The organism is Paenibacillus sp. MAEPY2, from assembly GCF_000499205.1.
Classification (GTDB): domain Bacteria; phylum Bacillota; class Bacilli; order Paenibacillales; family Paenibacillaceae; genus Paenibacillus; species Paenibacillus vandeheii.
This window is the reverse complement of the sequence record NZ_AWUK01000038.1, coordinates 1-57,671: the sequence shown is the minus strand read 5'-3', so window position 1 is coordinate 57,671 and position 57,671 is coordinate 1. Positions and strand designations below refer to the sequence as shown.

The window sequence follows — 57,671 nt, the reverse complement described above, 5'->3', positions numbered from 1 at the left end:
TGGCCGTTTCTCGAGCACCACTCCATTGTCGCTGGCATCTTCAATCGTTCTTGGCCATCCTTCACCCTCGATCTTGCTGGCTTCAGGAGTAACTGCGATTGGCGTTTCAGAACATCCGCCCAGTACTCCTGCAATTATAATTATTGATGCAATCCATCCCATTAATTTGTTCATACAGCATCCCCCTACGATACGTTATCCATATTGTGTGTACACATGCTTTCGCTTTGAAAATTAAAAACCAATAATGACCTATGAACCCTCCAAATGATCACGCAACGTTTCCCCGGTATATTCACTTTTGAATAAACCTCTTTCAACTAACTTTGGAATCAGCTTTTCAAAGAATATCTCCATCGATTTTTCTGAACCGCCTGGCAGGGCGATGAACCCATCAATAGCACCTGCCTCAACCCGCTCAATAATATCATTCATTACCGTCTCGACTGTCCCCACAGATACCCAATGGGCAGATCCGACAACCTCCGGCCGGTCCAGAATCTCTTTCACTGTAGGCTGATATTTTGTAATATATCGACGCAACAGCTCAGCATGTGTACGGCTGCGGACAGCATGATCAGGATCTGGAAGCATATCTTCGGTTACGCGTTGATCTAAGGAACAACCACTTAAATCCAGGCCCATTAACGATTGGAGAGAGGCATGTCTGCGCTCAATATTTAAATGGGCATGAGCAGCCTTATGTAATTCAAGCGCTTCTTCGTGCGTATCGGCCAGGAAAAAATATAACCCCGGCAAAACTTTAATCGTGTTCGGATCGCGCCCATGTTCTACAGCCCTTTTTCTCAAATCACTTCGCAATTCCACACCTGATTCCAGATCTGGCATTGCCGCAAAAATAGCATCCGCTACGAAAGAGGCAAAATTCCGTCCAATATCCGAAGCACCAGCTTGAAACAGAGGAATGGTTCCCGATGGATGAGAAGGTAGAGTTAACGGCCCTTTTACGCTGAAAAATTCACCAGAATGATGAATAGCATTCACTTTTTCCTTATCAGAAAACATGCCTGACTCACGGTCTATAACGATAGCCTCATTCGGAAAACTATCCCAAAGCTTGCATACCACATCCGTAAATTCTATAGCCTTCGCATACCGTTCTTCCGGGGATGGCATTGGAGAATTGCCGAAATTATCGGCGCCCTCGATAGAAGTAACAATATTCCAGCCGGCACGTCCATTGCTTAGCCAGTTCAAGGATTGAAGCTGCCGAGCAACAATATACGGCGGATTAAACGTCGTAGAAATGGTCGTAACCAGTCCAATACGGTTCGTTTCACGAGCTATTGCTGCAAAAAACAAAGTAGGATCCGGGCTGCCGAAATTAGAAGAATCGCCTAACATCGCCGGGCTAATATATAGATAATCCGCTCTGAAAAGAAAATCGAGCTTTGAGTTCTCCGCCATTTTTGCCCAATGAATATAATAGTCAATGGATCCCGTTTGCTCCACTCCGCTATTCCGGTGTCGCCAACCGTCACCTTTATTCCACGTTGCATTTAAGGACAATCCAATACATAGTTGTCTGTTTGAACTCATTTCTACCAACCTTTCTTATCATTGATTTGCTCCTAGAAAGCCCCCCGGTCAAATCCAGCCTCTATTTAATAATAATGATTCTCATTATCAAAACAAAGTTTAGCAAGGATTTAATCAAATTTGAATACACAAGTTACAAATCCGATATGCACAATTATCTAAACTATGGTTGAGTGGCAAAAGGTCAGGTTCTTGTTTCTCTTTAAAGACACGAAAAAAGCCGCATCAACGCGGCTTGTATCTTTCAATGCTCTATCCTGTGTCATCTATACTGTTTGCTGCCCAGTTGTCTCGGTTCGATTCCATCTCTAAATCAGTCTTATAATCAAAGTAACTCCAGAGCTTTCAACAAAGCGTACTCACTAGAGGTGGCACCTATTTGAGAAAAATGTGCATTCGGAAACATTGGAGCCAAATGATGATATCCAGGGAGTACTTGCAATTCGATTAAGACACCATCAAAGGCAAGTTGTTTGGCAAATAACAAGGTTTCATCTATGAACAAATCAATGCTGCCTATGCTCATATAAGTGGATGGTAAACCAGCCAAAGATTTTGCACGTGCTGGTACGTAATACTCGCTTGTTCCCTCTTGTCCAGGTTCGTGACCTAATACTGATTTCCAACCGAAATAATTGCTTTTTTTGGTCCAAACAAACTCGCCGGCATATGGATGATCTGGCAAAATACTCGTACGGTCATCGAGCATTGGGCTGCGCAGTCTTAAATGATGGATGTCGAATTCCTTCTGGTCGCGAACGTACAGGGCTAGACCCGCCGCCAATCCACCACCAGCACTGCTGCCCGCAAGAGCGACTTTCTCAGTATCTATTTCTAATTCCTCGGCATGCTCAATGCACCATTTCAGACCCGAATAACAATCCTGCAACTGACTTGGCTGAATATGTTCCGGCGCTAGCCGATAGTAAACAGATACACAACAAAAACCATGTTGGACAGCCAGTGCCGCATTGCCTTGTCGGTCTCCTACCGGACTGCCCATAACCATTCCCCCACCGTGAATTGAATAATATAACGGCATCTTACTGTGCTTTGGTTGGCGGGGTTTGATAATTTCTATACGAATATCAGGTCCGCCAAAATAACTTGGCACCGCCCTTTCTTCGAATGTGACAGGAAACAGCTGCGTTACATCGATTTGCGGCATCATTTTTGTTTGACTTTCCCGTGCTTCCATTAGGGTGGCAGCAGAAAGATCGGTGTTTGGTATTAAATCAATCGCACTCACGATCTCCTGATCGATCAGATGTCTGCTTCTGCTTTTTGGTTCATTCATAGTTACCATTTCCTCGCTCTCTTAATCATTTCCAATGAAGTGCTGCTCTCTCCAATGGGCCAGTATTCCCGATTTGAATCCAAATCAAAAGTTACCTTTTTCTCTCGCTGTATCGACTTCTCTAGTGCCTATTCATATTGTAAAGAACGCACTAAACGATTCAAATGAAAACAATAAGTTAGAATCGTTTTTGACATAAAAAAACACTGATGAAGAAATTCATCAGTGCCGTTGACTACTTATTTTTGGAATACACAATTTTCTTAATGGTTTCAACAGAGAGGAAGTAGTCCTTAGCAAGCTGCTCAATACTGCTTTTATTCTTAAAGGATTGTCTGATCGTGGTATTTCGGAGATCTAACCATTGCCTCCCGCCACTTAGACTCCCCCAATGATTATATTCCTTTTCCTGTTTCGGAATGTAAATCGTCTCTCCCTGGACATACTCTTGAATCATTATAATTAGCTTTTCGGGCAATATTTTTTTAGCGTTTGTATATTTCACTCTGCTTCACTCCTTATTTTAGAAAATAAGGTGCAAAGCCAATACATTAGAAAAGCTTATTTAGCGTTAGAAAAGATTTAGCCCCATGCAAAGTAACGCTTCTCCAATATTGGCTTTGCACAAGTGAAGAAAGTCACAGACAATCTTAACAGATTCTCCATCAGTAAAGCACCCCCCTTTTACGTTAGCCAGTATAGCATAAATATAATCACTTCGGACCAGATTATTTCTCAATGAGGTTTCTCAATGGTTGATTTTTTTAACATAAGTCAACGACAAGTCGCTTGGGAGTTGATTTTATAAACCGTATAATCATAATCAGAGGTGATGTTGAATGAGCGAAATTAATTTATCATCGATTCTTGTAGCAAAACGCAGAGAAAAAGGGTTAACACAGGAGGCGGTTGCTGCATTTATCGGTGTTTCCAAAGCGTCTGTTTCCAAGTGGGAAACGGGACAAAGCTATCCTGATATCACATTTCTTCCACGGCTTGCGGCCTATTTTAACATCAGCATTGACGATTTGATGGGCTATTCCCCGCAAATGGAGCAGTCGGACATCGTAAATCTCTACACCCGACTCGCTAATGATTTTGCTTCTCTCCCTTTTGATGAGGTGATTGCAGAATGTACGGCGATCATCAAAAAATATTACGCCTGCTTTCCACTCTTATTGCAGATGGTCAGGCTATACACAAATCACTTTACGCTGGCGAGAACACAAGAGCAAAAAGAGGCGCTTCTTAACGAAGCCGTGACGCTATGTGAACGGATTCAAACCGAAAGTGGCGATATGCAGCTTTCGAGCGATGCGGTTTTGTATCAATCCGTTTGTTTTCTATCGCTAAGGAGTCCGCAACGGGTCTTAGATTCACTGGGGGAGACCGTCCGGCCCATGATGCCGAAGGGCGTGTTAATTTCAAAGGCATATCAGCTAATCGGCAATATCGGCAAAGCCAAAGAAACCTTGCAGGCTGAACTGTATCAGCACGTAATGGCAGTCTTTCAAGGGCTGCTGAACGTCTTCCAATTAAATATGGATCATATCGAAAAAGCAGAAGAAGCTTTTAAGAGAGCGTTGGATTTTGCACGGATTTTTGATATGAAACGGCTAAATCCAAACAATGTCATCCTGCTTTACGCACTAGGCGCTCATCTATATTGCGTGAACAAATTTCCTGAGAAATCGATTGAACTCCTTGAAAAATATGTGGATACCTGCGTGGAAGGCTTCTTTCCTTTTGAGCTTCGTGGAGATTCCTTCTTTGATCTGATTGATCCGTGGCTGAAAGATTTCGACGTCACCGCTCCCCGCAGCGAGCAGGTTATCAAGAATAGCATGATGAGGGATGTTCTGATGAATCCAGCGTTCAATTCGTTACGTGAAGTACCCGAGTATCAAGGACTAATTCAAAAAATGAATCATTTTTTGCAAGAAAAAAGTTGATCGGAGGTTATGGGTATGAATGAGAAGCTAATCATTGGCCAAGAAACGAAATATCCTTTGAATGGCATTTTGTCATTGCCAGAGAATTGCTCATCCAAAGTTCCAGCCGTGGTATTGGTGCATGGCTCTGGCCCTGCAGATATGGATGAAAAAGTCGGCAATAACTACCCTTTTAAAGACCTTGCCGAAGGGTTGTCGGAGAAAGGAATTGCTGTGCTGCGATACGATAAAAGAACATTCGTCTATGGAAAAGAAATGAAAAACGAAACCGGATTATCCGTGAAAGAAGAAACCATGGAAGATGCTATCCTCGCAGCTGATTTATTACGTAAAGACTCACGTATTGATTCAAACCAAATATTTATTATCGGTCATAGCTTAGGAGGGATGTTAGCTCCACGAATTGATGCAGAAGGTGGACATTTTGCTGGTATCATTATTATGGGTGGGTCTCCACGAAAATTAGAAGAAATTTTGATGGACCAAAATAACGATGTTTTAGCGTCGTTGAATATGTTTTTGAAAATGATTGCTAAGAAACAAATCGCAGCACTATCATCCAAGTTTGATAAAACCTATACGTTAAGTGATGAAGAAGCAAAATCAACTGTAGTTTTGGGGAAATATTCTAGAGCCTACTACTTCAAAGAGATGGGAGAACATCCATCCATTAATTACCTCAACGTATTAGATAAACCCGTACTCATTTTGCAGGGAGATCGAGATTTCCATGTATCCGTAGACAAAGATTTTAAGGCTTACAAAGACTTATTGGGTGAAAAGCCAAATGTAACGTTTAAACTTTACCCCAACTTAAATCATTTATTTATGCCAGCTGTTTACGGAGAGATATTAAAAATGAAAAAAGAGTATAAAGTTGCGCAGCATGTTGATAAGAAAGTGATAAATGACATTTCAGACTGGATTCTTTCCATTTAGGAAAACCAGCCAAACCTGTTGGACGTTTATTCAATTCAATAACCTACTGATTTCTTCAAAACTTCTATACTTTCCTGAAGGAACGATTGATTTTTTTCAACTCCTCTGTTTTTACACCAAGCAACGGCGCTAAAAGCATCGTAAAAATTATAAAATGGTAATACGATTTCGAGATTTAACATAGTACGAATCGTTTCATAACCTTCAATGTACGGGGATTTTGTTCTCGGGTTCACTTCCCAAATATATCTATTGATTTTAGTGAAATCTATTTCAGAGGAGCCACCGCGAGCACTCTCGAAATCAATAATACCAGCAACCTTGTTACCATTCACCAGTATATTGCCTGGTCTAAAATCCATATGTACAAAACATGGTCCGTCAGGATCTGGTAAAGCAGAGAAATCACCATCAAAATGAAGAATGCAACGTTCATACAATGCTGGATCGAGGAGCTCTTTACAGGGCTCTTTCCACTTTTCAAAATTACTTTTGATGTGTAGACGCCAATTATTTTGTTCAAAAAAATGAAAGCCGTCGGCTGAATGATAACCATATCCTGGCGTTTTCAGCTCATGGAGCATTGCATGATACACCCCTATTTGAAAAGATAGCTTTTCATCAATATTTTCTGTACAAGGCACACCATGAATTGCTGAGAGAAGCAACGCACCCGTAGTCATTTCATCCCCATACCAAATGTCCAATACCTTTGGAACAGGTAATACCCCCTTCAATGTTTCAAGCATCTGAAATTCACGAAAAAGCTTATCCTTGTTAAATGGAATCTTTACATAAACGTCTTCTCCATTAGCTAGAGTAAGTTTATATACATCCGAACTAAATGATTCCGGAACATCTTCAATATTCAAGACTTTCAGTTTTAGCTTTTCTATCACGTTTAGAATGGAACTCATGCGGAACCTCCTCTATTTGGCGCTCTAATATAAAAGCGAGCCTGTTTGATGTGGCTCGCTGATTTAATGATCTGCCATTCTATAATACAATTCGAAACTAGGGCCTTCAACCTGTTCGTCAGATGTCGGAAACCGACAAAGGACGAAGCTTTACGTTTATCACACAGCTATAAATTTTCCCTTTGAGCAAATTTGCCTAAAGGGCAAATTTAAGTTAAGATGATCCTGAGAAAGGAGTCGTGTGAATTCCAAATGAAGTCAACAACTTACGATCGCTTCCCCACAGAAACAGCCATGTTGGAGGTGTACGCATAAGCGGAAAATAATGGCCAAACCAACTTTGCGGCATTTAAAAAAAGAAGCGACAGAGCAATCGCTAGCGATCGCAGCATTTGAACTTGCACTTGAACATGGTCTGGACGGCTTCGTTGTTGAAGATATTGTGCAAAAAGCCGGATACTCCAGAAGAACATTCGCAAACTATTTCACATGTAAGGAAGAAGCTGTTGCGATGGGAGCTACAGCTGTTCATAACACTACTGAGTTCGAGAATTTACTCACCCAGATTCCCCCAAATACCTCCTTGCTTGACGTTCTGTATCAACTCATCCAGATGCAGCTTACAGCGGATCTCATAGCAAGATTGCGTGAGCTTTTGTTACTTTCCAAAAAATACCCGGTGTTAGAGCCGCATTTCCTTGGAGTATTGCACCAGATGCAGACGACTGCGCAAGAAACATTGTTAGACTTGTCTAACGGAAATGATGACGAGGTATATACTTATCTTCTTATAAACGCAGTTTACGGGATCATTCTTCCTTTAATTGACGGAAGGCTTAATGTGCTGCTCCCTGGACAAAAGAAGAATGACTATCCAACCACTGAAGCTGTAGCATTCGATGAGTTTTTAGAAACCATGTTTAGTTATTTGCGCAAAGGATTCTGATGCGCCAGCAATTCATTTTCACCATAGAAGGAGTGTAAAATAGATATATGTCTACATTATTGTATAGATTGGGGAAAACCGCTTTTCGCAAACCGGGGTATTTCATTATCGGTTGGGTATTGATTCTGGGTATTGTCATTTCTATGATCAGTATCAATGGTATTCATATCAGTTCTGAAATGAAAATTGAAGGCACAGAATCACAGAAGGTCTTGGATCAATTAGCAAAAGAATTGCCAGCGGCCTCTGGCGGTCAAGGAAGTGTTGTGTTCAAAGCCCCTGACAACGAGCGCTTGGATACACCTGAACGCTTGGCTGCAATAATGAAAAGTGTTAGTGAAGTTTACGGATTGAAGGATGTGATTAATCCTGCGGATTATGCAGCTGAAGCTAGCAGTTCGGGAGCATCCGCAGACATGGCTCAGGCTGCGAATATGCAGCAGCAATCAGCTACAGCCTCTCCTCCTCCCTATGGTCCTCTAATGGTGGATGGCGTTCCTGTACCTGGTGTCCTTCTCTCTTCTGACGGAAAGGTTGCCCTGTTTCAATTTCAGTTTACCATTGAGCAGTCTGCAATTACTCAAGATGGTTTTGATTCGGTAATTGACTCCGTTATGACTGCCCAGCAAGGAACCAACATCACCGTTCTACCGGGCGAAACGCTCAAAACGGTAGCGATCGGTGTGGGATCGGCAGAGATTATCGGACTGATCATTGCTATCATTGTTTTGCTAATCACCCTGGGTTCCGTCGTTGCGGCAGGTCTGCCTCTTGTCACTGCACTCCTCGGCGTTGCCATTGGAGTAGGTGGAGCGTTCTCGATTTCCAAATTTATAGAAATGCCAAGTGTTACTTCCGTCCTGGCTCTCATGGTTGGTCTCGCCGTCGGAATCGATTATGCTCTCTTCATTGTCAATCGCCAGCGGCGAATGATTATTGATCAACGCTTGAGTGCACAAGAGGCCACAGCAAGAGCCATTGGCACATCGGGCAGCGCTGTATTTTTTGCCGGATTAACCGTCATCATTGCACTGTGCGGTATGCTCGTCATCGGTCTCACCTTCTTATCTACGATGGCTTTGGTTGCCGCGGCTACCGTTCTTATTAACGTATTTGTTGCCCTTACGCTATTGCCCGCTTTACTTGGATTGGTGGGTGAACGCATCTGTTCTCCTAAAGCACGCGAGAAAAGCACCAAACATCCTAAAGCGGCTGGCCACGGGATTGCTCACAGATGGGTGAAATTCGTTATCAAGTATCGTTGGATCACCATTATTGCCATCGTCGTGCTTCTTGGGGCTGCAGCCACACCTATAACAAAAATGGAAATGGGTATCCCGGGAGCTTCTTCAGCGAATCTGGACACGACAGCAAGACAAGGCTATGACGCCATATCCGAAGGCTTCGGAGAAGGATTTAACGGACCCCTTATTCTGGTCGCAGAGCCTAACAATTCTTCCGCTCAGGTGACTCCGGAACTCTTGGGCAATCTCTTGAAGGAACTCCAAAGCCAAAATAACGTTGCACAGGTTACACCGCTAGGCATGACAGAAGATTTGGCTATCTTTAGTCTTATTCCCGAAACGGGTCCCAACGATAAAATCACCAAAGATCTGGTGAATGAGCTGCGATCTACTGAATCGAGCGTTGCACAGACGAATGACGTTAAGATTGGTGTTACCGGCTTCACTGCCGTTAACATTGATATGTCAGCCAAATTGGCGCAGGTATTCCCGATCTATGTAGGAATTATTATCCTGCTGTCGCTTATCATTCTTCTCTTGGTATTTCGTTCGATTATCGTTCCAATTAAAGCAACGATCGGCTTCCTTCTTAGTATTCTGGCTACATTCGGGATCACTACTGCTGTGTTCCAGTGGGGCTGGCTACATTCGCTCTTTGGTTTCGACACTGGCGGCCCGCTGCTGAGCTTTATGCCGATCATTGTGACAGGTATCCTGTATGGCTTGGCAATGGACTATCAGGTCTTCCTTGTCAGCTCGATGCGTGAATCATACGTACACGGTCACAGAGGAACAGAGTCTGTTGTTCATGGTTATAACCAGGTAAGTCGTGTGGTTGTTGCCGCAGCGGTGATCATGGTCTCGGTATTTGCTGGGTTCATCTTCACAGATGACGTCATGATCAAACAGATTGGTTTCACATTAGCTGTAGGAATTCTGATTGATGCTTTCATTATTCGGATGGGATTGGTTCCTGCCATCATGGCTATTTTCGGAGACAAGGCTTGGTCGCTTCCAAAATGGCTGGATCGCATTCTACCGAATCTGGACGTTGAGGGCGAGAAGCTGATTGCTACACTTAATGCTAAAGATCATTCCAACTCTAAGTCTTGATCGTCAAGTATTTGATGATAGTACAAAAAAGCCCGTTGACCAGTTCGGTCAATGGGCTTTTTTTTGTTTATCTTCCGGCTTTTAAAAAATGATTCCACCAACCTTATAGTGCTTTATTCCTTCAAACTTTCCATAAAATAGTGAAGTGCGTTGGATACCCACTTCTTTGGATGAAGAACGAGCTGAATTTCGAGTTGAAGTTCTGCATGTTCAAGGGGCAAGACTTTCAGTTCCCCCCGCTCGATTTCTTCCATTACAGCCATTTGCGGCAGAATTGAGATACCCTCTCCTGACTTAATACTTCTTTTGATTGCTTCCGGATTGCCAAGTTCCAGACCAATCCGATAGGGGATTGAATTTGCACGAAGTACCCGTTCAAGCAGCTGCCTGTAATTACAGGTATCTTCAGGCATGATCCATTCCATGTCCTTTAGATCATTCAATTCAATCTGCGCCTTGGCGATCAGCGGATGTTCCGGATGGACGATCAGCAATAGAGGTTCTTGACGAATGGTAATCCACTGCAAAGCTGGATCACTCGAATCATCTGCGAGAATAAGCCCGATATCGGCTTCACCCTCTCTGACTTGATGCAAAATCAATCCCTCACGATTCGTATGCAATCGTATGTTGAGATCCGGGTATTCCTTACGGGCAGCTTGCATATATGGAGGTAAAAAATAAGAAGCGATGGAATCCATCGTACCAATCGTCAAAGAGCCACCGCCCTGCTTCGCCATTTTTTCCTTGGACTGCTCAAACAATTCCAACATCTGTCCGGCAAGCTTGAACAGCTCTTCCCCGGCAGAAGTTAAACGAATCTTGTTATTGCTGTAGCGTTCAAACAGTTTGACTTGATATGCTTTTTCCAGCTTTTGAATTTGCGTAGTAACGCTGGATTGTGCATAACCCAGCACTTCTGCGGCTCTGGTGAAGCTCTCGCGAATGGCGACTTCTCTGAACGTCTGAAGATAGATTAAGTCCAACTTGCTCACCTCATCGAAAATATTGATGACAACCATCATTTGTTATAGGTAACTGTGATGCTGGTTCCTATGATACATTAGTTTCAATATAACGGGAAGAGGTCGTTGATTATGATGAACGAACAACATGTTCAAGGAATTTATATACCGGTAATTGCCCCTTTTTCGGATGACAACAAGTTGGACATTGAATCATATCGGAAGTATGTTACCCATCTTGCGGAACATGACATTCAGGGTTTAGTCGTAAACGGCACGACAGGAGAATCTCCTACCGTCTCCTGGGATGAAGTAAAGCAGATGGTTGAGGTAACCAAAGAGATTTTGAAAAGTCTGAACAAAACCATACCCATCGTTGTAGGGACAGGAACAAATGACACCTATTCGACGGTTCATCGGACCGAAATGGCCGCAGAATTAGGAGCAGATGCAGCCCTAGTGGTCACTCCCTATTACAACAGGCCCACGCAAGAAGGTATTCTGGAGCATTTCTCCAGCGCGTCCCGGACAGGACTGCCGATTCTGGTCTATGAGATTCCTGCTCGAACCGGTAGTCGAATGACCTTGGATACGATGAGGAAAGTCTTGGATCTGGACGGGGTTATTGGCCTGAAGGACAGCACTGGCGGTTTGGATCTGCTGCTGGCTCTAACTCAATATGAAACGAAACCTGTACTATGCGGCGAGGATGCGTATTTCCATGCGATGCTGTGCCAAGGTGCCGCAGGCGGGATGGTGGCCTCTGCCAATATTCATACCCAACGGTATGTGGACGTGTATCAACGCTTTGTATCTGGTGACGTGAATGCATCAAGAGACAGCTTTAAGCAACTGCAGCCGCTGATTAGTGATGTATTTGCAGAACCTGCTCCAGCCTCGATCAAATGGTGGCTTGCTCAGCAACAGCTGATCGCCTCTGCAAAATTGCGTTTGCCGCTGACTGGCGCATCCGAGATAGCAAAACAAAGGCTCTTGGATACACTCGCAAATATGGTCGTACCTACTTAAACAAGCGCAAATCTTGCTACGATTGATGAATACATTGATCTGATAAAATGCGACATAATGAAATGGCAATAAAAACAACCAGTACGGATACATTCACACTGGTTGTTTTACGTTTAAACACAGATTTTCAGACGGAAATCGAGGTATTGCCAATCCCTACTTTGAATATTAAAAGTAATCCGAAAAGTAAGGCGCCTGCTGCTCGATAGCATCTTCTAACAAATCAAGCGTTACTGGATCACATTTAATGCGGCCAATCTTATGCAAATACTCAGGACGCTTATAGCCTAACAACATGGTTGTCATGGTTTGGATGTTTATGCTGTCTTCACTGCGTCGGCTTTGACTTCGAACCACTCTTCCTCTTCCATTCGGTTCAATGTGTAGTGTAAATGTGCCTTGATTCCAGGACAGCAAAGGGTCCTGCAATGTAAAGGTCCATTCTCTCTCCATCGCTGCGGGTTTGAACGGATATTTTGAAATAAATTGCTCTATGTCTACGATCCGTGCCATAAAGTAAGGGGAAATCGTTTCCTTAATATCAGCATCTTCCAGCAGAAAGGCAAGCTGTTCATCCGTATGAATATTACCAACTACCTTGGAAATCATTGAAAAATGCGCACTAATGAAATTCCACAGTCCGCTTCGTGCCTCTTCATGAATAAAAATCATATCTTTGACGTGAAATACTTCTTCTTCAATCCAATATAATATGTAGCCATCAGGCTGACCATCTTCCCCATAATAGACAGCTGCAGTTAAGTCATCTGAATCCCAGCGCCAGTACTCACTCCACGCAAGTTCTTTTCGCAGCATGGCCCCGTGAGTTTGCATGGAGAAACGTTCATAAGCCGTCCTCACATCTTCGCTTTCGGGTTCTACACGTGCCACATCTCCTGGAACGGGTTTGTTTTTGGGTAATTGGAAGTCTTGAACCTCGAATACAATTTTATCAGAAATGATTTCCCATCCTTTACGTCGATAATACGGTATGGAATACGGATACAAATAAGAAATGGATTGTTTCTTTTCACGCATATTGGTGAGAGCTTGCAGCAGCAGTTTGTTCATTAAGCCTTGACCGGAATATTCAGGAAAAGTACCTACACCTGTTACGCCACCCATAGCGTAAGTTTGGTTAAATATCCGAACCTCAAATGGATATATGGATACCTGAGAAATCAATTTTTCTCCGTCAAACCATCCAAGTACATCAGCTTGTTGTAAAACAGGTGACTTCTCATGGAGGATTTCGCTTTCTTTCCATCCATGTTTGTGAAGATCATTATGAGTAACCTGAAATACATATCGTAACAGCTGACTATATTGCTCTAAATGGGATAAATCCACTTTTTTCATTTTTAAATTTTGCTTACGGTGCATGCCAGTTATTCTCCCTTAGTTTTAAATTATATTATTTACCAATTGCTTCAGAATAATGCTGGCAATGATCTGATCATAATGATTAAGAGCTTGTTTTTACCTCTCTAAGTTTCCCTGTCGAATCTCTAAGGATAATATCCAGAAACTTATGCGCTGCATTATGTGAGAAGCTGAGCTTAAGATTCATATCCGATTCCAGTGTTGCTTTAGAGCTATATGCAAACATTTTTTCCTCATAGTGCTCTAAAGCCGTTTTTAGATCGCTGTGATTAGCAAGAGATAAACCTAACTCGGCTGCATCAAGCATGGCAATATTCGCTCCTTTTCCTGCAAATGGAGACATTAAGTGTGCAGAATCTCCTATGAGAGTGACCCCGTCCTTATGCGTCCAGCTGTGGTCGATTGGCAGCATATAGATTCTACGAGGCAACATCTCTCCATCAGAATAACGAATGTAATTTTTCAAGTCATCACTCCAATCGGATAATAATTGGAGCAGAGATTCTTTTGCCATTGCTGGCTGTTCGAAGTTAATACCGCAATTATCCAGCCATTCTTTTTCAATCTTGAAAGCCAAATAAGCTCGGATACGGCCGTCACCATTAAGTTGAGCCATAATCGCTTTTTGATCTTGGAATGCAAACATACTCCCTTTCCCGTTAAACTCGGCTAAATCCGGGTGATTTTCATCAACATTTGATATCCCCATCTCAACCGCGCTTATTCCCGTATAGCTCGGCTGCACATCCGAGAGAAACTCACGAACTTTTGAAAAGGCACCGTCAGCACCAACAACAAGATCTGCAATTTCTGTATGCTCATTCTCAAAATGCAACTCAAGCTGACCGTTGTCTAGTGAATGTATACTTTTTAGGTGATGGCCCCATTTTATTGTGTTTGGTTCAATAGAATCCAATAACAATTTGCGAAGTACGCCACGGTCTATCTCAGGTCTATGGTTATCTTCGGGACCTGATATTTCGTCCCAATAGACTTTTCCGGTTTTATCCAGAAGTCGTAAGTCCTGACCTTCATAACGAGCATTCACTTCGAATTCCTTTATCAGTCCAGCTACCTCCAATGCAAATTGACCTGACTCAGGATGCATATCAAGTGTGCCGCCTTGTTGACGAGAGTTGGAGGATGGTTCACGCTCATATACAGTAGCCTTCATTCCATTTTGCTGCAGAATACGAGCCAGCGTTAATCCCGAAGGACCTCCACCAATGATAGCAATACGGGCATTTTTATTTGACATATGAAAATCTCCCTTCATTCTTTAATGAATTGTTAAGATAAATAGAATACCATTAAAATATTATTTACCTGTAAACAATAATAGTTGATAAAGATTATCATTGTCAAATAATAACGTGGTGATGTCCATATCATAGAATACTAACGTTTGTTTTTAGAAAAAACATGCTAGAATTAAGAAAGTATCATTACATTCTGACATTCAGCTTGAAACCGATAAAATTCTTGCTGTGTTTCTCTTTCCAATTTAAATGTTAACCCCTCTACTCATAAAAATATTACAACCAAATTTATTGTAAACCTGTTAACTAAATTATTGAACTAAATGCTATTCACCATACATTAAAACACGTTAGTCTTCTGCTTATAAAAATCCAGACATGTGTTGGTCCTCTCATTTGAGGCAAGATTTCATACTCACAAAAAAAAGCCGCTAAAATAGCGACTTTCAATGGGTCCATCTTATTGCCTCACACTAACCAACTAGTTTCTCAACTCCAATGTAAATCCTTCCAGCTCTTCTTCAGCTTCATGCATCAGGTCTAGCAACTGATCTGCGTACTCTCCAAGAGACTTCCGACTTGCATCAAAATCAATCCACTGAATGGTAAGTGGCATAGGGAGAAATCCAGTCAGGCAATCCCATAATGCGTCCAAATTCCGACCATACGTTTGACCTAATTCGAGTCTGGTCTGAAGCACGTCATGTAATTCTTCTTTACCATGAATATCCTTTCCATTGATGACTACGGTTTTCATCATATCACCCTTTCCCTATTCGATTTGTTCGAACGTACGGTAATGATCCGTTGTTTTATAGATTAATCCATCATTGGAATATAAAATCCGATCACTGCCCCGCGTTCCTCCCGAATAGTTAATGTCTGCTTCGTACCAAGTTCTTCCTTTTTTCTTAGGCAACAGCCCTTCCCGATTTTGAAATACGTCACCGCCTATGCTTTTGCCTGGGGCCACTTTTTCCAAATTGCCTTTGCTAGGCTCCCATCCTAATTCTCTAGCTTCTTTCTTGGTTATATAATTTTCCGGAAGTTCATTATGCTCCGAAATATACTTGGCTACTTCATCAAACTGCGTAAGAGCTGCATTCTCTTGAGATGAGCCATCTAATGAAACCGTTTCGAGTGAGCAGCCTGTAAACAGGATGGTCGCCAGAATAATAAGCAAAGCACCTAACCATTTTTTTGCAAACATTGATTTTGATCTCCTTCTGAAAAATTAGCATCCTCCCTATCATAACATGTTCCTTTCGTAGACTCCTCTTTATATTCTTTTCTCGGACTTTCAGCCATCCCCAAAATAAAAGGTTGGAGCAGGAAATCCCCCGCTCCAACCTATATTATTCTTGCCTGCTTACGGCTCGATCCCCCAAACCAGTTGACCGTTGATATACCCGGTAACCTGTTCATGGTCTGCGAATTGAGTACTGGATGCCTTAAACGAGTAATCGTTAGCCTGGTTGTAATTGGACCAGTTGTTTTTGGAGAACCGTGCTTGAATTTCTGCGCTTTGTCCGGGATGAAGTGTTCCAGCAGAACTCGAGAAACCAACTTCCAAAACATAATCCGCTCCGGTAACTGGCGTTGCCAATTTAACGAATTTGCTGGTTACATTTGCACTCCCGACACTGGCCCAATCAGACCAGAAGCTCTGTGCTTCTTCCCCGTCAATCGTATAATAATACCTTATTTTCACATCACTCAATTGAATCGCCGAATTACCGCTGTTGACCACTTTGAATCGAGGTGAGATTCCGTTGGTGGACGCACTTCTATTGCCGTTAAAGGCTTGGATCGTCAAGTCCCCAGAGGGTACTGAAACACTGCTGTCCACTACGTTTACTGTAAGAACAGCGTTATTTCCTCCGTTAAAATGAAACGTTATCGTATTCTGGCTTAGCGGCAGCGTGGAAAGGTAGGATTTACGCAGAACGATGGCTGTGCTTGATGCCGTATAATCCTGGCCCGATACAAGTGTATAATTTCCATTCGATATGCTTGTAAGCTGTTTTCCGTTTAAGGTAAGGGACAAGGAAACATCCTGCGCTAGATTCGCTGCTTTATCAAATGTAGCATTCGCGGGCGAAATTACAGCATTTGTGCTTGGTGTGGAATCAACAATTTTAACTTTTAATACAGGGTCTTGTCCTTGATTAAAATCAAAAACGATAGAATGATCGCCAACCGACAACCCGGCCAAGAATTCTTTTTTCAACAGCAACGTACTTCCGCTTAACGTATAATCCTGATTTGCAGTCAATGTAGTTGTACCTACCCGGAGAGCGGTTAACGTATTACCGTTAAAATTCACGGTTATGGTTTTGTCGCTTGGATTGGGCGTGTTTTGGTCAAATTCAACGGTTGTAGGTGTGAGGGACGCGTTTGATGTTGGATTGTTAACCTTCAAATTAGGCAGTTCATCCAGCGTAATCACATAATCGCTTTGATAAAGCGTTTTCAGAGTTGCCGGATAATTAAAGGCGGAACTCATGAGATGCTCTCCATACCATGGACAGAAGTAGAGCCATCCTGATTTTTCCTCCGTCAGATTCTGTACACTGGGGACGGTGTCGTTCTCTGTCATGGCCACCATTTTTTTGCCGTTAGTTAAATCAACCAGCTGATAGAAGATCGAGGTAATAGCATCCTCATTCGGTACACCCGACAGACCGTCATTCCGGTTGTAGATCGTATTGTATTTATCATAACCGACAATATCTACCTGATCGTCACCAGGGTACCATGCAGGAGAAGTATTATACACGTAGCTGTTGTAAGTCCAAATCAAGTTGTGTAACCCGTACGTCTCTGTAAGTTCAGTATAGAGCAGATCCCATAGTTGTTTGTACACATCCGCACCTGCGGAAGCCCACCAGAACCACGCGCCTTCCCCATTTAACCCACCGTTGCCCTCCGCCTCATGATATGGCCGGAAAAGAACCGGCACATTATTATCTTGCAGAATCAACAGCTGCTCCGCCAGATCCTCAATAGTACTCATTACGAATTGATATTCTTTCGTACCTGGAATCACCGCTTTGGCTGTATTAAAATTGGTTTCTGTTGGCTTGTAGGTGGCCTCCTTCCAATCCACATGATCCCCAAGCTGGTAGGTCGTGAAATTTCGGGGCACATTGATATGCCAGGAAGCGGTCGCGATTCCATTCCGGTTATTCACCCAATCGATCATTCGATCCGTTGTACCGTCTTCCCATCCGTAGAGTGGATTATAGTTCATAAAATCAAATCCGCGGATAGCCGGATACTTCCCGGTTAAATTATGAATCCAATCAAACTCCAACTCCGTATTGCCATCATTTCCGCCTCCGTAAATCTCCTGCTGTCCGGAGATAATGTGATTGCCATAAACCTCGGTTAAATAATTCATCAGAAGTTGTGTTTCGGGTGTGGCTTGAGAATCGGTGAGGACAGGCTGAACATCCAGGGGATCCAGATTGGCATAATCCACAGTGAAGGTGTCGAAATAAGCGAATCCCCAACCAGCCTTCAGCTGAATTGTGTTACTTCCCTGGTTCAGCTTGTGGTATCCAAAATTGAAATCAGACCATGTGGTTGTATAAGGCAGCATATATGAGCCCTTGGTAACGCCATTAACGGATAAATATTGTAGTCTGCCGTCAGCGCTTAACTCCTGCATATATCGGGTGGAGATAGCATACATGCCCGTTTCCGGGACAGTCACAGTGAAGGTTATCGTGCCGGAATTCTGCATCCAGACAAATCCACTTCCTGAAAATCCGGGCTTGGGTTGTCCGTAAATTTCTGTCGTCACTTGAAGATCGGAGGAAAGTAAAGCGTTTTCGCTTTCGATCGTGAAAAGTGGTGAATCTGCATGAACGGGTACCGTCATCAATCCAAGAAGCAGAGTCAATGCCAGCATTAATACGCCTGTCTTTTTGAGCAAAATCTTCATTATCATCTTCCTTCCCATTTTAAAATATGATAAAGAATGATTCCTCTGTTCACTCATGATGGCGCTTTCATTGTAAACATAGCATATGTATCAATTTTTGCAAATATATGGACAAAAAAAGTTAGCACTCCGTTCTCTTCTTTCTCAAAAACACCCCTACTCTAAAATTTTTCTCATGAAAAATACCCTTCCAGTTAACAGTAAGAGTCATTCTCATCACTGTTTACTGGAAGGAGAACGTGGATCCTCTTTTTACCCTCCCGTACCCGTAACACTCACTAAGATGCGGTCGATATCCGGCGCGTACCCCGTCGGCTGGGAAAATAGAAGCGTATTGGACCCCGCTTGCAAATGCACGGTCGTCTCCTGGGAGGCAACTGTTGTCCAGCCGCCGGAGCTTGGGAAGTTGAGCGTCGTACCCGCCGCTCCATTCACACTTAATATGGCGGCTCGGGAAGCCTCGCCATTCAGATACTGGATGGTCAATTTGTAGTTGCCTGCGGACGGTACTGTTACACCATTGAACTTCAGCATGCCACTACCGTTGCCTAGATAGCCCACCTTTCTACCGCCTGAACAAGTCGTGCAGTCCGCAATGACTGCAGAACCCCCTAATGTATTCCCTACTGCCTCTGCCTCATAGCTGCTAACACCAGAAGTCGGAGGTGTAACCGGCGTCACGGGTGGATCAGTCAGTATTGTAGAAGTCGTGGCACTCGCAGAAACATGGAAACCGGACAATGTCAGCCAGCCATCTCGATTTGCATCCTGACGGGTGTTCGCAAAGCGAAGGGTTTTGCCACCGGAAAGTGGGTTGACAACTCGCATGACCAGCTTGTAGTCCCCGGCTGGAAGGTTGTGATTCGCACTATACGAGAAGGAATAGTCCGTGGCTCCAGGCAAGATGCTTTTCAGATTCCACGATTCCGTGCCGAGTGACTTAACCCATGTGTCAGCAGCATTCAGTACACCAAACTCAACCTTCCAATTGTAGTAAAAGGGGGCGACACCCTTATTCTGAAGTTTGACGTTGACTTGCAGTGAAGACGCCGATGAATCGCTCAACTGTACAGAGGAATTGTACAGCGTGTAGCCAAGCATTTTATGAGCTCGCAGCGCATTAAGCTTAGCCGTCTCATCCGGTAGAGAATTTTTGTACACACGATCGTACATTAGCCAAGAGGCGTGAGTCGTTTCGACTGAGGTCTGGAAGTCCTCACCGTTTTGGTTGGGCCAATGCTGCCAAAAACTCGCATCCTGCTGGAGCGGTGGATAGAGTTCACCGCCAATCGGATGAGTCTTCCAGATGTTCTGCAGGCCGTTTTGCGTAATCAAATTCCAGAATCCCCAATCATTTTCGAACAGCGTTTCGTATGAAAAAGAATCATCATGGTAGCCAAAAGAGTTCTTCAAATCTGTTGTACTTGCCGAATAAGGGTACCTGGCCAATACCTGGGTCTTCTGAAACGCACCCTTGAATGCGGAAAGCAGCCCGTCACGGTTGCTCTGGTTCATCTCCCAATTTGTTGGATCGGTATTGTAGGGCCACGTATGCCACTCTCCCCAGAAGCCGTATAACCCTGTCGTCAAGAAGCCGATCCGAGGATCGCCATCGTAGCGGGCCCCAAGTGCGGCGACGAACTGTCGCATTGCCTGATTCAGATTAGCGTCGTTCCAATCGGGGGCCAAACTGTGCGTAGATGTATCGTGGTTGCCATTCTGGTCATAATCCCGGGTCATAAGCCCCCCGTTGATTAGAAATTGCGGAATACCACTCGTACGACCCGGATAGTCGACGTAGACGCGGAAAGCCGCTTGGTTACCCCGACTAGCGATGTCATTCAGATAGGCATCCAGCGGTGCCCAGTTGTACGTGTTCCAGTCCGTCATCAGGTCCCGAAGCGAAACGTAGAACCATTCCATGCTGTGCGGGAAACTGTTGTTCGGATCAACACTTTCCGAAGGGAGCTTGGAGAAGGGTAAAAAGCCCTTCAGTGGATTTAGCTCCAGCCCCGCTTTGTTCGGGTCATAGGTTTGAACCTGCCACTCTCCGGACGCGTAGGCATGTGTAGGCTTGAAGTTCATAAACACGATCGAGCCTAGTAGACAAAAGACGGCCATCATCAATCCTAGCCTTGCAAGTCTTGCATTCGACATTGCATCGTTCACTCCTATTCGTATGGGATTATCTATTAAAAAGGGCAATGTACTTACTCCCCAGCCATACTCACCCCCTCTCCAGCTCGGAATTCTACGCATTAGTGAGCAAACATCTCGTTTCTACTTGTTGCAAATAGCTAGTAAACGTGGTGGTACGCGCCCAGCCAATTTTCTCAGATTACATGGACATGATCCAAAAGGTCATCGGGTCATCCCTTACTGGCACTGAAGGCGACGCCCTCGATGAATCTCCGTTGGAAAATGAAAAACAGTATGAGCATCGGAACGACGGCCATGAACGCACCAGCCATCAATACAGGATAATCCGTACCGAACATGGAAACAAGTGTGGCAAGGCCTGCTGACAGCGTCAATTTTTCCGGTGAACTGTTGATGATTAGTGGCCACTGTAGTTCATTCCATGACCAGAGCAGTTGGATGATAACGACTGCAACCAGCGCTGACTTGACAAGCGGCAGCATGATATAGCGAAAGATTTGGAACGGATTGCACCCGTCGAGCACTGCTGCTTCCTCCAACTCTTTGGAGATGCCGAGGAAAAATTGACGCAGCAAAAATGTCGCAAATGGGCTGACGAGCGAAGTGATCCAAAGTGCGGTCGTCGTGTTCACCAATCCAAGTTTGCTCATCATCAAATATTGCGGTGTATAGAACACCGGGTTGGGAATCATCATGACCGAAATGATCAGAAAAAAACACAGTCCTCTACCCGGAAAACGAATGCGTGCAAACGCAAAGGCGGCCATCGCGCTGAAGACAACAGGGAACAACGTCTTCATGAACGCAGCCATCAGCGTGTTCGCATAGTAATGCAGGAAGGCTGATTGCCTGAGGGCGTCCACATAGCCTCTGAAGCTTGGCTCCGCAGGGAGTATGGTGATCGGAATCTGGGTGGCCTCCGTCGTCGTCTTGAGCGACGTAAGAATCATCCAGAGAAATGGAAGCACCATGACGGCTGCCCCAGCGATCAGAACCAAATGAATAATAAGGTTGTTTCTATGCTTCGAAGAGACAACTCTGCTCACTTTCGAACCTCCTCAATCGTAAATCACCCATTTTTTTTGCAGCATGAACTGGATACCCGTCAAAACCAGGTTGATCACTAGTAAGATGTTGACGATGGCAGCTCCATAGTTCTGATCGTAGTAGATAAACGAATTTTGGTAATAAGCGTATACGAGAGAACGCACCGCGGGTAGTGCAACATTCGTTTTACCGATAATCAGATAGATACTGTCAAAAATTTGTGTAGCACCGATCACGAGTACGATCGACGTAAAAAATAATGTCGGTGTTAATAGCGGGAGCGTAATGGAACGAAACTTGCGAAAGCCGACAGCGCCATCAATCTCAGCAGCCTCATAAAGAATGCGTGGAATTCCTTGAAGCCCGGCCAGAATCAACAGCATGTTAAATCCGATCGCGCCCCAAACGCCGACCATGACAAGGGCATACATGGCGAAGCGCTTGTCAGATATCCACGCAATGTGGGTGCCGAGTACGGAGTTTAGTAGTCCATAATCCTGCGCAAAAATAATGACCCACACCATAGCAGCCGCGGCCGCCATCGTAACCTGCGGTAGAAAATAAATGACCCGGTAGACAGAGTGGCCCTTGATCTTCGCGTTTAGCAGTACGGCAAAAAACGTGGAAAGTATAATCGTCGTAGGCACAAACAGCACGACATAAAGTATCGTATTACGTAGATTTTCCCAGAACTCCTCGTCCATAAATAATCTCTCGTAGTTGGCCCAACCAACCCAGTGGTTGACAAGGCCGAAGTTTTCGGACTTCAGGAAGCTCAGATAAATGGAATAAACGGCTGGCCAACTCCAAAAAACGAGCGTTCCGATCAACGTCGGAGCGATCATCATATAAGCCCATACATACCTGCTTTTCGAATGCATTGCCTTCACCTCATTTGTGCCATAGGTATTCCGTTAACCGGAATACCATCGACAATTTTGCCTGGCGTAGGGAGCTTACTTTGCGTCCTCAATCGCCTGATTCATCATTTCCGCCACTTTCTTGGCGCCTTCTTCGATTGATATCGCACCGCCCCATGCCTGTGACATGATTTCTGCTTCTTTCGAGAACCAGACTGGGTATGATTTTGAACCACTCGGGTACGGAGTCGCGTCCGCCGCCTGATCAATGAATACCTGCAGGTTCAAATCAGGATTGTTCTTCACCCATGCGTCTTGCGTGTTATTGAACGCCGGAATCGCCGCACCCATCTCGGCCGTGATCTCAGCGGCCTCCTTGGAGCCGAGGAATTTCAGGAACTGCCATGCTTCATCCTTGTGCTTCCCCTTAGTAGACATGACGTTGCCGATGCCATTAATGATATTGCCGCGTTTGACCTTGCCCTTCGGCAGAGGTGCCCAATCGTACTTTCCTTTGATAATTTCACTACTTGCCAAATTGCCGTTGTCCCAAGATCCGTCGAAAATCATCGCGAGCTTGCCGGACTTGAACATTTCGACCGAATCCGTGTCGGTCATCTGCTGGTGCGTCGGCGAAGCCTTATCAAGAATCATCTGATAACGAGCCTTTAGTGCCTCAATCGATGCCTGTTCGTCGTAACCGGATTTCGTCATATCGTCATTTAAAATGAAACCACCGTTCGCTAACATGTCGTTCCAGTAACCCGCTTGGGTATCCAGCTTTGCGCCAAAACCGTAAATGCCCTTGTCTGGCTGGCTTAGCTGTTTGGCGACTTCAGCAAGCTTGGCATAATCCCACGTGTCGTCCGGGTACGCAATATTCGCCTGATCGAACAGCTCCTTGTTGTAAGCGAGTCCAATGGTATCAAAGTCCTTTGGAATACCGTAGTTTTGCCCGTCCAGCGTATAGATAGAGGTGAGGTTGGACGCGTAGTTGTCCAGATCGATTTCGCCCGCCTGCACCTTGTCCGTGATCGGCTCGAGGAACTGGCCTTCTGCGTACTTCATAAACTGACCACCATGCATCCAGAATACATCGGGCAACATTCCTGCTGGTGCTGCGGCGGACATCTTCGTCCAATATTCGCCCCACGGAATAGCATCAACCTTCACCTCGATGTTCGGGTGCTGCTCTGTGAATGCATCAGCGATCGCCTCCATTGCCGGCTGCTGGTTTTTGTCCCATATCGTATAAGAAATCGTAACCTTTTTCTGGGAACCACTGTCGGTAGCCCCGCCTCCGTCGTTTGAATTATTGCAGCCGGCCATCAACGAGACGAGCAGTAAGCTGGCGAGCCCTGCAACCCATTTTTTTCTCATGTTCATCGTAATACTCCCCTCGACTTTTCTTGAAAAATGAAGATTGTACTTTTACTTCAGCAGTCATGTTCAAAAAGCTGGAGGACGGAAAAATTGCGCTTTTTTCCGCCAATCGATCGTCATGAGCTCTTGACGTTCTCATCATAAATCAGGGAAAATCCGGTTTAAATGCCCAAATTTTAAGATTCAAACCACATTTTTAAGATCCCCTTCCAAAGGGCAGAGGATCTCTGCATAATAAAAGCCGTATCAAAATTCAAGCGATTGGGGCAAATATTCCACAAGATTTTGTCCGCAATTCCAAAGGAGAATTCTCCCATGAATAATATCTCAATCAACCGTCTGCCCGGTGAATACTGGTGGGGCGGTGTAATCAACGATGGCAGCTCCATGCCGTTTGGCCAGATTGCATATACGAGGGATTTGCGCATGACAGACGACAATCAGGCCTCGCCTTTGCTGCTCTCTAATAAGGGCAGATATATTTGGAGCGAGGAGCCATTTGCTTTTCATGTGGATGAGAATAGGCTTTCCGTTTTTGATATCGCTGGTGAGGTCGTCGTGAAGGAGGAGCTCAACACACTACAGGGTGCATACCGTCATGCTGCCGGTACACATTTCCCGCCGTCACAGCAGGTACCCGACGCCCTGGTATTCACAGCTCCGCAGTACTGTACCTGGGTCGAGATGTTCTATAACCCCACGCAGGAGAAAATCATCCATTATGCCGAATCCATTCTAGCGAACGGGCTACCGCCCGGCGTCCTTATTATCGACGACAACTGGATGAAGGATTATGGCATATGGGACTTTGACAAGCACAGGTTCCCGAATCCCCGGGAGATGATGGATACGCTTCACGGCATGGGCTTCAAGGTGATGCTCTGGATGTGCCCATACGTGAGTCCGGACTGCACGATGTTTAAGGAATTGCGGGCGGCAGATCTGCTTCTAAAAGGTAGGGACAATACGCCCTTAATCCGACATTGGTGGAATGGTTACAGCGCAGTTGTGGATTATACGAAAGAGGAAGGTGCGGCTTGGTTCAAACGGCAGATGGATCGTCTGATCACGGATTACGGCGTTGATGGTTTTAAGCTTGACGCTGGCGAGCCGATCTTGCCGGGCGGAGCGGACACGACCCAGCCCGTTGCATGGACTCGTCCCCTGCGCCTGCTTGAGGACTGCGAAGCTTACGCCAACCTCGGAGTTGGATACTCGCTGGTTGAGCTGCGGATGTGTTGGAAGCTCGGTGGCCAGGGCCTCATCCAGCGCCAGCGGGACAAGACACATACGTGGGACGCTACGGGGCTCAGCGGACTCATTCCGAACGCAATTGCTCAGGGACTGCTTGGCTATGCATTTAACTGCCCCGATATGATCGGTGGCGGTATGGACGGCGACATCAACTCCCCGGAGTTTCACTTTGACAGCGAGTTGTTCGTAAGGTATACCCAGTGTGCCGCATTGTTTCCTGTTATGCAGTTTTCCATGGCACCATGGCGCGTGTTGAACGGTGAGGAGCTAACCTGGTGCCTTGACGCCGTAAGGCTAAGATCTGAGCTTGGCCCCGAACTGCTCGACCTTGCTCGCCAAGCCGCTTCAGACGGCCTGCCTATACTGCGCAGCCTGGAGTTCGAATATCCCGAGTGCGACTATGAGCTCGTAAATGATCAGTTTCTCCTTGGTCAGAATCTGCTCGTTGCGCCAGTCGTCGTTAAGGGACTGACGTCCAGAACCGTAGTTTTCCCTGAGGGTCAATGGCAAGGCGATGATGGAAACATCATCAATGGGCCAACCGAATTGCAAGTTGATGCTCCCCTCTCACGTCTGCCCTGGTATCGCAAAATTCAATAGGAGGCATATCTCCAAGAAATATAAGATTCCCCTGATAGTTACAGGCATCCGAGAGCTACTTGCTACACTCTTCGAACTCCAATTGACAAAGGAACAGTTATGCTCAGATAATAAAAAGATTGAAGATACGCCAACTGTAACAACCGAAAACTGACTGGGGGATCTAAGCATGTATGAGCTATTAATCGTTGATGATCATGCTCATCTCGTGGACAGTCTCGAACGCACCATGCCGTGGGAAGCGCTCGGCATCGGCAAGGTTCACAAGGCTTTCTCTGGCGAAGAGGCACTTGAACATTGCAAGAGCTATCCCGTCGATATTATCATTACCGATATTCGAATGCCCGGAATCTCCGGCTTGGAGCTGATTGAGCATATAAAAAAATACGACAAGCACTTCAAAAGCATTCTGCTATCCGGCTACAGCGAATGGGACTACGCGCAGGAGGCCATCAGACAGCAGGTGGATGGTTACCTGCTCAAACCGGTCGACCAAAGGGAGCTGGCCGACATGCTGCGCCAACTCACGGAAGTGCTCCGCCTTGAATGGGACGAACGTGGCAAGCAGGAGAAGGCCATGAGCATGCTCAGCGAACATATGCCTTTGTTTCGAGAGAAGCTGCTCATTGATCTGCTTCAAGGAAGAAAGCTGCCTCCCAAGCTGCTCGAAGAAAAAATGGCCTATTACCGGTTGCCGTTCTGTCCGAGCGACGAAACTGCAATATGCCTCCTCCGCATTGAATCGTCTGCAGAGGAGTCGAACTGGATGGACCAGTCCCTGCTCTCCTCAGCCGTCGCCAATATCGCTGAGGAAACATTCTCCGAGTTATTCCATGTGTGGCATGGACGTGATGCGTACGAGCATGAAGTCTTCGTTCTCAATGTGCGGGAAGAGTCATGGCTAGCGCGGGAGGCGGAACCGGAGGTTCATCGACAGCGGTCCCTCGAACATTTGGCTGCCAGACTGCAGCAACACGTCAGACATTTTCTCAAAAGCAGCATCTCAATCGTCGTGAGCCACTGGCAGGTAATGGCTCACGGCCTGCGTGAGACTTACCAGGATTCACTGGCTATACTTACTCGCCATCTTGGCGGTGAGACGGACCTCTTAATCCGCCTGCAGGACGCCTTAGTGCCCGAAAAGCCCTACCGCGTCCATAGCCTATACGAATCGCCTACGATGATCCAGTTGTTCGAAATTTACCAGTGGGAGGCGATCGCTGCCAAGTGGGACGCCATTTTCCTTGAGGTGACAAACAAGCGAATGGATTCACGGGAGACACTGCTTGAGCTCTATTATCACGCGATGGGCGCCTTCAGCTTTTTTGCCCACAAAAACGGACTCAGCCTGCTTGAGATTCTCCCCCCGGAGCTGGACAAGGCCGCTGAAACCAACCGGTTTCGCCATATGCACCAGCTTCAGCATTGGATAATGTCCACGCTGGAGCAATTGCGGGAGATGACCAAAAGTGAATGGAACAACGAGCAAGTGGCGCTCATCCGTAAGGTCCAGCAATTCATCACCGCGCATCTCGCGGATGCCACGCTGCAGACGGCAGCGGACCACGTCGGCCTGCACCCCGCCTACCTGTCTGCTCTATTTAAAAGCAAGGCAAGCGAGAATATTAGCGAGTACTTGTACAAAGTGCGCATGCAGCGGGCGCGGGAAATACTTATCGAGCAGCCAGAGCTCAAGGTTAGCGACGTTGCGACAACGATCGGCTACCATAAGCCGCAGTACTTCATCAAGTTGTTCAAAGAGCATTTTGGGCTGACACCGCAAGACTTCCGTCACCAATCCTCCTGACCGAACGGGGACACTTTAATGAAACTAACCATTTTCACAAAAATTGTGCTTGTCATCTTTCTACTACTTGTCTCTACCCTGCTTCTGTACTACCTGACCAACCGCTCCAGTGTGCGGCTCATCAAGCAGGAAATTCAACGCGTGAAGCTGAATGAGCTCACTTTCCTGGCCGGAGACATCGACAATAATCTGTCCAAAGTATCGTCCTTTAGCGATTTTCTCGTACTCGACAAAGATGTTCGACTGCTTGCGACTCCTTCCTTTCTGGAAGGAGATTTTGAACTGAACAAGTTGAAGCTGCGGGTGTCGGACAAGTTGAACTTGTTGCATGCCCTGAACAACTGGAACGCCGAATTTATGGTGATCTACGATGAGGACAGCTCAGCTTTCTCTTCAACGTCCTCTTCGTCGAAGCTAAGCGAACTGTACCTGGAGACACACTTCCGCCCGTTCTGGCAGTATGAGCAGACGGGCGACGGCGGGTATTTGACGTATTATTTGGCGCATCCGTACACTTTCCGGTTTGATCCGGAGGAAGTCTCTTATGTCGTCAGGGCCAAGATCGATACTAAAAATGTACTTGCTTACTTGGACCGTGCTAAGGGAACGAACGACAACAGCGCAATTTTGTTGTCTGCAGCTGGGGATGTGCTGGCAAGCGATACAGAGAAGCTTCCTTTCATCCATGAATTGACACGGCGGCTTGAGATTGGCCAAGAGATGAGTGGTAACCGACTTATTAAACTGGACGGTGAGCAATACCTCGTTAATTTCTCTGCTCTGAGTAACTTCAAAGATTGGTACATCGTGGATTATACCCCGATCAGTGAGGTGCTCAATCCGATCTATGCCAATCAGCGTCTCTACTATTTCTCAAGCGTTTTCCTACTTCTGTTCAGCATTCTGCTCGCCCTGTTGTTGTACCGGGACGTGCAGATCCCGATACGAAAACTGCTCTGGGGCGTCAGAAAAATCACATCCGGTCAATATTCCATCACACTTCGCCAGGAGAGTAATGACGAATTCATGTATTTGTTTGACCGCTTCAACGAGATGTCCAAAGAAATCAAAGAGTTAATTGAAAGGGTTTACATGGAACAGATTCGCTCGAAGGAGGCAAAACTGCGACAGCTCCACTCCCAGATCCAGCCGCACTTCCTGTACAACTCGCTTGCGTTTATCAAAAGTATGACCGAACTTGACGAGAAGCAGGCCGTCATTGACATGTCCATAAGCTTAAGCCGTTATTTCCGGCAAACGATCAAGTTCGAGAACACATATACAACGGTGCGGGACGAGCTTGAGCTTGTCCGGTTATACCTCACGATCCAGAGTCTTCAGATGGACCGCTTCGTTTTCACTATTGACGTCGAGGAGCATCTTCTCGATTTACAGGTACCGCGGCTTCTGCTGCAACCGCTCGCGGAAAATGCCATTCTGCATGGCATTGAGTCGCTTCGCACGGTCGGAGACATCCAGATTACAGGTCATTCCGACGGAGAATACTGTGAGCTGATTGTGGCGGATAACGGCTGTGGTGTCGAGCCTGGTCGCATCGGCACGCTCCGTAATGCAATCTATTATGGCGCGGACGCCAATACTGCGTGGGCGCTCCACAATGTATATGAGCGGATGAGAGCGGTGCTCGGCTCAGAGGCCGATATGGAGCTGGCTAATGGAGAATTGGGCGGACTTCAGGTGACGTTGCGCTGGAAAGTTGTCCGTAAACAGGAGGTTACCGAGATATGTTAATCTGGAAATGGTTAAAGCAGACAGGGCTGTTTGGCCTCGCGATGATCTTGTTCCTCGTCGTCATGATTTTTTCGTTCATCTTTTGGGAAGATCCAACAGTACCCTCCCAACTTCAGGAAAAAAAGAACACGCCTACAGGACCTGCCCCTTCATTCATCGGTGGGAAATATGAGTCTCCGGTGGTCTTGACGACCGTTGGGCATCTCTACCCGGACATCGATTTCAAAAACGGTGAAGATCTTCAGAACAACGTACTGAGCCGATTGTTTGAGGACAAGCTTGGCATCAAGGTCAATTACCTCTGGACGACGACGGGTGATGAGGACGTCTACATCAATAAACTGAACACCTTGATCGCGACCGGTCAGTCACTTCCCGACATCGTCACATTCAAGGGTGGACAAAATATGTATCCGCTGCTGCGCTCCGGTGCTTTCCGCGATGTAGGACAGCTGTTCGAGCAGTATGCCTCACCCAAGTGGAAAGCAGCCATGGCACAGGCGCCCGAGTCGTGGGACCGGTATATGATCAACGGCAAAAAAATGGCAATACCGATCCTCGACGGCAACATGAACTCGAACGAGGTATTGTACATCCGTCAGGATTGGCTCGATAAACTTGGTTTGTCGGCCCCCTCCACCATTGATGAGATGGAGAATGTCATGGATGCATTCGTTCATCTTGACCCGGACGGCAATGGTAAAGACGACACTTATGGACTTAGCATCAGCCTCAAAAATTCGTTTTTCACCTGGATGTCGGATGCGGGCTTCGTGTTTGGTGCTTACGGGGAGATGCCAGACATTTGGAGCACAAACGATGAAGGAATTCTGTCTTACGGATCGGTCCAGCCAAGTATTCGGCAAGGTCTAACGACGTTGAAGCGCTGGATGGAGCGAGGCTACGTGCCAAAGGATGCTGAGATTCTCGATGAGGTTCAAGCGACGGAATCATGGAAGCTGGGCAAGGCAGGCATGATTGTGGCGCCGCTGTGGGCAGCAGGATGGCCGCTAGGGGATGTGACTGCAAATGTGCCGGAGGCCCGGTTCGAGGCATACCCGATCCCCGTCGGGCCAAGCGGCTTATCCGGTACGCGCGGCACGCCGCCGGAGTATGGTGCAATTGCCATCAACGCAGATATGGAGAATCCTGAAATTTTTTTCAATTATATGAACTTTGTTTATGACAACTTTGTCGATCCTCCCTCTGGCTCGCCCTATCGTTGGGGTATCGCTGAAGGCTACGACTACGGCTATGAAGAGGGCAAGGTGACATTCCTGGAAAGCCAGGTTCCAGGCGGATTTGCGGACCCCCAAAAGTATCTCCTAAGCCTGTCGCTCCCCTCGGTCCCTAACTTGCTCAGTCAATCCATTGCTCGCATCAACAGCGGTGCATCCAATCAGACGTCATATGACATCAAAAACAAGCTGCTGCGTACGCCACAGGAGCTGAAGGGTTGGCAAATCGTCGAAAGCAATCCTTCTGTCTACAAAACAGACGCCTTCACCGGAGCGCCGACGCCGACGATGGAAAAAATCGGCGACGCCCTTGACGAGTTACTGCATGATGCGATGCTCAAAATCGTGTACGGACAGGAGCATCTGTCAAGCTTCGATCTCGTCGTCGCTAGATGGCACGAGCTAGGCGGTGATAAGATAACTGAAGAGGTGAACGAATGGTACACATCGCTGGGGAAAAATTAATCAATAATAGTTGTTTTCTGTGGGTTATCTAAAAATTAAAAACATGGCGCACAATGTTGAATTGTACGCCATGTTTTATGATATTAATGCAATTCAGATATAATTGGATAGATTGGACCTCTCAGATTGAAATTGTAGTTCAGGTCTACAATCCCTACTGTTTCACTGCTATCATATAAATCTAACATGAAGCCAGCCATTTCCTTGGCGGTGTGGTATTTAGACATGTTTGCTTTGTAATCAAATTCTTCTGTATCTAAAGATTTCTTCACGAATTCCGTTTCCGTTATAGCTGGAGCCAGGACCTTTGCTTTAAGTTTTGCACCTTTGATTTCAAGCTCTTTAGCCAGCCCTTCTGTAAAGGCACTCACGTAATATTTTGATGCCGAATAAGCAACGCTTCCAACAGCTATGGCATATCCGAGTGCGGATGCAACGTTAATTAACTGAGTTCCTTCTACATCTGCGTAATCTCGCACATATAGTGTAGAAAGGATCGTCAAGGATTCAATGTTCACACGCAGCATGGCTTCAACTTTTTCCAGATTCTGTTCTGCTACAAAAGAACCTTCCCCCAGCCCGGCATTGTTAATCCAAGTCTCAATTTGGTATTCCTTAAGCGTGTTATACAGTGTGTATGCTTGACTTGTATCCGATAGATCACTTGTATGAACAATAACATTTACAGACGGATCATTACTTTGAATTGTTGATTTGAGTTCTTCTAATTTGTCCAATCTTCTAGCGACCAAGATTAAGTTTTTGCCTCGTGCCGCAAACGCCAATGCTGTCTCATATCCAATCCCTGAACTTGCCCCCGTAATAACTGTATATTTCATCCTGTTTTCTCCTTCTCAACATGTATTTTAGTGTAGATAAGCTTTCATAATTAATTTAGAACGATCGTTCTTAATAGTGTAAAAAAAACAGTAGATCTAACTTGCTATTTAGAATAGCATTTCTAGAACGAACAGTAAAGAATTATTTTCTGATTCATATTTCATGTTGTTGGAACGAGAACTTTGAGTTTTTCCAGATTTGCGATACAAGTTCTCCATAACGTTAAGAGGACAAGAACCTGTATCACTAAAATAAACCATCCTTCATGAAGGTAATTCCTTTTGCTTCTCATGCTGTAAACCTCTATTAGTCTAAGACGGATAATGTCATATCCATAATATTTTTTAATTTTTGCTGATCGGTAGTGGTCTTAACCAACGTACGTATACCCACCCATGCATTCATTAAATAGTGAGAAATAACTAAAGGGTCAAGGTCAGCCTTGATTTCGCCCGTTTGTTGGCCTTCCCGAACAAGGTTACTTAAGAATTCCTCTGTTCGCAAATAACTCTCATTAACCAAAGATGCTACTTCAGGATCCAACACGCCCAGTTCTACCCCTGAGTTTACAAGAAAACATCCTAAAGGTTGTCCTTCATTTCTTATTGTCGACTCAAACAAAGCCCGAATGATCTCTTTAACTGGTTTATGTGTGTCAATCAAAAAGCTCATTTTGTTCGTCTGCTTTGTTTCATATCGTTCAAGAGCTTTCATAAATAGAGCATGCTTATCCCCAAACGTATCATAGATGCTTCTTCGGTGGATGCCCATAAACTCAACCAAATCCTGCATTGAAGTTTTCTCATATCCTTGTGTCCAGAACAAATGTATGGCTTTATCTAATACTTCATTTACTTCAAATTCTTTGGATCTTGCCATCGTCATCACCTCGAATAAACATTATACATTGAAGTCAACCATCGGCAAACTGGAAATGAACAAGTGCATATATTAGTTATGGATTACATGTGCGGCTTAAACCAAGAGGGGTTTATTTAGTTGCAAAATCATCCATGGCTCGAACAGCTCGTTCGAATGCTTTCATTCTTCTTTTTAAAAGCGTTTTTTGAGGGCTGCCCGCTTTTGACTTACTATACATGTTCAAAAGTGATGGGAATAAACCAGTCAAAACATGTTGAGCTTCGGCTATCTCTTCCTTTGTATACTGATGAGGTGTTTGGTTCCAGGCCTTTTCCAGCATCGCTAAGCCGATGTATAAAGCGTTGAGACGTTTCTTTAATAGAGTCGTGTTATTACCTTTCTGGGTCAAACTAGTCAAGGCGTTTTCTGATTTACGAATTGTCGATTGGAAGGCTTGGATGGATTCCAATTTTTCTTCATCTGAAACATTTTCCATGTGGTGCTGTCTCTCCTTTCCTCATGCATACAACTAATTTACATGCCCAACGTGATGGGATCAATATTATAATGAGCCAAAACTACCTCAGGTTTCAATGGATAACTATCGTCTCCACCATACCAGACGAATAAAAAGGAAAATCCCGGCCTAGACATTTTGTCCAGAACGGGATGTACATCATCATTTAGTTGTTTGCGTTTTCCTTGGTCACCAGCTTCAATTCCGCCGGGATTGATTTCTCTACCTGCTTGCCGTCCAGCACATCCAGAGCAGCTTGCACAGCGAGCTGGCCAATCAGTACTGGTTGCTGAGCGACGGTGGCCGTCAGCTTTCCGTCCTGAATGGATTTGATCGCATCATCGTTACCATCAAATCCAATTACGGGAATGTCTTTACCAGAGCTTTGGATTGCTTCGATCGCGCCCAGTGCCATTTCATCGTTATGGGCAAATACCGCTTGCACGTCAGGGTTGCCCTGCAGCAAGTTCTCCATTACATTCAAACCTTTGGAGCGATCGAAATCGGCAGATTGCTTGGCAACTACATTAAGTTTTTGGTCGGCAACCTCATGGAAACCTTTCCCCCGCTCTCTTGTTGCGGAAGCTCCAGGTACGCCCTCAAGTTCGATTACTTTTGCTCCCTCGCCAAGGTGTTCTACGAAATATTCCGCTGCCATTTGTCCACCCTTGACGTTATCGGATGCAACCAATGCTGCCACGTCGCCTTTGTCTGCTGAACGGTCCAGTGTAATCACGGGAATGCCCACGCTATTGGCAGACTGAACGGCCGTAGAGATTGCCGCGGAATCCGCTGGGTTAATCAGAAGGGCATCCACACCTTGTTGAATCAGGTCGTCCACATCATTGGTTTGTTTGGCCGAATCATTTTGCGCGTCAACCACGATGACCTGAATTCCTTGTTTTTTGGCTTCTGCAACAACCCCGTCTTTGAGGGAAACAAAGAAGGGATTATTCAACGTGGAAACCGACAGGCCGATTTTCTTCTGTCCATTGCTTCCGGCAGAGTCGGGCTTGGCCCAGCCTGGAGGCTCCAGAGAGCATCCAGCCAGAACGATCATCATTACGCTTACAAGCAATATGGTTAGTTTTTTCATGTTCGCTTCTCTCCTTAAGCCGTTTTCTTGCGGTCCAACAGGACAGCGATGGCAATAACGACGCCTTTTACAACCATTTGATAAAATGAGTTCACTCCGAGCAAGTTCAAACCATTGTTCAACACGCCAATGATCAGGACCCCGATCAATGTACCGACGATCCGTCCTCTACCACCTGATAGGCTTGTTCCGCCCAGAACTACAGCAGCAATGGCGTCCAGCTCATATGAAGTACCTGCTGTTGGCTGCGCGGAATTCAGGCGGGAGGTCAGGATTGCGCCTGCCAGCGCTGACAGCATACCTACCAGGGAGTAAATCATGATTTTTACGCGGTGAACCTTAATACCTGAGATAATGGATGCTTTCTCATTGCCACCAAGCGCGTACGTTTTACGACCGAAGGACGTTTTGTGCAGTATCGTCCACAGAATTACAAAGGTAATCAGCATTGTGATCGCTGGCACCGGGATGCCAAGCATATAACCACGACCGAACAGTTGGAACAGCAGGCTGTCGCCCAACCCTGTAATTGGGTTACCATTCGTATACACCAGCGTCAATCCCCGGAACACCGTCATCGTTGCCAATGTAGCAATAAACGGAGCCATCTTGCCCTTCGTAATCATCAATCCGTTCACCATACCCATAACACCGCCGAGCGCAACCCCGATAATGATCGACAGAATCGGATCCAGGCCGGACAGCATCATATTGGCTACAAAGGCGCTAGATAGAGCCAGTATAGAGCCCACCGACAAGTCGATGCCCCCAGTCAGAATGACAAACGTCATACCAAAAGCAATCAGCGCATTAATTGAAACCTGACGCAATAAATTCAGAATGTTAAGCGGTTCCAAAAAGCTTGGATTTAATACCGATACGATGATAATCAGAATGATCAGCCCGAGCAGCGGACCTAATTTCTGTGTCAGGTTCGTCAAGCGGAAGCCGCTTTTGGCGGATTGGTTTTCCTGCAAAGTTGTCATATCATTGTCCCCCTGTAGCCATTGTCATAATGTTTTCCTGTGTTGCCTCTTCTTTTGCCAGTTCACCGCTAATGCGTCCCTCATGCACAACCGCGATTCGATCACTCATGCCGAGCACTTCAGGCAGCTCGGAAGATACCATAATGATTGCAACTCCGCGGTCCGTCAGCTCGTTCATCAACTGATAGATCTCCCGTTTGGCTCCAACATCCACGCCGCGTGTCGGCTCATCCAGGATAAGCACACTCGGGCCAATGCCGACCCATTTGGCGATTACTACTTTCTGTTGGTTGCCTCCTGACAGGTTTCGTACCGCCGTTTCGGATGATTGCGTCTTGATTTGCAAACGTTTGATGAGCGTATCGACGAATTCCTGTTCTTTCTGCGTCGAAATAAACCCTTTATTTGAGAAGCTGAACAGATTCGGTAATGCCATATTCTCACGAATGGAGAAATCCAATACCAGGCCCTCATCCTTCCGGTCTTCGGTAATAAATCCAATTCCATGTTTAACCGCATCGGCAGGTTTCCGAATGTGAACCTTTTTGCCTCGAATCATAATTTCGCCACCGTCCAAAGGTTCCAAACCGAAGATGGCCCGCATGATCTCTGTACGTCCAGAACCCATCAACCCGGAGAACCCTAGGATTTCGCCTGCTCTCACCGTAAAGCTAATATTCTGGAACAACCCTTTACTGCTGGCGTCCCGTACCTCCAGGACTACTTCACCATACGAAGGATTTCGTGCCGGATATCGCTCCGTAAGCTCCCGTCCAACCATTTTCCGCACCACTTCATCAAAACTCGTCTCCGGGATCGACTTCGTATCTACCGTTTTGCCGTCACGCATGATCGTAATTCGATCACAAATGGTGAAAATTTCCTCCATCCGGTGCGAGATATATACGATGGAAACACCATTTTTCTTAAGCGAAGTGATTACGCCGAACAATTTCTGTATCTCCCGCTCCGTAAGCGCTGCTGTCGGCTCATCCATAATGATGACTTTGGCGTCGGTCATCAGTGCTTTGGCGATTTCAATCATTTGCTGCTGACCGACAGAGCATTCCCCAGCAGGACGATCCAGTGGAATTTGTACGGATAGCTTGGCAAACTGCTCAGCGGCAAACGCTTTCATTTGTTTTGTGTTCAGCAACCCAAATGACGAGGTTATTTCCTTGCCTATAAAGAGATTATCAAGCACTGTCATTTCCGGCCAGACGTTCAATTCCTGGTGGATAAACGCAAGCCCCATCTTTTCAGCTTCCTTCGGATTGGCAAAATAGGTTTCTTTGCCGTCAATGGAGATAGTTCCCTGATCCCGTCCATGAAGACCGATCAAAATGTTCATAAGCGTGGATTTGCCGGCCCCGTTCTCACCCATCAGGGCATGAACCTCGCCTTCCTTCAGTTCGAAATCCACCCCGCTCAGTACCTGGTTGGTGCCAAAGGCTTTATATATGTCTTGCATCTGAATATGCATGATGCCGTCCCCCTTTTAACCGAAAATGACGCCCGATTGTAAAATACAATTGGCATATGGCGTAGCTTCGCCCGTACGAATGACCACTTTGGCATTCCGGGTTAATGCCTTGAATTGTTCATGACTGATGGAAGCGTCAACGGCTTCATTGCCAAATTTCTCAGTAATAAATTGCAAAGCCTCTGGATTCCCTGCCTTGATCTCTGCTGCCAAAATTACTCTCTCGACAACCATATCGTCCGCAATAAGCTCCACAACATCTTGAAAACTCGGTGTCCCCAGTTTCAGGGACAAATCGATTTTGAGTACGCCATCCGGAACAGGCAAGCCAGCATCCGCGATGACAATCGTGTCCGTATGCCCCAGATCGGACAGCACCTTGGAGATATGACTGTTCAATATTCCCTGCTTCTTCATTTCAGACTTTCCTCCACTTCACTCCGCATCGGCATTCCGCCTTGCGCCCCGAACTTGGTCACCGATAGGGAAGCAGCCCGGTTAGCGAATCGAATACTGTCTTGCAGCGGTTTACCTTCTGCCAAAGCGACAGCGAATGCGGCGTTAAACGTATCCCCCGCTCCTGTTGTATCTACGGGTTCCACCTTGAAAGTAGGTACAACGATTTCCCGTTCCCCGTCAAAGTAACGAACTCCGTTGCTGCCCTCTGTAATAAACAACTTGTTTGGATATTTGCGCAGCGCCTCTGCCGGAGTCATACCCTGAAACAATATCTCCGCCTCATGCTCGTTCGGCGTGATATAAGCAGCTTTGTCGATGACCTCATCTGGCACTGTTCTGGCCGGAGCTGGATTCAATAACAGAGGGGTTCCTCTTTGAGCACAAATCTCGCTGACACGAACTACCGTTTCCTCCGGAATCTCATGCTGAATTAGCACGATATCGGCACGTTGGATCACTTCTGCCGCTTCATCAATATAAGCTGGTGTAACTTCGCGATTTGCCGCTTCTACGACCACGATACTATTATCACCTTCTGCCAGCACGATATGAGCCGTACCGCTTTCCATATGTGTAACCGGTTTCACATTCTGCGTATTTACGTCGTTTGCTTTGAAGTTATTTAAAATGTCCGTACCGAAAGCATCATCGCCTACCCGGCCGATCATCGTAACTTCGGCCCCCAGCCTTGCCGCAGCGACTGCCTGATTTGCTCCTTTGCCCCCCGGCACTGTTTTGAAGCTATCGCCAAGGACGGTTTCACCCGCCCCCGGCCGTCTTGATGAAGTGACAACCAGATCCATGGAGCTGCTGCCAATTACGCATATTTTAGCCATCTGAATTCACCTTTCTTGTTGTGCCCCGTTCAATGAAACTGACCGGCAGCTGTATGTGTTTATTTTCGATTGGAGCTTGTTCCACAAGTTTGATAAGCAAACCGGCGGCTTCCCTTCCCATCTCGTATGCCGGTTGGTGAATGGTCGACAACGCGGGAGATAGCAAGCTGCTCATCGGGATATCGTCGAAGCCGATAATCTGCATATCCTCCGGAACTTTTTTTCCGATTCGCAATGCCTCATGTAGCACCGCCATAGCAGCGATGTCATTACTGGCAATCACTCCATCCGTATCACCGTACTTGCTAAAAAGTTCATCCGCCCATAACCCAACATCGTTAATGGAAAAGGATGTCGTTTGGATGACGCGGTAATCCAGACCGGCCTCACGTATGCTCTCAATTGCGCCTTCAAAACGATCCTGCGCAGGTTTGATATGTGTCGGTCCCTGCATGACCGTGATTCGGCGGCTTCCACGCTTGATGATCTCTCGCGCAGCCAGGCGTCCGCCCTCTCTGCCGTCCGCATATACGGAGGGACTGTCCAGCGGCGTCCTGTCCAGAAACACCACGGGGATCTTCAAGTTTTCATATATTGAAGAATGAGGGTAATTCGTTGAAGAGATTACGCCCACCACATTATTCTGGATAAAAGTCTGGATGTAATCCTTTTCTTTCTGTTCGTCCTCATCACTATTTCCAAAAATCAGTCTGAACTCCTGCTCCTGCATCCGGTCCTCAACGCCGCGGGCAAGCTGCGGAAAGTAAGGGTTTGCAATATCCGGTAGCAGCAGGCCAATCAGTTTGGACTTTCGTTTGTATAAAGAGCGGGCCACTTCATTGGGAGAGAAGTTAAGCTGCTTAACCGCTTCCTCCACTTTCTTGCGAGTGTCCGCATGAACATAACCTCTTTCATTAATGACCCTTGATACAGTGGCTACCGAAACGCCAGCCAAATTAGCTACATCTTTAATGGTTGTCATGAACGCTCACTCCTATGTGTAACCGGTTACAGATATGAAAATATCATATTTTTTTAAGTTTGACAATGCTTTTATTACTGGAAATTTATCCAAGTAGCCAGAAAAGCCGTGAATTTAAGCTTCATCATCAAGATATATCATCTTTCTAAATGAGTCTTATGTATACAAAAGCAAATTAAATCGTCTTCATTCGTTGGTTCTCAGAATCATGGACTAAAATCATCTGCTTCAAGGAGATACTCCGATATCTTGGGGGTGAATTCACTCCCTTAGAGAAGTTGCTGACCTGGAATAAGCAAACGAATTGTAGGGGATTCTCCTTTTATTGAGATCAATGATTTCGGAATTCGAAAATATGAATGTTCTTCATGATCGGCTTGCCTTAAATTCGACCTATCCATTAGAGTAGATATTGGAGGTGTACATCATTGAAATTTAACGAGTATGTTAAAGATGAGTCTTATAGAACAGAGTCTATCCAATTGTCAAAGAAGGATATTATTGATTTTGCGAAAATTTATGATCCTCAATATATGCACATAGACGAAGCAAAAGCCAAAGAAGGCCGTTTCGGCAGCCTCATTGCTTCAGGCATGCAGACGATGAGCACGTCCTTCAAGCTTTGGGTGGAACTAGGGATATATGGAGAAGATATTGTTGCAGGAACCGGCATGAATGATATAAAGTTCATCAAACCTGTGTTCCCAGATGATGAAATTCATGTTCTAGCAGAAGTAATTGATTTGGCTCCAAAAAGGAATTATGGTGGTATCGTTACCATATTGCTCACTACTTTTAATCAACAGAATGAAAAGGTCTTTCAGGCAGAATTAAGTGCTCTGATTAGTAATTGAATTTGTACCATACGGTTTCGTTATGAATTTTGAAAATAAAAACGACCGCACATCAGGTCTGATGCACGGTCGTTTACTATACATTTTAGTCCATGTACCATTACAAAATTTCGATGTATCCTTCTGTTCCATGCACCCGAATTTGCTGCCCATCTTTTATGCGCTGGGTCGCTTTCTCCACTCCGACAATGGCTGGCAGCCCATATTCACGTGCAATCACAGCTCCATGGGTCATCACACCACCCACTTCAGTGACCAGACCTTTAATAGATACAAATAAGGGTGTCCAGCTGGGATCCGTATAGGGGGTGATGAGTATATCTCCATCTTCCAGATCTGCATTTTCAATATTGAAGATGACGCGTGCTCGTCCCTCTACGACCCCGGCAGAAACAGGCAGACCTACAATAGCATCGACTGGCAGATTTTCATGTTGGTACTGACCTGAGATGATTTCGCCATCAGACGTGAGCACACGAGGTGGAGTTAGTTTTTCATAGTATTTGTAATCGTCTCTCCGCTGGCTGATGATCTTTTCATCCAATTTATTAGTGCGTACGACTTCACGAAGTTCTTCAAAATTGAGATAGAATATATCCTCTTTTTCAATAATAACGCCCGCTTGTACAAGTCGTTCGGCTTCTTTTAATAAAGCCTGTTTGTATACGAAGTAGCGATTAATCATGCCATATTTGGGATATTCCCGATAACCGATGAAGTTGCGAACCAGGTCAATCATTCGTTTCGTTTCCTGGGCTTTGTGTTCACCGTCAGGCAATAGCTTCAATTGATCCAATACTTCCTGTTCTTTCTGCAACGCTTCCTGTCGCCCTTGCTCAAATTTCCGTTTGCTTGCATTAGGTTCAAAGTTCTTGATATTCCCCAGAATCATTGGCACAAGCGTAGTGGGTTTTTCACTCCAACGGGTTCTGGTAAGATCAATCTCTCCGGCACATCGCATTCCGTATTTGTCCAGATATTCCTGTATGGCGTCTCGGGTTTCCTGTCCGCCCTCCACCTTAATCAGCTCATCCAAAAAGTTATCCTCTTTCACATGCTGCAAATAAGCGATGACTTCCGGATACGGACGAATCACATCTGCAACATCGAGTAATGCCAGACCCATTTCCGAAGTGATATTGTTAGGTACAGATTGAGAGAGCTTATCTGCTGCATTTTTCTCACCTAACCATTCTTTTATGTTTTCATTGATCCATGCTGAAGCCTTCATGGCCGTCATGAACACATTTGAACTTCGTGGGTCAGATAGAAATTTCTTCAATTCTTTGAGATCTTCAAGGATAAAATCAAACAATTCCAATCCAGATTTGTTTTGTATGCTGCGTTTTAGCTCATCTATTGAGGCTTGATTGCTCTTAATCAAATCAGAGACAATCGTTGAATCATTTACAATATCTGCTTGGAAAGCCTCTGACGTGCTCGGTTTATTGTCAGTACGAGGACTTGAGGCTGACTCATCAGCAGGTAACAATTTTATGAAATTCTCTCGCTTGAGTATGGTTGTAAGTGCGTCCTTAAGGAGCGGATCGGATTGTCCCATGGTATTTATGAAGTTTTCTCTCATGACAGGCGAAGCCAGCCTAGGCGTAATATCAACAAACAATCTTCCACCAGCAATACGCATGGGTGCCGGAGTCGTTAATAGAAAGAAAGATAAGCCCAGAGGTTTCATGGGATCAGTCATCATTTGTTGATGCCCGACAGATAGGTACACATGATTTTCCTGGTCACTCGCTTCAGGAATCGGGTACAAAGTAGTGATTGGACGACTCTGAACAATGTAAAACGTATCATCCGCCAAACACCATTCGATATCCTGTGGAAAACCAAAATGTGCTTCAATCTGTTTTCCCATGCTTGCCAGTTCTAAAATTTGTTGTTCAGTAAGTGTTTGCGTCTGCTGCAGAACGGGATCAACCTGATGTGTATACGTCCCACCATCTTTCCGTCCATAGATCGCCAACGTTTTGGTGGCTATCCTCTTATCGACAATTTCACCATCCCGTACTTTATAACAATCGGCAGATACCAGGCCGGATACCAGCGCCTCACCCAGTCCAAAACTGGCGTCAATGGATAGCACTTTCCGGTTGGACGTAACCGGATCAGCTGTAAATAAAATTCCTGAGGCCGTTGGGAAAACCATCTTTTGTATGATAACGGATAAATGCACCTGACCATGATCAAATCCATGTTGCATACGATAAATTACCGCGCGATCTGTAAACAGGGAAGCCCAGCATTTGCTAATGTGCTGCATGATTGCTTCTTTGCCGATGATATTTAAGTACGTGTCTTGTTGACCAGCAAAAGAGGCATGTGGTAAATCTTCAGCGGTCGCACTGGAACGCACTGCATACGCATGTCCTTCTCCAAACTTGGAGAGATAGTGAGCAACTTCTTTTTCAACATCGGCAGGAATGTCTACGCCCATAATAAGTTCCCTGATCTTTCTGCTGATTTCACCAATTTGCTCTCGCTCATCACCTTTCATCATGGCTAATTGATCCAGCAAAGAATGATACGATTCGTTTTGTTCAATGGCTTGTTGATATCCAACCGTTGTCACACAAAATCCTTCGGGGACCAGTACGCCTTCAATCTTTGATAACTTCGCTAGATTTAACCCTTTTCCGCCAACGAGTGCAAGCTGCAATTTTTCCATTTCCTGAAATCCGATAACCAAAGAACTCATTCGTATCTCCCCTAACCAGTAAATTGAGAAAAAAACATTTGACAAAGAGTTTACCGCCATGATAAGATTTAAATATAAGATACAATACTTATGACTTCCACATCAAAAGAAATGTAATCTGATTATATCATTGTATTTGTTTGTATACAATATCGAAGAACCTGGGATAATTATCCAAGTTATTTTTTTGATTTCAAATAATACTAATCCTATAGAAACACGGCTCTCCTCAACCAGATTACTGTCGTGCAGCATGTTATGTATCACAGATGTTGAAGCCAACAGAAAAAGCAGCCTGTCCTCAAATAGAGGTAGGCTGCTTTTTCTGTAAGAGCATTTTCCCAGGGCGGGTAAACATTTCAGCAGGGCAATAAAATCTCAATTTTGGTACCTTGCCACTCTTTGGACTGTACATGAATTTCTCCGCCGTGTGCTTCCACGATCATTTTGGCGATGCTCATGCCGAGTCCAGAGCCAGCCGTTGATTCTTCTGTATTCGTTCCCCGATAATAGCGATTAAACAAATGCTGCAACGTTTCCTCGTCCATGCCTTTGCCATTATCTAATACACGTATGCATGCCTTATCGTTCATTCTGCCGATGGAGACGGTAACATTCACGCCTGACGGGTTATGCTTCACTGCGTTGGAAAGCAAGTTATCCATTAACCGCAGCAGCCAGGTTTCATCAGCCTGTACCCATATAGCACGCTCCTCCCCGACGTAATGAAACTGGTACTCCGACAGGGTAACGTCATTAACGTACTTCAGTACGGAGCAGCGTACCAGCTCAACCAAATCGATCTTCCGAAGCTGAATCATTGAGTCGCCTTGCTTGAGTTGATGGATCATGGAAAAGTCAGAGATCAGCTCAAGCATATAATCCCCCTTTTCCCGGATCGTCGATCCCATGGTTCGCATCTCCTCTTGGCTCCATTGTTCCGGTAAGCTCTCCAGCATATATCCATAACCTTGTATGGTGGACAGTGGCGTGCGCAGATCATGCGAAATTCCTGACATCCACTCCCTTTGCTCTTTCTCCAGCCTCTCACGCTCCTTCTCGGTTTGGGCCAATTGATCGGCCATTCGATAGAAGGATTCGATAACTTCCTTATAGAGCCTGTAGCGGTTTCGCATCGTGCCATTGGGGCGGAAAATCTTGCGCTTGTCCTTGGCGGTGAGAACCTGATCATACTGCCCACGTCCCATCCGTTCGAACCAGCCTGCGAACAAAATCAGCGGCTGACCGTAACGGTAGCCATGCCAGATCGATAAGGGTACTGCCAAGAGCAGCGCTAGGCCTGCAAACCACATGAGTCCGCGGGTTGCCGTATCCATTGCGGGATGTTTCAAAGGATCTCCTGTTGGATTGGGCGTATAAAGGACCCAAGTCATTCCGCTGAGCTCATCACGATGGGCGACAATATTCGTATCATAGTTGCTGGGCGATTGCTGGATCGCCAGAATGTCCAGTGGACGGTACCCCTTCTGCAAGTACGTTTCATCACCGATGGCTTGCTCGGTATGCCCCGCAGAGTTGATTACCTGCAGATAGCTGCCGGTTTCACGCAGCTGCTGATCCAGAATGGAAGCCTTCTCGCCAGATACCATCCCCTGCTGCCCGTATGCGTCAAACCAGGTCATGAGCTGGTCAAGGTCAGGACTTTGGTAGCCAAGGATGTACAGAACCGGCACATTAAAAGCAAAGTTCAGATGAGTTTGAACAGCATACGTTCCAAGTGTTCTCGTCTCCTGCATATCAAGAAGTTGGACAACAGAATACGAAGCCGACAGTCCATCATGCGAGTTTGTATTTACTTTGTAGATGACCTCTCCTTCGGCATTTACAACCTGCATCCACATTCCTTTTTCCTCAATGAGCTTATTCCACTTGGGGGAAATCTGAATCGTCCCGTCCTTTGAAGAAGCTTCTTGAGCAATCAGTTGCAAGGCGCCAACCGGAAAGTTCCGGCGCAGCTCACTATTTGTCGTGTTTTGAAAAAATATAATGCAAGCAATGAGAGTAATCGCCAGAATAATCAGGGTATAAAAGATCAATTGATACGTGAAGTGGAAGGATATGCGCTGTTGTATCTTCATTGCTCCTGAAACTCCTTTGACAGCTTGTAGCCGAGCCCACGTACAGTCAGCAGCAGCTTTGGATTTCCTGGATCGATCTCGATCTTCTCTCGTATGCGCCGAATGTGTACCATTACCGTCGAGTCATCTCCCTGTCCGTTGATCCCCCACACCTGATCGTAGAGCTGTGTTTTGGAAAATACGACCCCCGGAAACTTGCAGAAGTGCAGCAGCAGATGGAAGACTTGGGCAGGGCAAGGAACCGGCTGTCCCTCCACGAGTAACTCCCCTTCCGCCTCGTTGACGATGAAGCGACCGAATCGGTATATCCCCGGTTCAGGACGTTTCACCTGATTTGCTATTGGAGCTTCTGACTCCAAACGGCGTATGCGTGCCTGTATTCTTGCAGCTACCTCCAATGGATTGAAGGGCTTGGTAATATAATCGTCCCCGCCCATGGCGAATCCCCTCAGCACATCTAGATCGGATGCCTTAGCTGTCAGAAACAAAATATGCGGATTTCCGTATTCACGGAGCTTGGAGACGAGCTCCAGACCGCTCCCGTCTGGGAGCGTAATGTCGAGCAGGACGATATCCGGGGCAACGCGCTGTACCAGATGGAGAGCTTCCGCACAGGTGGAAGCATCGTACAGCTGATGGAACCCTGCCCTACGGAGCACCATTTGCAGCATGGTGACAATCGAAGGCTCGTCGTCGACAATTGCGATTTTAATATCATTTTGATTGGTCATCGTTTTCACCCATTTCATCGTAGCATACTCACATTAACAGAACCTAAACAGTTTGAGCAAACTTAAGCGCTTGTTCATCAACGCGTTTAGGCTCTGTTTCAGTAACGCTGTTAGCATAGGAAATGAGAAACCGCGGCAAATCCACTTTGTTTTAGGAGGAAACCATTTGATTATAATGACACAGCAAGCCTCACAGATGGGAGCCAATGCCGTAATCGGCGCCAATTTGAATTACGAAGTAGTGCGTCAAGATATGCTCATGGTCGCTGTCAGCGGAACGGCAGTTATTATCAATTCACTATAAGGAGCTTACATGCAGATGAAAAAAATCACGGCTTCAATCCTGTCCCTATGTTTACTTACCTCCGGACTCTCATCCGTTCATGCAGCAGAAAAAGCGTTATCCGTATCGCTGAATGGCGAGTCGATCCAGTTCAATCAGACCCCAGCAGTCGTAGAAAAAGGAGTAACTTTCGTCCCCGTTCGTCTCTTACTGGAGAAGATGGATGTCCATGTGAAATGGGATAAAGCGACCCATACGGTCACAGGTGTCAAAGATGGTCTTTCCTTATCTCTCAAGGTTGGCAGCACGAATGCAATTTCAAATGGCCATGCAGTCAATTTGGATGCAGCGCCAAAGCAAATTCGGAATATAACGTATGTGCCGCTCCGCTTTGTCGCTGAAACTGCGGGATATCAAGTGGCCTGGGATCAAAAGCTGCGCCAGGTTTCCCTTACTTCCAAGCATCAATCCAATGAAAGCCAAGGGTTCCTATGGAAAGTAGAGCATAAAGGCAACACAGTATATCTGCTCGGCTCCATTCACTATGTACAGGAAGGCATGTACCCTCTTCGTCCAGAGATTGAAAATGCGTTGAACGCTGCGGATTACTTGGGTGTGGAGGTTGACTTGTCCAAGATCGCTCCTGAAGAATTGCAAAAACATATATTGGACCTTAGTGTATATAAAGACGGCACGACACTGAAAGATCATATATCTCCAGATACGTATGACAAGGTTACGGCATTACTGAAAGCGAACGGGTTGCCAGAAAACAGCTTCGATAGCTTTAAACCGTGGTTCGTTCAACAAAACATTCTGGTCATTATCGTTGGAAATGAAGGATATCAATCAGAGATAGGGATTGACCAGTATCTGATCAATAAAGCCAATCAAGCAACCAAACCGGTTATTTCGCTGGAAACTATTGATTCCCAGTTCCAAACGAACAACAACTACTCCGACGCTCTGCAGGAAAAACTGTTGCTGCAAACCGTAGACCCATCTGCTCCGGTCATCCTTTCTCCAGATGGAGGACTTGATGATCTTTCCAAAATGTGGATTGAAGGCGATGATAACGCATTAAATGAATATACTAATTCTTCGGATTGGGATGCTGAATATCACAAAGCCCTTCTGACTGACCGCAATATGGACATGGCTGAGAAGGTTAAAGGCTATCTGAACAGTGATAAAAAAGAAACATATATGGTGGTCCTTGGCATGCTGCATATGCTTGGAGATCAAGGTGTAGTGCCATTGCTGGAGAAAGAGGGCTTTAAAGTGGAAAGAAAGTAATAATTATAGGTCTCCGAAGGAATAAGCCTTTTAGTCTTGTTATGAAATGGAATTTCATTTTTTTGTTACAGCTACTGGCAGTTTATGATATGGTCAGTGAGGTGCGATGAGCCCTTACACATTTACATATCATGCGAGGAGAAGATTGAAAGTGAATGAGATAAAAGCAATGGAGAAACCGATAAAATTTAGCGACCCTTTATTTGTAACGCTAGTTGCAAGTATATGTTGCTTGTTATGGGGAAGTGCCTACCCGTTTATTAAGCTTGGATATATTGCTTTTGACATCCTGTCAGAAGATATTCCATCAAAATTTGTATTTGCGGGTTACCGATTTGTTTTAGCTGGATTACTGCTCCTGTTCTTGTTTCGTGTTATGACTAAACGAAAATTTGAGCTGTCTGGAAGACAATTTTCAAGCTTAATATTACTTGGCGTGTTCCAAACGGGGCTGCAGTATATGTTTTTTTATGTAGGTGTAGCCAATATAACAGGTGTCAAAGGATCGATTATGAATGCGACAACGACCTTTTTCAGTGTTGTTCTAGCTCATTTTCTATATAAAAATGATAAACTGAGCAAAAATAAAATAGTCGGCTGTTTGCTAGGATTTATTGGCGTAATTATTGTTAATTTTCACTCCGATCTGTTGGAATTCTCCTTCTCTCTCACAGGTGAAGGTTTCGTTATTATTGCAGCTCTTATTTTTTCCATTACAGCCATATATGCAAAACATTTAACTGGCTCCATCGACGTCCTGGTTATTACCGGAGTTAGCCTGTTTGTCGGCGGACTGGCACTCACCCTACTGGGCCTCCTGCTTGGCGGCAGGGTTACACATTTTACATTTGAATCAACGGGAATCCTGATTTATTTAGTTTTACTTTCATCAGCCGCATTTTGCTTGTGGAATCTGCTTCTGAAATACAACAAAGTGGGGAAAGTATCGGTGTATAACTTTCTTATCCCTGTGTTCGGCACTCTGCTATCGGCGTTATTTCTGGGAGAAACGATTATGGAACTCAAAAATCTGATCGCATTGCTGTTCGTGTCGATCGGTATTTATATGGTCAATCGAGTAACCTCATCAAAATAATATTTTTCTGTGCAAACGAATGGAGATTACCCACTTTGATTTGGACAATAACTAACTCCCTAAATACAAAAAAGTCGCTAAGATAGCGACTTTTTTGTGTATTACGACTTCAATTTCCCACATTATAAACAAGAGTAAACGACATTTCGCAACCGAGGCTGAACGTAAGGCTCCTGACTGTTCAGCAGGTGCTGCGCATACATGACGGTGAGCTCGGAGTCCGGATCAATGATGGCCATACAGCCGGCAGCCCCACTCCATCCAAATTCGCCAAGTGGGCTTAACGAGCCGCTGCGCGACTTGGAGACATGTGTACGTACACCCAGCCCATAACCATACCCGCTCATTTGATCCCAGGAGTAATCGCCACGGGTCAGATCATTCAGATGGTCCGTGCGCATCAGTTCCACTGAAGCCGGTGACAGAATGCGCACGCCTTCCGGACTGGTCCCACGTCCAGTCAGTGCGTTCAGGAACAGTGCATAATCGCTAACGGTGGACAATAGCCCGGCACCACCGCTCTCCAATTCAGTCCCTACCCGGAATCCGTTTCCATCCATACGAACGGCTTTCTCGAGCTCATCATTGTATGCGTACTGCGGGATCAGGCGGTCTTGCTGCTCAGCGTTCAGGTCGAATGCCGTATCATTCATGCCGAGCGGTCCTGTAATTTCTTCTTGCAGATACGTTCCAAAGCGTCTGCCACTTACAACCTCCACCAAAGCTCCGAGGACATCATGACACATGCTGTAGTTCCACTGCGTACCTGGTTCAAACAGAAGCGGTTCCTTGGCGAGCGCTTTCGCGAAATCGCGTGTCGGTAGTTTGCCATTGGTGCTCTGCACAGCTTCCTGAATGCTTGGTGAGCCAATGTCATAGGAGAATCCGGCAGTCATCGTAAACAAGTCGCGTACCGTAATCGCTCTTGTCGCTTTTTCCAGTCTAATCTCGCCGTTCGGTAATGTTTTCTTTACCGTCATTTCGGCATATTCGGGCAGAAAATCGGACACTGGATCGTTCAGCAGCATTTGCCCTCTCTCAACGAGCTGAAGCGCTGCCACACAGGTCATGATTTTTGACATGGAGTAGAGATTAATGATCGCATCTTCGCCGATGGGCGTTTGCTCCTCCAGGTTGGCGTAACCATTACGGTAACGGAAAACGGTATTATTTTGATGCATCACAAGCACCTCTGCCCATGGGATTCTCCATGATGTGATACGATCAATAAATGAAGCAAGTGGTTTAAAGTCCATATTTCCCCGTCCTTCTATGTAGAATCGTATATCAATGCACAAAGTGGATCTGTGTTCATCCACATGACCCACTTATATTTAATATACGACCATTTTCGTGCATTGACCACTACCTAATAGAAAGCTATTTATAAACGATCTCTACATTTTTTAGAATCGGTACGATGACTAGAGTGTTTTGACCAGAATGATATCTATTTGTTCCTCATCCCCCATATAAAAAGAGTGCGATCCGGTTTGAACAAACCCCATTCTATGATAAAAAGCTATGGCATTGTCATTTCTTTCCCATACCCCGAGCCAGATTTTCTTCTTATTGTGTTCCAATGCGGTTTCTATGGCTTGATTTAGCAGATATTTACCCAGTCCATGCTTTTGGAATTTTTTCTTGATATAGATTCTCTCAATTTCAAGTGATGCATCACTCATTTTTTCGGATTGAGCTTCATCTCTGTTCAGCTTCAAATATCCCGCAAGTTCATCATTATAGTAGACGAAAAAGATGTCTGAACAGCTATTGGATAATTCAACCTCCAACTGTTTAGCGTTAAATGCTCTTTCCAGATAGGCTCTCATATTGTCAGGGGAATTCTGATCTTTAAATGTATCGTTAAATGTTTCTATACTAATCTCTTGTAGTTTTTGTAAATCCTCGCGTCTGCACACTCTTATTTCCACTGTCATTATGATGTATCGCTCCTTCTATGAATCAATAGCTTGTTTAGAATTTTTTGTTGCAAATACAACAATTATTATATCCTTAATTTACGCTAATTTTGTATAGTTTGCAACATAAAATAATGAAATCAGGCAGATTGAAATAGTTGGCAAACGTTTTCGGAATTTTAATACCTTTTTCCTTGAATGGACTATTTAAGCAGTCTTTCTTTATATTCTGTCGGACTAAGTCCCGTATATTCCTTAAACACTTTGGAGAAATAATGCTGATCACTGAACGATAACAGATCTGATAACTCCTTAAACTTCATCTCCGGCTGACACTCCATGAGTCTGTATGCTTCCTTAATTCTAAGGTTGGTATAGTACTGAACAAACGTGACTTGCGTTACGTTTTTAATCACTCTGCTAACGTAAGAGGGGCTGACGTGAAACTTCATGGCAATGTCATTGATGGATATTGGGGTATACTTGTTCCTTTTGATGTACTCATCCATTTGCTCAAACAGAACTTCTCTGCTCTTCCGCTCATGGGATTGAAGCATTTCAAAACATTGACCGATCCATTCCGTTAATTCACGGCAGAAATCGGCATATGTTTCTTCATCAAATAGTTTTTTTGCTCTAAGATCCAGACCAAGCCTAATTCCCGCCCCCTGCTCTTCATTCAAATGTGCGAACGTATCCACCACTAGATTGATAAATCGTTCCACTTCTTTTACATGCACGTTTTCCTCTGTCCATCGATTCATCAGCTCAGACAGCTTAAGGGCAAACCGTTCCTTCTGGTGAGCCTGTATCATGTGGATAAAATCCAATTCCAATATGTTATTCAGGGAGCCTGCCTCAGATCTTGCCATAGACACAGGTTTTCCGCTGTCCAGCACCAATCCATGGTTCAGTCGCTGATGGGTCGATAAAATGGACGAAATTTGGTGGTAAAGCTCCGGCAAATTAACCGTTTCAGACCCTACCCCTTGTCCCCCGATGATTGTATCCATACCTTGTACAACCAAATGGCGTCTTAACGATTCAAGACATTCATGTACAGAAGAATACAAATCAACAATCCCTTTATTCACAAAAACGATGAATTGATGCGGAGTTTGGCTCTGAAATACTTTACAGGAACGTGGAGCAAAAAAATCCTCCAAAGAAGCCTGTAACGTCCTTTGTCCCCATTGTTCCCGTTCCCGGGTAAAGGGCTGTCTGCGTATAATGATCATCATTTGGGCAAAAAAAGTAAAATTCTCTCCTAGCTTGAGTTCAGCATAACTATGGGAATCAACGATCTCCCGCAACTGATGAACGTTCCTTGACCTCAATTGATCGAGCTCCTTAATAACTCTGCCCATGACTTCCTCCAGCGCCTCTGGCTCAACAGGTTTCAGCAAATAGTCGAACACCTGCAAATTCAATGCTTTTCGCGTATATTCAAAATCACTATATCCACTGATTAGTATGACCTTCAACTCCGGCTGGGCGAGCTTCGCTTGCTCAATGAGGGATAAACCATCCATCTTGGGCATACGAATGTCTGTCAACAGAAGATCGATTGTCTCCTTCTGGAGCACTGCCAGCGCCTCTTTCCCATTCGTAGCCGTAACCGCCACGTGAATTGGAAAATTCAGCTTACTCAAAAGCATTTTAATATTGCGTAATATAGGTTTGCTATCCTCAACAATCATGATGTTATACATAATCTGCTCCTCCTGTGATCAATAAAAATCCTTTGTCATTGAGCCGATGATTTGAATGGTTGCCCCTTTTTCCTCGTCAGTATGATTGTTGTACATGTTAAAAATTAGCCGATTGCTGTACATCAGTTTAAGCCGGTTGACGCTATTGACGATTCCCATGCTGCCAAGTGCGGTATGGCGATCGGGGGATTGATTCATTCCGGTGCCGGACTTCTGGATATTGGATAAAATCTCTTCTATTTTGTTTGGCGGGAAGCCTTCTCCGTTATCTTTGATCTCCAAAGCCCATAATCCGTTATACTGCTTCACGGTAATTTGAATACGCCAAGGCGGTGTAATATTAAAAAAAGCATGCTCAATGCAGTTTTCCACAAAAGGCTGAATCACCAGCCGAGGCAGCCGGACCTCACTCGCCAGTTCATCAGCATCGATGTTCCACTCCAAATCTTCTTCATACTTCTGCTGCACCAACGACAAATAATGTCTCGTATGCTCAAGCTCATCCGCCATTGTCACATGTGCATAAGGGGATGAAACAATATAACGTAAACTGTCTGATAGATGTTTACACATGTCTGACACGACCTGGGTTTTCCCCTCTTGAGCAGCTATGCTGATCAAATAAAGGACGTTATGAAGGAAATGAGGAGCAATCTGAGCTTGCAGGGCGGAATTCCTGGCGGTGACTTCTTCTTGTAATGCCTTTTTCTCGCGGTCAATGGACTCCTGCAATCGCTCCATCAAATCCTGAAAAGCTTCATTCAGCAGGAGCAGGTCGTTATTTTTAGGCCGAGCCTCTACTTTCAGCTTCATATTGCTGTAATTGATGCGCCAAATCTGGCTGCGAAGCTTGCGAATCGGAAGCAGCAGGTTGCGCGTGGAGAAGAAAATGTACACAAAAGAAATGAGCATTAGCGCTGTAATCAGCAAAATGGACATGCTTTGTACAGAATGGATCGAGCCTAACACCGAATTTTTCGGTGTTACGATAAAAGTAATCCAACCCGTTTCGTGAGATGTGGCATGTGTCACATAATTATTATTTTGTTCATCAACTGCCAGTCCCTCGTCGGATAATGGCTCCGTCCACTCTAAGGCGTGCTTTCTCACTTCGGAGCCGGTCATCTGCTCCCCTTGCTTGTTTAGAATAAAAACATCCCCTGCTGTAATTCCTTCCGTAAGTTTTTGAATGTAAGCCTGATCCATTTGAATACTAAGGTATCCGTACAGCTTCCCATTCTGATCGTTTATTGTTCGGACAAATGAGATGATGTCTGCTTGTCGGAGCAGGATAAAACCATTCCCGTTCCATTCTCGCCCACTCCTGCTTTTTTCCATCATGGTACTCAGGATCGTTGGAGCATGTCCTGAACCAATATACGATGTGAGCAGCACACCTTGTTTATCATAAATGGACATGTCCTTGATGTTCATGCTGGGGCCGATCGCCTGGAACATGATATCTTTTAGTTTCCTGATTTGTTTCAGTCTTTCATAATTACTTGGAGCCAAGGAACTCTTGTCCATCGTTACAAAGATGTCCTTATTGGACAATATACGCTGGGACATCTGGTTTTGCTGCTCTACGTACAAGTCAACCTGTTCACGTACCTTTGTGGCAGTGATACGTGTGTCCTCCTCCGTTTTTTGTGTAAGCGGGCGGATAACGACAAGGTTCACATATACGATGAAGCAGCCTAACACGAACAAAAGCAGAGCCAGAAATGTCAAAAACACTTTAGTCTGCAAGCTGAATTGTGTAGCTTTATGTATAAGTTTAATCATTCTTCGTGTAGCCTCCTGTTCAGTCATGCTGTGTAACTCGTCTGCATCATGTCTAACTGTAGCATGCGTTTGAATGAAATGATAGCGATTTCAAGTTCAGGATTTTACACATAAACATTCAAACACAGACATGTACCGGAGTAGAATTGGATTTTATAATTGGACTTGTAAACGGATTCATTAAATGTCTCAGAGGGGGATTTGCATTGAAACTGCATAAAAGAAAAAAAGCAGCATCCATTGTTCTGGCCAGCCTGTTGTCCATTTCGTTGACCGCTTGCGGATCAGGGGGTACGGATTCTGGTACGACTACGAGCAATGGCAGCAAGAACGCCAAGGTCACACTCGAACTGGCCATTTCCAAGAGCTCACAGGATTCCGCGTTTATTCAGCAGGATGTTCTCGATGAGTTTGAAAAACAGACTAACATATCTGTCAATCTGCAGCTCATTCCGGCTGAGCAAACAACGACCGTGCTGCAAACCAAGCTGGCTGTAGACGAAACGCCCGATATCATTCAATACAATTTGGCCAGCGCGATTACGGACCTGAATCTTGAACGCAATTTCGAAATTCTGGATAACGAGTCCTGGGCCAGCAGAATTGTAAACAAGGATGTGCTCTCCGCTGCCGGCCATATCTACAGCTTCCATGTCAGTCAGGACACGGGCATGCAAGGAGTCGTGTACAACAAACAGATTTTTGCCGACCTGGGTCTGTCCATTCCGACAAGCTATGAACAGTTTCTGGCCATTTGTGAAAAAATCAAAGCCAGCGGCATCACTCCGGTATTCATGCCCTACAAAGATGCTTGGGCTGCGAACATTTGGCCTGCAGCAGCATTTGCCGATTTTGTAGCCAAAAATGATCCGACTTTTTTTGATGAGCTCAACAGCAACAAGAAGAAATGGTCCGATATTCCCGAGTTTAAAACATTTTTGGAGCAGCAATACGAAGTGTACACCAAGGGGTATACCAACACGGATGTGCTTAGCGACAGCTATGACATGGCGGTTGGCAAATTCCTGAACAAAGAAGTTGCGATGATGTTTATGGGAGACTGGCTAATCGAAGGCGTAGCACAGCAGGATCCAAGCATGGAACTCGGCGTATTCCCAATTCCGTCCTCCGATGATGCCAAACTGGGTGCAAGTCCGCTTGGAGGACAACTGTTCATTCCAAAGAAAGCGAAGCATTTGCAGGAAGCCAAACAGTTTCTGGACTTTATCGCCTCCAAGGAGATCGCACAACAAATCGTAGATTCCAAAGGTTATGTATCCAATTTTAGCGACGTCACGACACCAGAGTTACCTGCATACAAACAGGATATCGTCGACAATTACATCCTGCCGAAGAAAACCGTGTTGACCACGGATGCTTACATGCTGGTAGATCGCAGCGAGTTGTACAGGTTACTGCAGGATCAATTCGCTGGCGGTTTGACACCGGAGGAAGTATTGAAATCCTGGGATGAGAAGTTCAGTCAACTGATGCAGGATAAAGGCGTTTCCGGTTTCTAAGAAGTGAAATACAGGGCAGCAGGTCATTCCTGAATGATGTGCTGCCTAGCCATAACGGAGCGTGAGACATGAAAAGGGCAAAAAATTTATATTCGTATTACATGGTATTTCCGGCACTACTTATTTACTCCATCTTTTTTGTTATCCCGGCTATTGCTGCTTTCTACTACTCCTTCACGGATTGGCGTCTGGATCGAATTGATCTGAAGTTTATCGGATGGGACAATTTCGAGAAGATTTTCTCGGACAAAACGCTTATCCTGGCGCTTAAAAATACGGCGATTTTCGCCGTTGTTACAGTTGCTGGCAAAAATATTATTGGCCTGCTGCTGGCCGTGGCCCTAAATATGAGATTAAAAACGAAGAACCTGCTACGCGCAATATTCTACTCCCCATCCATACTGAGCATTCTTGTCATCAGCATCCTGTTCACACCCATGCTGCGCACGGAGGGTACGATCAATCGCGTGTTGGAGGCGGTTGGATTACATTCATTGAGTCAGGCCTGGTTGACCAATCCTTCCCTTGTCATCTGGACGATTGCCATCGTGTCCATCTGGCAAAGCGCCGGATTCCAAATGGCTATCTATCTGGCTGGGTTGCAATCCATTTCACAAGAATATTATGAAGCGGCGACGATTGACGGCGCAAGCTCCTGGAAAAGTTTTTTCAAAATTACGCTGCCCCTATTGCTGCCAGCCATCAATATTAATCTGATGTTGACACTGATTGGCGGACTCAAAGTATTCTCAGAAGTATATGTCATGACCGGCGGAGGTCCAGGCAACGCTTCACAGGTTGTGGGTACGATCATTCTCCGCTCCTTCGGTGAAGGAAATTGGGGACTTGGTACCGCAGTCAATACTCTTCTGTTTGTGGTTGTCACGATTATTGCTATACCGCTACTGATTTTCATGCGGCGTAAGGAGGTTACGGAATAACATGGGATATACACGCAAACTCGCTATTCGCAACTATATTGTTGAAGGATTTCTGCTCCTCGCCTCTTTACTCATTCTGCTGCCTCTGGTGATTCTGATTCTCGGTTCGTTCAAAACGAGCGCTGAAGTACTCAGCTTCTCCTTGAGCTTGCCGGATAAATGGCAGTTTTCAAACTATGTCCGGGTATTTGAAGAAGGTGGTCTGTCCAGGGCATTCCTGAACAGCATCTGGATTACGGGCATTTCTTCCATCATCAACATAGTTGCTTCATCAGCAGCTTCTTTCATTCTGGCACGCCGAGACACCAGAGTTTCAAACACAATATATATGTATTTTTTCATGGGACTGATTGCACCGATGTCCATCATTACGACGATTCGGGTCGTGCAGGGATTGGGCTTTTACGGCAGCATATCAAGTGTCATTCTGATTTACGCAGCACTAAATACCGCTTTCAGCGTATTTTTATATAGCGGATTTATCAAAACCATCCCGAAAGCGCTGGACGAGGTCTCGTTTCTGGAAGGCGCCAGTGTATTTGGGGTGTTTTTCCGTATCGTTACACCGCTTATCCTCCCTGTAAACGCAACAGTTGCGATCATGGTGTTTATGTCGGTATGGAATGATATCACGATTCCGGTATACTTCCTTACGAACAGTTCAACGTGGACGATGCCGCTTTCGATCTACAATTTCTACGGTAAATACAGCCGAGACTGGAATTTGATTTTTGCTAACCTTGTCCTGACTTCACTGCCTGTTTTTATCCTCTACCTGTTTGGACAGAAATATATCGTTAGCGGTCTTACGGCAGGAGCAGTCAAAGGGTGAATATTTATTTATATAGAAATAACATTAGAGACGCTTTTGGGTTCATTCCCTAAAGCGTTTTTGTTCATGTTCTCTAATTTTCATCGATCTGTATTTATCTGAAATTTTGCCTATTCGTTTATTAAAATGCCTTTTTTTTGATTATATCCAGAAGTCCAAGCATACTAATAACCCTCGAATATACTATTCTATTCCATTGATTAGGAGGTAGATTCAATGACAACATTTCTTGATGCGAGAACATCACAAAACGCAAGTTTGGCTAACTCGATTGCTATTCCGATCCTCGTAATTAACACGCCGCAATTGTTCGGCCAAATTGGTCTTCAGACAGCAGGCGCAGGAACTAACCCTAGAGCTCAATTTAAGGGGACGGTTTCTGTACAATTGCCATTAGCTCTTGTCGGCGTAACGATTACTATTGTAAGAGGTACTTTGCCGACTGACCCTGTAATATACTCAGCCACTTCCACATTTAGTTTGAGTGTTTTGGCGCCTCAAGTTATTACGTTCTCTGCGGATGATTTCAATCCTCCAATTACCCCTCAATTGACATACTCTGCATTCGTAAGCTCCAACTTGTTGGGTACGATCCGTGTTGGTCCCGAGAACTTTGATGGATTCGTTGTTTCAGATTAATAAAATTGCATGTTCCTTTAGTTCTTTCTTTCAGTCTGTTTCACCATAAAAGAAGAAAATCCAATC

The 57,671-nt window shown here is 45.3% G+C and carries 47 protein-coding genes and 1 pseudogene (1 of these 48 running past the window's edge); 17 read left to right on the top strand and 31 right to left on the bottom strand.

The window, feature by feature from the left end; all coding sequences use genetic code 11:
- The 4 genes from P364_RS0127425 to P364_RS0127410 form a co-directional block, all read right to left on the bottom strand.
- Positions 1 to 174, bottom strand: the beginning of a protein-coding gene (locus P364_RS0127425; protein WP_024633228.1) for an ABC transporter substrate-binding protein. 768 nt of this gene lie to the left of the window's left edge; only the first 174 of its 942 coding nucleotides appear in the window; its start codon is at positions 172 to 174; the stop codon falls past the left edge of the window.
- A 78-nt stretch (positions 175 to 252) separates the two neighbouring features.
- The gene (locus P364_RS0127420) at positions 253 to 1,560 is read right to left on the bottom strand and encodes an NtaA/DmoA family FMN-dependent monooxygenase (protein ID WP_024633227.1); all 1,308 of its coding nucleotides are present in this window, start codon (positions 1,558 to 1,560) and stop codon (positions 253 to 255) included.
- 325 nt (positions 1,561 to 1,885) lie between these two features.
- Positions 1,886 to 2,857 (bottom strand): alpha/beta hydrolase fold domain-containing protein, encoded by a 972-nt coding sequence (locus P364_RS0127415; protein WP_024633226.1) that lies wholly within the window; start codon positions 2,855 to 2,857, stop codon positions 1,886 to 1,888.
- A gap of 235 nt (positions 2,858 to 3,092) precedes the next feature.
- Positions 3,093 to 3,362, bottom strand: a complete 270-nt coding sequence (locus tag P364_RS0127410) for a CD3324 family protein (RefSeq protein ID WP_024633225.1) — start codon at positions 3,360 to 3,362, stop codon at positions 3,093 to 3,095.
- 334 nt (positions 3,363 to 3,696) lie between these two features.
- Here P364_RS0127410 and P364_RS0127405 point away from each other — a divergent pair, with 334 nt between their 5' ends.
- Positions 3,697 to 4,809: a helix-turn-helix domain-containing protein gene (locus P364_RS0127405; protein WP_024633224.1), complete on the top strand. Its 1,113-nt coding sequence runs from the start codon at positions 3,697 to 3,699 to the stop codon at positions 4,807 to 4,809.
- Positions 4,810 to 4,824: 15 nt separating this feature from the next.
- On the top strand, positions 4,825 to 5,748 hold the full coding sequence (locus P364_RS0127400) for an alpha/beta hydrolase family protein (RefSeq protein WP_024633223.1): 924 nt from the start codon (positions 4,825 to 4,827) through the stop codon (positions 5,746 to 5,748).
- Between the two features lie 35 nt (positions 5,749 to 5,783).
- Here P364_RS0127400 and P364_RS0127395 read toward each other — a convergent pair whose 3' ends face one another.
- Positions 5,784 to 6,665 (bottom strand): phosphotransferase family protein, encoded by an 882-nt coding sequence (locus tag P364_RS0127395; RefSeq protein WP_024633222.1) that lies wholly within the window; start codon positions 6,663 to 6,665, stop codon positions 5,784 to 5,786.
- A gap of 325 nt (positions 6,666 to 6,990) precedes the next feature.
- On the opposite strand from P364_RS0127395, the gene P364_RS0127390 reads away from it, so the two are divergent.
- A complete protein-coding gene (locus P364_RS0127390; RefSeq protein ID WP_024633221.1) occupies positions 6,991 to 7,611 on the top strand; it encodes a TetR/AcrR family transcriptional regulator in 621 nt (206 codons plus the stop codon).
- A 47-nt stretch (positions 7,612 to 7,658) separates the two neighbouring features.
- The gene (locus P364_RS0127385) at positions 7,659 to 9,968 is read left to right on the top strand and encodes an MMPL family transporter (RefSeq protein WP_024633220.1); all 2,310 of its coding nucleotides are present in this window, start codon (positions 7,659 to 7,661) and stop codon (positions 9,966 to 9,968) included.
- Between the two features lie 113 nt (positions 9,969 to 10,081).
- Here the strand turns inward: P364_RS0127385 and P364_RS0127380 are convergent, their stop codons facing one another.
- Positions 10,082 to 10,954 carry a LysR family transcriptional regulator gene (locus tag P364_RS0127380; RefSeq protein WP_024633219.1) on the bottom strand — a complete coding sequence of 291 codons (873 nt, stop codon included), beginning with the start codon at positions 10,952 to 10,954 and terminating at the stop codon, positions 10,082 to 10,084.
- Positions 10,955 to 11,065: 111 nt separating this feature from the next.
- On the opposite strand from P364_RS0127380, the gene dapA reads away from it, so the two are divergent.
- Positions 11,066 to 11,962: a 4-hydroxy-tetrahydrodipicolinate synthase gene (gene dapA, locus P364_RS0127375; protein WP_024633218.1), complete on the top strand. Its 897-nt coding sequence runs from the start codon at positions 11,066 to 11,068 to the stop codon at positions 11,960 to 11,962.
- A gap of 168 nt (positions 11,963 to 12,130) precedes the next feature.
- Here the strand turns inward: dapA and P364_RS0127370 are convergent, their stop codons facing one another.
- The 9 genes from P364_RS0127370 to P364_RS0127330 form a co-directional block, all read right to left on the bottom strand.
- A complete protein-coding gene (locus tag P364_RS0127370; RefSeq protein ID WP_024633217.1) occupies positions 12,131 to 13,345 on the bottom strand; it encodes a GNAT family N-acetyltransferase in 1,215 nt (404 codons plus the stop codon).
- An 82-nt stretch (positions 13,346 to 13,427) separates the two neighbouring features.
- Positions 13,428 to 14,603, bottom strand: a complete 1,176-nt coding sequence (locus tag P364_RS0127365; protein WP_024633216.1) for an FAD-dependent oxidoreductase — start codon at positions 14,601 to 14,603, stop codon at positions 13,428 to 13,430.
- A gap of 482 nt (positions 14,604 to 15,085) precedes the next feature.
- Entirely contained in the window at positions 15,086 to 15,361 is a 276-nt protein-coding gene (locus P364_RS0127360) for a barstar family protein (protein WP_024633215.1), read from the bottom strand.
- 15 nt (positions 15,362 to 15,376) lie between these two features.
- Positions 15,377 to 15,814 (bottom strand): ribonuclease, encoded by a 438-nt coding sequence (locus P364_RS0127355; RefSeq protein WP_024633214.1) that lies wholly within the window; start codon positions 15,812 to 15,814, stop codon positions 15,377 to 15,379.
- Between the two features lie 159 nt (positions 15,815 to 15,973).
- A complete protein-coding gene (locus P364_RS0127350) occupies positions 15,974 to 18,553 on the bottom strand; it encodes a glycosyl hydrolase (RefSeq protein WP_024633213.1) in 2,580 nt (859 codons plus the stop codon).
- Between the two features lie 252 nt (positions 18,554 to 18,805).
- Positions 18,806 to 20,710 carry a DUF4832 domain-containing protein gene (locus P364_RS0127345; RefSeq protein WP_024633212.1) on the bottom strand — a complete coding sequence of 635 codons (1,905 nt, stop codon included), beginning with the start codon at positions 20,708 to 20,710 and terminating at the stop codon, positions 18,806 to 18,808.
- Between the two features lie 212 nt (positions 20,711 to 20,922).
- A complete protein-coding gene (locus tag P364_RS0127340; protein WP_024633211.1) occupies positions 20,923 to 21,759 on the bottom strand; it encodes a carbohydrate ABC transporter permease in 837 nt (278 codons plus the stop codon).
- Positions 21,760 to 21,771: 12 nt separating this feature from the next.
- Positions 21,772 to 22,641, bottom strand: a complete 870-nt coding sequence (locus tag P364_RS0127335) for a carbohydrate ABC transporter permease (protein ID WP_024633210.1) — start codon at positions 22,639 to 22,641, stop codon at positions 21,772 to 21,774.
- 75 nt (positions 22,642 to 22,716) lie between these two features.
- On the bottom strand, positions 22,717 to 24,006 hold the full coding sequence (locus P364_RS0127330) for an ABC transporter substrate-binding protein (protein WP_052016805.1): 1,290 nt from the start codon (positions 24,004 to 24,006) through the stop codon (positions 22,717 to 22,719).
- A 312-nt stretch (positions 24,007 to 24,318) separates the two neighbouring features.
- Here P364_RS0127330 and P364_RS0127320 point away from each other — a divergent pair, with 312 nt between their 5' ends.
- The 4 genes from P364_RS0127320 (at position 24,319) to P364_RS0127305 (ending at position 31,119) form a co-directional block, all read left to right on the top strand.
- Positions 24,319 to 25,857: a glycoside hydrolase family 31 protein gene (locus tag P364_RS0127320; protein WP_024633208.1), complete on the top strand. Its 1,539-nt coding sequence runs from the start codon at positions 24,319 to 24,321 to the stop codon at positions 25,855 to 25,857.
- Positions 25,858 to 26,026: 169 nt separating this feature from the next.
- Positions 26,027 to 27,664: a response regulator gene (locus P364_RS0127315; protein WP_024633207.1), complete on the top strand. Its 1,638-nt coding sequence runs from the start codon at positions 26,027 to 26,029 to the stop codon at positions 27,662 to 27,664.
- A gap of 18 nt (positions 27,665 to 27,682) precedes the next feature.
- On the top strand, positions 27,683 to 29,416 hold the full coding sequence (locus P364_RS0127310; RefSeq protein ID WP_024633206.1) for a sensor histidine kinase: 1,734 nt from the start codon (positions 27,683 to 27,685) through the stop codon (positions 29,414 to 29,416).
- Entirely contained in the window at positions 29,410 to 31,119 is a 1,710-nt protein-coding gene (locus P364_RS0127305) for an extracellular solute-binding protein (protein WP_024633205.1), read from the top strand. Before P364_RS0127310 ends, P364_RS0127305 begins: the two co-directional genes overlap by 7 nt.
- Positions 31,120 to 31,202: 83 nt before the next feature.
- On the opposite strand, the gene P364_RS0127300 is transcribed toward P364_RS0127305, so the two are convergent.
- The 9 genes from P364_RS0127300 to P364_RS0127260 all read right to left on the bottom strand — a co-directional run bounded on the left by P364_RS0127300 (position 31,203) and on the right by P364_RS0127260 (position 39,179).
- Positions 31,203 to 31,958 (bottom strand): SDR family NAD(P)-dependent oxidoreductase, encoded by a 756-nt coding sequence (locus P364_RS0127300; protein ID WP_024633204.1) that lies wholly within the window; start codon positions 31,956 to 31,958, stop codon positions 31,203 to 31,205.
- Between the two features lie 307 nt (positions 31,959 to 32,265).
- Positions 32,266 to 32,838: a TetR/AcrR family transcriptional regulator gene (locus tag P364_RS0127295; RefSeq protein WP_024633203.1), complete on the bottom strand. Its 573-nt coding sequence runs from the start codon at positions 32,836 to 32,838 to the stop codon at positions 32,266 to 32,268.
- 112 nt (positions 32,839 to 32,950) lie between these two features.
- Entirely contained in the window at positions 32,951 to 33,316 is a 366-nt protein-coding gene (locus tag P364_RS0127290) for a hypothetical protein (RefSeq protein ID WP_024633202.1), read from the bottom strand.
- Between the two features lie 187 nt (positions 33,317 to 33,503).
- Positions 33,504 to 34,433, bottom strand: a complete 930-nt coding sequence (gene rbsB, locus P364_RS0127285) for a ribose ABC transporter substrate-binding protein RbsB (RefSeq protein WP_024633201.1) — start codon at positions 34,431 to 34,433, stop codon at positions 33,504 to 33,506.
- A 14-nt stretch (positions 34,434 to 34,447) separates the two neighbouring features.
- Entirely contained in the window at positions 34,448 to 35,419 is a 972-nt protein-coding gene (locus tag P364_RS0127280; protein ID WP_024633200.1) for an ABC transporter permease subunit, read from the bottom strand.
- A gap of 1 nt (position 35,420) precedes the next feature.
- Positions 35,421 to 36,902, bottom strand: coding sequence for a sugar ABC transporter ATP-binding protein (locus P364_RS0127275; RefSeq protein ID WP_024633199.1), 1,482 nt, complete (start codon positions 36,900 to 36,902; stop codon positions 35,421 to 35,423).
- 15 nt (positions 36,903 to 36,917) lie between these two features.
- On the bottom strand, positions 36,918 to 37,319 hold the full coding sequence (rbsD, locus tag P364_RS0127270) for a D-ribose pyranase (protein WP_024633198.1): 402 nt from the start codon (positions 37,317 to 37,319) through the stop codon (positions 36,918 to 36,920).
- Entirely contained in the window at positions 37,316 to 38,197 is an 882-nt protein-coding gene (gene rbsK / locus P364_RS0127265; RefSeq protein WP_024633197.1) for a ribokinase, read from the bottom strand. Before rbsK ends, rbsD begins: the two co-directional genes overlap by 4 nt.
- Positions 38,190 to 39,179 (bottom strand): LacI family DNA-binding transcriptional regulator, encoded by a 990-nt coding sequence (locus P364_RS0127260; RefSeq protein ID WP_024633196.1) that lies wholly within the window; start codon positions 39,177 to 39,179, stop codon positions 38,190 to 38,192. Before P364_RS0127260 ends, rbsK begins: the two co-directional genes overlap by 8 nt.
- Positions 39,180 to 39,607: 428 nt before the next feature.
- On the opposite strand from P364_RS0127260, the gene P364_RS0127255 reads away from it, so the two are divergent.
- Positions 39,608 to 40,033, top strand: coding sequence for a MaoC/PaaZ C-terminal domain-containing protein (locus P364_RS0127255; RefSeq protein ID WP_024633195.1), 426 nt, complete (start codon positions 39,608 to 39,610; stop codon positions 40,031 to 40,033).
- A gap of 100 nt (positions 40,034 to 40,133) precedes the next feature.
- Here P364_RS0127255 and ppsA read toward each other — a convergent pair whose 3' ends face one another.
- The 3 genes from ppsA to P364_RS0127240 all read right to left on the bottom strand — a co-directional run bounded on the left by ppsA (position 40,134) and on the right by P364_RS0127240 (position 45,597).
- Entirely contained in the window at positions 40,134 to 42,749 is a 2,616-nt protein-coding gene (ppsA, locus tag P364_RS0127250) for a phosphoenolpyruvate synthase (protein ID WP_024633194.1), read from the bottom strand.
- A gap of 359 nt (positions 42,750 to 43,108) precedes the next feature.
- Positions 43,109 to 44,848: a sensor histidine kinase gene (locus P364_RS0127245; protein WP_024633193.1), complete on the bottom strand. Its 1,740-nt coding sequence runs from the start codon at positions 44,846 to 44,848 to the stop codon at positions 43,109 to 43,111.
- Positions 44,845 to 45,597 carry a response regulator transcription factor gene (locus tag P364_RS0127240; RefSeq protein WP_236642454.1) on the bottom strand — a complete coding sequence of 251 codons (753 nt, stop codon included), beginning with the start codon at positions 45,595 to 45,597 and terminating at the stop codon, positions 44,845 to 44,847. The genes P364_RS0127245 and P364_RS0127240 overlap by 4 nt, the downstream gene beginning before the upstream one ends.
- A gap of 157 nt (positions 45,598 to 45,754) precedes the next feature.
- Here P364_RS0127240 and P364_RS37025 point away from each other — a divergent pair.
- The 3 genes and pseudogenes from P364_RS37025 to P364_RS0127225 all read left to right on the top strand — a co-directional run.
- A pseudogene (locus tag P364_RS37025) lies at positions 45,755 to 45,883 on the top strand (heavy metal-binding domain-containing protein); the annotation flags it as partial.
- Positions 45,884 to 45,898: 15 nt separating this feature from the next.
- On the top strand, positions 45,899 to 47,158 hold the full coding sequence (locus tag P364_RS0127230; RefSeq protein ID WP_024633191.1) for a TraB/GumN family protein: 1,260 nt from the start codon (positions 45,899 to 45,901) through the stop codon (positions 47,156 to 47,158).
- 151 nt (positions 47,159 to 47,309) lie between these two features.
- Positions 47,310 to 48,254: a DMT family transporter gene (locus P364_RS0127225; RefSeq protein WP_236642265.1), complete on the top strand. Its 945-nt coding sequence runs from the start codon at positions 47,310 to 47,312 to the stop codon at positions 48,252 to 48,254.
- Between the two features lie 122 nt (positions 48,255 to 48,376).
- Here the strand turns inward: P364_RS0127225 and P364_RS0127220 are convergent, their stop codons facing one another.
- From P364_RS0127220 to P364_RS0127205, 4 genes are all read right to left on the bottom strand, one after another.
- Positions 48,377 to 49,510 carry a serine hydrolase domain-containing protein gene (locus P364_RS0127220; RefSeq protein ID WP_024633189.1) on the bottom strand — a complete coding sequence of 378 codons (1,134 nt, stop codon included), beginning with the start codon at positions 49,508 to 49,510 and terminating at the stop codon, positions 48,377 to 48,379.
- Between the two features lie 168 nt (positions 49,511 to 49,678).
- Positions 49,679 to 50,194 carry a GNAT family N-acetyltransferase gene (locus P364_RS0127215; RefSeq protein WP_024633188.1) on the bottom strand — a complete coding sequence of 172 codons (516 nt, stop codon included), beginning with the start codon at positions 50,192 to 50,194 and terminating at the stop codon, positions 49,679 to 49,681.
- Between the two features lie 185 nt (positions 50,195 to 50,379).
- Positions 50,380 to 51,888 (bottom strand): response regulator transcription factor, encoded by a 1,509-nt coding sequence (locus P364_RS0127210; RefSeq protein WP_029881334.1) that lies wholly within the window; start codon positions 51,886 to 51,888, stop codon positions 50,380 to 50,382.
- 18 nt (positions 51,889 to 51,906) lie between these two features.
- Positions 51,907 to 53,673 (bottom strand): cache domain-containing sensor histidine kinase, encoded by a 1,767-nt coding sequence (locus P364_RS0127205; protein WP_024633187.1) that lies wholly within the window; start codon positions 53,671 to 53,673, stop codon positions 51,907 to 51,909.
- Positions 53,674 to 53,879: 206 nt separating this feature from the next.
- Between P364_RS0127205 and P364_RS0127200 the strand changes: the two genes are divergently transcribed.
- The 4 genes from P364_RS0127200 to P364_RS0127185 all read left to right on the top strand — a co-directional run bounded on the left by P364_RS0127200 (position 53,880) and on the right by P364_RS0127185 (position 57,605).
- On the top strand, positions 53,880 to 55,193 hold the full coding sequence (locus tag P364_RS0127200; protein ID WP_024633186.1) for an ABC transporter substrate-binding protein: 1,314 nt from the start codon (positions 53,880 to 53,882) through the stop codon (positions 55,191 to 55,193).
- A 68-nt stretch (positions 55,194 to 55,261) separates the two neighbouring features.
- The gene (locus P364_RS0127195) at positions 55,262 to 56,134 is read left to right on the top strand and encodes a carbohydrate ABC transporter permease (protein WP_024633185.1); all 873 of its coding nucleotides are present in this window, start codon (positions 55,262 to 55,264) and stop codon (positions 56,132 to 56,134) included.
- A 1-nt stretch (position 56,135) separates the two neighbouring features.
- Positions 56,136 to 56,966, top strand: coding sequence for a carbohydrate ABC transporter permease (locus tag P364_RS0127190; protein WP_024633184.1), 831 nt, complete (start codon positions 56,136 to 56,138; stop codon positions 56,964 to 56,966).
- 216 nt (positions 56,967 to 57,182) lie between these two features.
- A complete protein-coding gene (locus P364_RS0127185) occupies positions 57,183 to 57,605 on the top strand; it encodes a hypothetical protein (RefSeq protein ID WP_024633183.1) in 423 nt (140 codons plus the stop codon).
- Positions 57,606 to 57,671 lie beyond the last annotated feature (66 nt).

Bases quoted from the DNA above. Each gene is read 5' to 3' on its own strand.
- P364_RS0127420 (WP_024633227.1), bottom strand. From the start codon at position 1,560: ATGAGTTCAAACAGACAACTATGTATTGGATTGTCCTTAAATGCAACG.
- P364_RS0127415 (WP_024633226.1), bottom strand. From the start codon at position 2,857: ATGAATGAACCAAAAAGCAGAAGCAGACATCTGATCGATCAGGAGATC.
- P364_RS0127405 (WP_024633224.1), top strand. From the start codon at position 3,697: ATGAGCGAAATTAATTTATCATCGATTCTTGTAGCAAAACGCAGAGAA.
- P364_RS0127400 (WP_024633223.1), top strand. From the start codon at position 4,825: ATGAATGAGAAGCTAATCATTGGCCAAGAAACGAAATATCCTTTGAAT.
- P364_RS0127395 (WP_024633222.1), bottom strand. From the start codon at position 6,665: ATGAGTTCCATTCTAAACGTGATAGAAAAGCTAAAACTGAAAGTCTTG.
- P364_RS0127390 (WP_024633221.1), top strand. From the start codon at position 6,991: ATGGCCAAACCAACTTTGCGGCATTTAAAAAAAGAAGCGACAGAGCAA.
- P364_RS0127385 (WP_024633220.1), top strand. From the start codon at position 7,659: ATGTCTACATTATTGTATAGATTGGGGAAAACCGCTTTTCGCAAACCG.
- dapA (WP_024633218.1), top strand. From the start codon at position 11,066: ATGATGAACGAACAACATGTTCAAGGAATTTATATACCGGTAATTGCC.
- P364_RS0127370 (WP_024633217.1), bottom strand. From the start codon at position 13,345: ATGCACCGTAAGCAAAATTTAAAAATGAAAAAAGTGGATTTATCCCAT.
- P364_RS0127365 (WP_024633216.1), bottom strand. From the start codon at position 14,603: ATGTCAAATAAAAATGCCCGTATTGCTATCATTGGTGGAGGTCCTTCG.
- P364_RS0127360 (WP_024633215.1), bottom strand. From the start codon at position 15,361: ATGAAAACCGTAGTCATCAATGGAAAGGATATTCATGGTAAAGAAGAA.
- P364_RS0127355 (WP_024633214.1), bottom strand. From the start codon at position 15,814: ATGTTTGCAAAAAAATGGTTAGGTGCTTTGCTTATTATTCTGGCGACC.
- P364_RS0127350 (WP_024633213.1), bottom strand. From the start codon at position 18,553: ATGAAGATTTTGCTCAAAAAGACAGGCGTATTAATGCTGGCATTGACT.
- P364_RS0127345 (WP_024633212.1), bottom strand. From the start codon at position 20,710: ATGTCGAATGCAAGACTTGCAAGGCTAGGATTGATGATGGCCGTCTTT.
- P364_RS0127335 (WP_024633210.1), bottom strand. From the start codon at position 22,641: ATGCATTCGAAAAGCAGGTATGTATGGGCTTATATGATGATCGCTCCG.
- P364_RS0127330 (WP_052016805.1), bottom strand. From the start codon at position 24,006: ATGAACATGAGAAAAAAATGGGTTGCAGGGCTCGCCAGCTTACTGCTC.
- P364_RS0127320 (WP_024633208.1), top strand. From the start codon at position 24,319: ATGAATAATATCTCAATCAACCGTCTGCCCGGTGAATACTGGTGGGGC.
- P364_RS0127315 (WP_024633207.1), top strand. From the start codon at position 26,027: ATGTATGAGCTATTAATCGTTGATGATCATGCTCATCTCGTGGACAGT.
- P364_RS0127310 (WP_024633206.1), top strand. From the start codon at position 27,683: ATGAAACTAACCATTTTCACAAAAATTGTGCTTGTCATCTTTCTACTA.
- P364_RS0127305 (WP_024633205.1), top strand. From the start codon at position 29,410: ATGTTAATCTGGAAATGGTTAAAGCAGACAGGGCTGTTTGGCCTCGCG.
- P364_RS0127300 (WP_024633204.1), bottom strand. From the start codon at position 31,958: ATGAAATATACAGTTATTACGGGGGCAAGTTCAGGGATTGGATATGAG.
- P364_RS0127295 (WP_024633203.1), bottom strand. From the start codon at position 32,838: ATGGCAAGATCCAAAGAATTTGAAGTAAATGAAGTATTAGATAAAGCC.
- P364_RS0127290 (WP_024633202.1), bottom strand. From the start codon at position 33,316: ATGGAAAATGTTTCAGATGAAGAAAAATTGGAATCCATCCAAGCCTTC.
- rbsB (WP_024633201.1), bottom strand. From the start codon at position 34,433: ATGAAAAAACTAACCATATTGCTTGTAAGCGTAATGATGATCGTTCTG.
- P364_RS0127280 (WP_024633200.1), bottom strand. From the start codon at position 35,419: ATGACAACTTTGCAGGAAAACCAATCCGCCAAAAGCGGCTTCCGCTTG.
- P364_RS0127275 (WP_024633199.1), bottom strand. From the start codon at position 36,902: ATGCATATTCAGATGCAAGACATATATAAAGCCTTTGGCACCAACCAG.
- rbsD (WP_024633198.1), bottom strand. From the start codon at position 37,319: ATGAAGAAGCAGGGAATATTGAACAGTCATATCTCCAAGGTGCTGTCC.
- rbsK (WP_024633197.1), bottom strand. From the start codon at position 38,197: ATGGCTAAAATATGCGTAATTGGCAGCAGCTCCATGGATCTGGTTGTC.
- P364_RS0127260 (WP_024633196.1), bottom strand. From the start codon at position 39,179: ATGACAACCATTAAAGATGTAGCTAATTTGGCTGGCGTTTCGGTAGCC.
- ppsA (WP_024633194.1), bottom strand. From the start codon at position 42,749: ATGAGTTCTTTGGTTATCGGATTTCAGGAAATGGAAAAATTGCAGCTT.
- P364_RS0127245 (WP_024633193.1), bottom strand. From the start codon at position 44,848: ATGAAGATACAACAGCGCATATCCTTCCACTTCACGTATCAATTGATC.
- P364_RS0127240 (WP_236642454.1), bottom strand. From the start codon at position 45,597: ATGAAATGGGTGAAAACGATGACCAATCAAAATGATATTAAAATCGCA.
- P364_RS0127230 (WP_024633191.1), top strand. From the start codon at position 45,899: ATGAAAAAAATCACGGCTTCAATCCTGTCCCTATGTTTACTTACCTCC.
- P364_RS0127220 (WP_024633189.1), bottom strand. From the start codon at position 49,510: ATGGACTTTAAACCACTTGCTTCATTTATTGATCGTATCACATCATGG.
- P364_RS0127215 (WP_024633188.1), bottom strand. From the start codon at position 50,194: ATGACAGTGGAAATAAGAGTGTGCAGACGCGAGGATTTACAAAAACTA.
- P364_RS0127210 (WP_029881334.1), bottom strand. From the start codon at position 51,888: ATGTATAACATCATGATTGTTGAGGATAGCAAACCTATATTACGCAAT.
- P364_RS0127205 (WP_024633187.1), bottom strand. From the start codon at position 53,673: ATGATTAAACTTATACATAAAGCTACACAATTCAGCTTGCAGACTAAA.
- P364_RS0127195 (WP_024633185.1), top strand. From the start codon at position 55,262: ATGAAAAGGGCAAAAAATTTATATTCGTATTACATGGTATTTCCGGCA.
- P364_RS0127190 (WP_024633184.1), top strand. From the start codon at position 56,136: ATGGGATATACACGCAAACTCGCTATTCGCAACTATATTGTTGAAGGA.
- P364_RS0127185 (WP_024633183.1), top strand. From the start codon at position 57,183: ATGACAACATTTCTTGATGCGAGAACATCACAAAACGCAAGTTTGGCT.